Here is a 52,323-nt window from a genome sequence, read left to right as displayed (position 1 = left end):
TGTCTTTCAGCCTCGCTGAAAGACCAACAACGTTGGGCTCGACGGGTACGGGAGTGGGTCAGAGGGCGGAGGCGGCGGCGCGGTCGAGCAGCCACTTCGTCGCGCTTCGGCCGTGGACGGCGGCGGCGGGCAGGTCTGCGTCGCCGGCGAGCGCTGCCTTCACCGCGGCGGCCTTCTCCTCGCCGGCCGCGATGAGCCAGACCTCCCGGGCCCGGTTGATCGTGGACAGCCCGAGCGAGATCCGGTTCGGCGGCGGCTTGGCTGCCCCCCGGACCGGTACGACGGACCGGTCGTCGCCGAGGCCCGCGGCCCCGGGGAACAGCGATGCCACGTGCCCGTCGGGTCCGACGCCGAGCAGCAGGATGTCGAAGGTGGGATCGCCTGCCGCATGCAGCTCGGCGGCGTACGCCGCGGCGGCGGCGTCGAGGTCGTCCGCAGGTTCGTCGTTGGCCGCCGCCATCGGGTGAACGCGCTGCGGGTCGAGCGGGACGTGGGCGAGGAGGGCTTCCCGCGCCTGGGTCTCGTTGCGATCCGGGCTGCCCGCCGGCAGGAACCGCTCGTCACCCCACCAGACGTCCAGCATCGCCCAGTCGATCGCGTCGCGCGCGGGCGCCGCGGCGAGCTCGCGAAGCGTGGCGCCGCCGATCCCGCCTCCGGTCAGCACGATCGAGGCGGTGCCACGCTCGGCCTGCGCGTCGGCGATCCCGCTGATGATCCGTGCCGCGACGGCCTGCGCGAGCAGCATCGCGTCCCGATGGACCGCGACGAGCGGCGCCGTCATGAGTCCGCGAGGGCCGGGTCCCGCCACACCAACACCCGCGACCGTGGCGTCGTGTCGACGCTCACGCCCGTGCTGTGGGTGAGCGCGTCGGCGTAGACCGGGTCGGGGTCCATGCGGCGCAGCTCCTCGGCGAGGAGGTCGCCGAGCTCGCGGCGCGGCAGCGGCAGCACCCGACGGTCTTCGTCTCCCCGGGTGAAGGTCGCCGACACCCCGTCCGGCCGGTCGATCCGGATCGGGCAGTCCTTGCCGTCGGGCTGTCGCATCACCACTTCGGCGGCGGTGATGCCCGGCCCGCCGGTCTCGTCGAGCGTGCTGGTCACGGACAGCCGCGAGCCGAGCCAGCCGGCCAGGAGGGCGGCCGTCGCGTTGCCCGCTGCGGCGGACACCGACGCGGAGACCGGCGTCCCGTCGATCCCGTCGAGGGCCGAGGCGAGAAGCGCGCGCCACGGCGTCGCGCGGGTCCAGACCAGATCGGTGTCACCGGACACGAAGTCGGCGGCGCGGGTCCGCAAGGCGTCCATCGGGGTGTCCGCGAGCGAGGAGTCGGTGACGCGCCGGTTCGCGAGCACGCCGAGCGCGTCGGTCGCGATCTCGGCCGGGGGAGGCCCGTGCCACCAGGTGACGACCGGCGCGTCCGGGGCCAGCAGCGGCAGCACGACCGACTCCGCGTGCAGCCCGAGCCGGCCGTACATGCGCATCACGACGGCCTCCGTCGAACCGAGGCGTCCGCCGATCTGCACTTCGGCGTCCAGTCGGCTCTCGGCGTTGATCGAGTGACGCACGATCATCACCAGCCGGCAAGGGTGGGCGGCCGCGGCGATGGTCGCTGCCTGCTCCGCCTCTTGCACCCGCCGCTCGTCGACGACGGCCACCAGCGTCAGCGCGAGCCCGGACGCGAGCGCACCGGCGGCCCGGCGCTCGGCGAGCAGGGCCTTCACGACATCGCTGCCGGTGGTGTCCCACAGTGTCGTCGCCATCAGTCGTCCACCGTCCAGTTGCCGGTCATGGGCGTCGCCAGGTGCGACCGTCCGCCGCGAGCATCTCGTCGGCGCCTCGGGGCCCCCACTCGCCGGCGCGGTACTTCTCCGGTTGAGTGCCCGCCCAGAACTCTTCGAGCTGGTCGATGACCTGCCACGACGCGTGGACCTCTTCGTTGCGCGGGAACAGCGTCGCGTCGCCGAGCAGGACGTCGAGGATGAGCCGCTCGTAGGCCTCGGGCGAGGACTCGGTGAACGCCTCGCCGTACAGGAAGTCCATCGACACGTCGCGCACTTCCATCGCCGAGCCGGGCACCTTCGACCCGAAGCGCAGCGTCACGCCCTCGTCGGGCTGGACGCGTACGACGAGCTGGTTGTGGCCGAGCTCGACGGTGTCGGTGACGTCGAACGGCAGGTGCGGTGCCGTCTTGAAGCTCACCGCGATCTCGGTGACCCGTCGCGGCAGCCGCTTGCCGGTACGCAGGTAGAACGGCACGCCCGCCCAGCGCCTGGTCTCGACGCCGAGGCGGACCGCCGCGTAGGTCTCGGTGCGGGAGTCCTTCGGGATGCCCTCCTCGTCGAGGTACGCCGGCACCCGTTCGCCGGCGAGCCAGCCCTGGTCGTACTGGCCGCGGATCGCGTAGCGAGCGAGGTTGTCCGGCAACGAGATCGCGTTGAGGACCTTCAGCTTCTCGGTGCGGATGGCTTCGGCGTCGAAGGAGACCGGCTCCTCCATCGCGGTCAGCGCGAGCAGCTGAAGCATGTGGTTCTGCAGCACGTCGCGCGCGGCGCCGGCGCTGTCGTAGAACGCCGCACGGCCGCCGATTCCGACGTCCTCGGCCATCGTGAACTGCACCGAGTCCACGTAGTTGGAGTTCCAGATCGGCTCGAACAGCGTGTTGGCGAAGCGCAGCGCCAACATGTTCTGCACCGTTTCCTTGCCCAGGTAATGGTCGATGCGGAACACGTCGGCGGGGGAGAACACCTCGTCGACCAGCGCGTTGAGGTCGCGGGCCGACGCGAGGTCGTGACCGAACGGCTTCTCGACGACGACCCGCCGCCAGCCGCCGGACTTCTCGTTGTCCGCCATGCCGGTGCGCTGCATCTGCTTGAGCACCAGCGGAAAGGCTGCCGGCGGGATCGACAGGTAGAACGCGGCGTTGCCTTGGATGCCGTGGCTGGTCTCGAGCTCGACGAGGCAGGTCGCGAGGTTGTCGAACGCCTCGTCGTCGTCGAAGGAGCCCGGCAGGAACTGCAGCGAGGCGGCCACCCGTTTCCAGACGTCCTCGCGGAACTCGGTGCGGGCGTGGTCCTGTGCGGACTTGCGGGCGAGGGACTCGAAGTCGCCGGTGTCCCAGTCGCGCCGCGCGAAGCCGAGCAGGGCGAAGCCGGGCGGCAGCAGACCTCGGTTGGACAGGTCGTAGATCGCCGGGATCAGCTTCTTGCGCGCCAGGTCACCGGTGATGCCGAACACGACGATCGCGCACGGCCCGGGGACACGCGGCAGCCGCCGGTCACGCGGATCACGCAGCGGGTTGCCCGCGGTGCCCGATGGAACGGTCACACCTAGCCCTTTCGCGCGGCCTTGAGCAGCGCCGCGATGCCCGCGGCGCGGTCGGTCAGGTGAAGGCGTACGGCGGGGCGCGACCGGGCGCGCAACGCCTGGAGGTCGCCGAGCGCCTGCGCCATCTGGAGCCGGCCGAAGCTGAACGGCTGACCGGGGATCGCGACGTCGGTCGTGACCGCGCCGGTGATCTGAAGGAACACGCCGACTGGCGGGCCGCCTTTGTGGAACTGGCCGGTCGAATGCAGGAACCGCGGGGCCCAGCCGAAGGTAACCGGGTGCGGGATGCGCGCCGCGAGAGCGGCGCGGATGCCGGCCGCGTCGTGGTCGGCGAGCCGGTCGAGGTAGGCCATGACGGCGAGGTAGCCGGAGGCGGGAACCGCGGCGAGCAGCGCATCGATCACGCCGGCGAGGTCGGTCGCTCCCGCGAGGTCGTCCGCGTCGGCGTAGACCTCGACCGGGCCGTCGGTGAACGCGGGGGTGCCGGTCGGCAGGTCGCCGTCGCCGGCGGCTTCGAGCACGGCTTTCGTGTTGTCCTTCGACTCCTGCACGTTGGGCTGGTTGAACGGGTCGATGCCGAAGATCCGGCCGGCGACCGCGGTCGCGAACTCCCAGGCGAGGAACTGGGCGCCCAGCGGTCCGTCGACCGAGGTGCCGACGCTCGGTGCGGTCGCGCCGATGGTGACCAGATGGGTGTCGGCGAGTGGGGTGAACCCGGCAGCATCGACGGACTCGACCACCACCGGCAGCAGCCCCCGCCCGGACTTGCCCGTCGACTCGGCGATCAGCTGCTCGGCCCAGTCGCCGAAGCCGACGATCGTGGAGCCACCGTCGGCGATGACGACCTTGTCGTGACCGTCGACGCCGAGCCCGCCGAGCGCGGCGCCGAGCGCGACCGCCGCGTTGCCGTAGTCGCCCGACAGCGTGGCGAAGACCGCCTCCGCGGCGTCGAGCAGCTCCCCGACGGGTACGCCGGCAAGCCCGCTGGGGACCAGCCCGAACGCGGTCAGCGCGCTGTATCGGCCGCCGACGTTCGGGTCCGCTTCGAAGACACGGTATCCCGCGTCAGTGGCGATCCGGTGCAGCGGCGATCCCGGGTCCGTGACGACGACGATGCGCTCGGCGGGATCGATACCGGCGTCGCGAAACGCCTGTTCGTAGGCGCGCCGGTGGCTGTCGGTCTCGAGGGTGCCGCCGCTCTTGCTGGACACGACGACCACGGTGCGCTCGATCCGGTCGTGAAGGGCCGCGCCGACCTGACCCGGATCCGTCGTGTCGACGGTGACGAGCTCCACGCCGTACGTCGCGGCGATGACTTCCGGGGCCAGCGACGACCCGCCCATCCCGGCGAGTACGACGTGATCGACGCCGCGGCCGAGCAGGTCGGCCCGCAGCTGTTCGATCTCCGCGACCAGCGGACGCGAGACGGTGGTGCAGTCGAGCCAGCCGAGCCGGACGGTGGCCTCAGCGGCGGCTTCGGGTCCCCACAGCCCGGCGTCCTTGCCGGCGATGCGCGCCGCGACGCCCATGTTGTCGGCGAGCGCCCGGTCGCGGGCGGCGACGACGTCGGTGCCGGCGAAGGTGACGGTGACGCCGCCTGCGGTCACGCTGTCCGAGCTCACTTGGCGGCAGCCAGCTTCTCGAGCTCCTGCTTCGTGGACTCGGTGAGCTCGTTCCAGGAGGCGACGAACTTCCCGACGCCTTCGTCCTCGAGGAGCTGGACGACGTCGTCGAAGTCGATGCCGACGTCCGCCAGTGCGTCCATCACCTCGTGGGCGTCGGCGTAGTTGGGCCGGATCGTGTCGCCGGTCACCTTGCCGTGATCGGCGACCGCGTGGATCGTCGGCTCCGGCATCGTGTTGACCACCCCGTCGGTGACCAGCTCGACGACATACATCGTGTCGTCGTAGGACGGGTCCTTGGTCGAGGTCGACGCCCACAGCGGTCGCTGCGGTTTCGCGCCGGCCTCGCGCAGCGCCCGCCACCGGTCCGTGTCGAGCTTGCGTTCGTAGAGCTCGAAGGCGAGCCGGGCGTTGGCGATCGCGGCCTTGCCGCGCAGCGCCTTGGCCTCGTCGCTGCCGATCTTGTCCAGCCGGGCGTCGACCTCGGAGTCGACCCGGGACACGAAGAACGACCCGACGGATCCGATCTTCGACAGGTCGTGACCGGCCAACCGGGCGCGCTCGATGCCGTCGATGAAGGCGTCGAGGACCTCGGCGTACCGCTCCAGGGAGAAGATCAGCGTCACGTTGACGCTGATGCCTTCGGAGAGCACCTGCGCGATCGCCGGCAGGCCCGCCTTCGTCGCCGGGATCTTGATGAACAGGTTGGGTCGGTCGACCAGCCACCACAACGCTCGCGCCTCCGCGCTCGTGGCCTCGGTGTTGTTCGCCAGCGCCGGGCTCACCTCGATCGAGACGCGACCGTCGACGCCGCCGCTGGCCTCGTACGCGGGACGGAGCACGTCGCACGCTTCGCGGACGTCGAAGGCGGTGATCGCACGCAGTGCCTCCTCGACGGTGACGCCGCGGGTGGCGAGGTCGCGCACCTGGTCGTCGTAGGTCTCGCTCCCGCTGATCGCCTTCTGGAAGATCGTCGGGTTGGTCGTGATCCCCACGACGTGGCTGTCGCGGACCAGGCCGGCGAGGTTGCCCGTGGCCAGCCGGGACCGCGAGAGGTCGTCCAGCCAGATCGCGACCCCCGTGTCGGACAGCTGCTTGAGCGCGTCGGTCATCTGTACCGCTCCTTGTGTCGAGGTCCCGGGTGGTGTTCGCGGTGGTCGGGCTAGTTGCCGGTGGTCGATCCCTTGGTGGCACCGACCTTGGACAAGCTGGCGTGCGCGGCGGCGACGACGCGGTCCGCGGTGAAGCCGAACTGCTCGAACAGGATCTGGTACGGCGCGCTGGCGCCGAAGTGCTCGATCGACAGGCATTCACCGTGGTCGCCGACGAAGTCGCGCCACCCCATCGCGACGGCCGCCTCGACGGAGACCCGGGCCCGGATCCGCGGCGGCAACACCTCCTGCTGGTAGGCAGCGTCCTGCGCCTCGAACCATTCCCGGCAGGGCATCGAGACAACGCGCGTCGGCGTGCCATCCGCCTCGAGCCGCTCCCGGGCCTCGAGCGCGATCGGCACCTCACTGCCGGTCGAGATGATGATCACCTCCGCGGTGCCGGTCGATGCCTCCGCGAGCACGTAAGCGCCGCGTGCGACGCCCTCGGCGGAGGCGTGCGTCGCGCGGTCGATGACCGGCAGGTTCTGCCGGCTCAGGATCAGCCCCGCCGGGCGGTCGGTGTGCTCGATGATCGTGCGCCAGGCGACGGTGGTCTCGGTGGCGTCCGCCGGACGCACCACGTCGAGTCCGGGGATGGCCCGCAGCGAGGCGAGGTGCTCGATCGGCTGGTGGGTCGGGCCGTCCTCGCCGAGGCCGATCGAGTCGTGGGTCCAGACGTAGGTCACCGGCAGCTTCATGAGCGCGGCGAGCCGCACCGACCCGCGCATGTAGTCCGAGAACGTCAAGAACGTCCCGCCGAACACGCGGGTCCCGCCGTGCAGCGTGATGCCGTTCAGGATCGCGCCCATCGCGTGCTCCCGGATCCCGAAGTGCAGGACACGACCGTACGGCGAGCCGCCGTGCGCCTCCGGCAGGAAGGAGTCCGCGCCGTGGATGCCGGTGTTGTTGCTCTCGGCGAGGTCGGCCGAGCCGCCCCACAGCTCGGGCAGCGCGGCGGCGAGCTCCTGGATGACCGCTTCGCTGGCCTTGCGGGTCGAGATCGATGTCTCGCCGGCGAAGTCGGGGAGCTTGGCGTCCCAGCCGGCCGGCAGCTTGCGCTCGCTGATCCGCTGTAGCTCGGCGGCGCGGGCCGGATCCGCCTTGGCCCAGCCGTCCATCTGCTCCTGCCACGCTGCGTGGGCGGCGCGGCCGCGGTCGACCACCTGGCGGGTGTGGGCCAGGACCTCCTCCGGGCAGTAGAACGAGACCGCCGGGTCGAACCCGAGGATCTCCTTCGTCTTCGCGATCTCCTCGGCGCCGAGCGCGGCGCCGTGCGCCTTCCCGGTGTTCTGCTTGGTGGGGGCGGGCCAGCCGATGATCGACCGGACGACGACCAGGGTCGGCCGCTCGGTCTCGGCGCGGGCGGCAACGAGCGCGTCGTACACGGCCTGGACGTCGTTGACGTCAGGCACGTGCAGCGTGTGCCAGCCGTAGGCCTCGTAGCGGGCGGCGACGTCTTCGGAGAAGGCGACCTTGGTGTCGCCCTCGATCGAGATGTGGTTGTCGTCGTAGAGCACGACCAGGTTGCCGAGCTGCTGGTGCCCGGCGATCGAGCTCGCCTCGCCGGAGATGCCCTCCTCCATGTCGCCGTCGGAGGCGAAGCACCAGATCGTGTGGTCGAACGGGCTCTCACCCGCCGCCGCGTCCGGGTCGAACAGGCCGCGCTCGTAGCGGGCGGCCATCGCCATGCCCACCGCGTTGGCGACGCCCTGGCCGAGCGGTCCGGTCGTGACCTCGACGCCCGCGGTGTGGCCGTGCTCCGGGTGACCCGGCGTGAGCGAGCCCCACTGCCGGAGCAGCTTCAAGTCCTCGATCGTCAGGCCATAGCCGGACAGGAACAGCTGGATGTAGAGCGTCAGGCTGGAATGCCCGCAGCTGAGCACGAACCGGTCGCGGCCCAGCCAGCCCGGGTCGGTGGGGTCGTGGCGCAGCAGCCGCTGGAAGAGCAGGTACGCCGCCGGGGCCAGGCTCATCGCGGTGCCCGGGTGCCCGTTGCCGGCCGCCTCCACGGCGTCCATGGCCAGGCCGCGGATCACCTTCACCGCCAGGTCGTCGGTCTCGGTCCAGTCGAGCCGATCGCTCGTTGCGGTCACCGCTTTGGTCTCCTGTCAGTTGATCAAGCCCGAGCGTAGTGAGATCGTCTCGCCCCGCAATCGCGGGAGTGCTAACGCCGAGGGACGAGTCGGTGACAGTCCTTCCCACCTGCCCCGATAGGATTCGTCTGTGCGCGACCGGGTCAGCAGCTATGTCGCGCTGACCAAACCCAGGATCATCGAGCTGCTCCTGGTCACGACGCTTCCGGCGATGGTCCTCGCGGCCAAGGGCTTGCCGTCGTTGTGGACCGCGTGCGCGACTCTGGTTGGCGGCACCCTCGCGGCGGGCAGCGCCAACGCGATCAACTGCGTGGCCGACCGGGACATCGACGCGGTCATGAACCGCACCAAGCGCCGCCCGCTCGCCCGGGAGCAGGTGTCGCCGGCGAACGCGCTGCGCTTCGGGATCGCGCTCGGCGCGGCTGCGACGCTGCTGCTCGGGTTGGGCGCCAACTGGCTGTCGGCGTTGCTCGCCGACGCGGCGATCTTGTTCTACGTCTTCGTCTACACCCTCGGGCTGAAGCGGCGTACCCCGTCCAACATCGTGATCGGCGGCGCGGCGGGCTGCTTCCCGGTGCTGATCGGCTGGTCGGCGGTGCGTGGGGACGTCGGCTGGCCGGCGATCATCCTGTTCGCGGTGATCTTCCTGTGGACGCCGCCGCACTTCTGGTCGCTGGCGATGCGGTTCCGCGACGACTATGCGGCGGCCGGCGTACCGATGCTCCCGGTGGTCGCGGCCGAGGCGTCGGTCACGCGGCAGATCCTCTGGTACTCGTGGGCGATGGTCGCCGCGTCGCTGGTTCTCGTGCCGTTCGGGGCCGGGGTCGTGTACGACGTGTCGGCCGGGGTGCTGGGCGTCGCGTTCCTCGTCGAGGCCCATCGGCTGCACCGGCGCGTGGCGCGTGGTGAGGCGGCGCGCCCGATGACGCTGTTCCATGCCTCGATCAGCTACCTCGCGCTGTTGTTCGCCGCGGTGGCCATCAGCCAGCTCGTCTGAGCGCCGGGCAGAGGTATCAACTCAAGATCTTTTGGGTAAGTCGCTGGCGTGGCTGACTTCCTGACTGACGTTGAAACCCTTCGCAAGCAAGCTCGTGAAGAGATGGAAAAGGGTCCGGTGACCTCGGCGTACCGCGCCGACGTCGACCGGGTGATCGAAGTGATGAACGCGGCGCTCGCGACCGAGACGGTCTGCGCGCTGCGCTATCGCCAGCACCATTTCGTCGCAACGGGCCTCGACGCCGAGCCGGTGGCGGCGGAGTTCCTGGTGCACGCCAATGAGGAGCAGGAGCACGCCGACCGGCTGGCCACGCGCATCGCCCAGCTCGGCGGGAAGCCGGACTTCAACCCGGACACGCTGACCTCACGGTCGCACTCCGAGTACGAGACCGCCGACAGCCTGGAGACCATGATCCGGGAGAACCTGGTGGCCGAGCGCATCGCCATCGCCTCCTACACCGAGATCATCAACTGGCTCGGTACGAGTGACCCGACCACCCGGCGGCTGTTCGAGGACATCCTGGCTGTCGAGGAGGAGCACGCGGACGACCTGATCGGCTTCCTCGACAAGGTCGGCTGAGCCCGAGGCGGGCTGCCGCGGGCGCGGCGCGCGCCGATACTTTCGGGTCGCAAGTAATGTGGGCGGGTGAGCGCCGCCCCCGACACCAGCAAGTACAAGTGGACGGCGCTGTTCATCTGCACGCTCGGCGTGCTGATGGCCACGATCGACGCCTCGATCACGCTGATCGCGATGCCGGACATCTTCCGCGGCATCCACATCGACCCGTTGCAGGCCGGCAACAGCTTCTACCTGCTCTGGATGATCCTCGGCTTCATGGTCGTGACCAGCGTGCTGGTCGTGAGCCTCGGCCGGATCGGTGACATCTACGGCCGGGTCCGCATCTACAACCTCGGCTTCGCGATCTTCACCCTGTTCTCGCTGCTGCTGACCGTGACCTGGAACACCGGTCACGCCGCCGGCATCTACCTGATCGTGATGCGGCTGTTCCAGGGCGTGGGCGCGGCGATGCTGATCGCCAACTCCTCGGCGATCCTCACTGACGCGTTCCCGGTCAACCAGCGGGGGATGGCGCTCGGGATCAACCAGGCGGTCGCCTTCGGCGGGACGTTCCTCGGCCTCGTCCTCGGCGGCGTGCTCGCGCCGATCAACTGGCGGCTGATCTTCCTGGTGTCGGTGCCGATCGGCCTGTTCGCCACGGTGTGGGGCTATCTCAAGCTTCAAGAGCTCTCGGAGCGCCACCACTCCTCGATCGACGTGTGGGGAAACGTCACGTTTGCGGTCGGGCTCGTGCTGATCATGATCGGGCTGACCTACGGGATCGAGCCCTACCACGGTCACTCGATGGGCTGGGGGAGCCCCGCGGTCATCAGCGAGCTGGTCTGCGGGGTGGCGTTGATCGCGGCGTTCTGCGTGATCGAGACCCGCGTCCCCGAACCGATGTTCCGGCTGCAGCTGTTCAAGATCCGGGCGTTCACCGCCGGGGTGCTCGCCAGCTTCCTCGCCGCGCTCTCTCGCGGCGGGCTGATGTTCACGCTGATCATCTGGCTGCAGGGGATCTGGCTGCCTCGCCACGGCGTCGACTTCGCCGACACCCCGCTGAAGGCCGGGATCGCGATGCTGCCGCTGACGTTCGGCCTGTTCATCGCAGGGCCGTTGTCGGGCGTCCTGTCCGATCGCTTCGGTGCGCGGCCCTTCGCCACGGGCGGGATGATCGGTACGGCGGTCTTCTTCGGCGTCCTCGAGCTGCTGCCGATCAACTTCAGCTATCCGGAGTTCGCCGTACTGCTGTTCTTCCTCGGCTTGACGATGGCGATGTTCGGCTCACCCAACCGCGCCGCGGTGATGAACGCGCTGCCACCGCGGCATCGCGGCGCCGGGTCGGGGATGAACTCAACGTTCCAGAACTCCGCACAGGTGCTGTCCATCGGGATGTTCTTCACCCTGATGATCGTCGGGTTCTCCTCCTCGCTGCCGCAGACGCTCTACCACGGGCTGACCCAGCAGGGCGTCCCTGCCGCGGTCGCGACCCACGTCTCGCACCTGCCGCCGGTGGCGACGCTGTTCGCGGCGTTCCTCGGCTACAACCCGATCCAGCACCTTGTCGGCTCGCAGGTCCTGTCGGGGCTCAGCGCTCATCAGCAGGCGGTGCTGACCAGCCGCAACTTCTTCCCGAGCATGATCAGCGGCCCGTTCAAGACGGGACTGCACGCTGCACTCGACCTCGCGATCGCGATGAGCATCCTTGCGGCGGGTGCGTCCTGGATCCGGGGCGGCAAGTACCACTACACCGAGCCCGACGAGATCGCGGTCCCGGAGGCCGTCGCCGCCGCGTCGTAGCCCTCCTGGCGCCTCGCTAGTCCCACCGGAACCAGCGGACGGCGGCCGCGGTTGCCAGGCCGCCCCAGATCAGCAGCGTCACCCAGTCGTGCAGCGGCACGGCGCCACCGTGATCGAGCACCGCCCGCAGGCCGCCAGACAGCGCTGTCAGGGGCAGCAGACCGAGCGCGTCCTGGACGCCGTGTGAGTAGTCCGACAGCGGATACGCCACGCCGCCGAGACCGAGTGAGATCAGATAGAACAGGTTCGCGCCGGCCAGGGTGGCCTCGGCGCGCAGCGTGCCGGCCATCAGCAGGCCGAGCGCGCTGAAGCACCCGGTGCCGAGCAGGACCAGGCCGATCGCCGCGGCGACGGAGCCGTGGGGGTGCCAGCCGAGGATCGTCGCCACGACGCACAGCAGCACCGCCTGGAGCACCTCGACGGCGAGCACCGCAGCGGTCTTGGCGGCGAGCAGACCGGCGCGGGACAGCGGCGTCGTCGACAGCCGGCGCAGGACGCCGTAGCGCCGCTCGAAGCCGGTCCCGATCGCTTGCCCGGTGAACGCGGTCGACATCACGGCGAGGCCGAACACCCCGGGCGCCATGAAGTCGATGCGCGGCTTGGGGATGTTCGCGATCGGCGCCTTCGCGAACAGCACCAGCAGCGCGACCGGGATCGCGATCGTCAGCAGCAGCTGCTCGCCGTTGCGGAGGATCAGCTTGGTCTCCATCACCGTCTGGGCGAGCATCGCGCGCGACCGCGGCGTCGCGTCGACGCTCGGTGTCAGCTCGAGGGTGGTCACTGCGGGACCGCCGCGGTGACCTCCAGGAAGACGTCTTCCAGCGACCGGCTCGACGTGGAGAGGTTGTCCACCATGACCCCGACGCTCGCGCACCACGCGGTGGCGGCGGCGACCACCTCCGGGTCGACCCGCGGGCCGATCACGTAGCGGCCGGGGCGTTCTTCGTGAGCCGAGGCGCCGTCCGGCAGCGCCTTCGACAGCGCCGCCGTGTCGAGGTCAGGCGGCGCCTCGAACGTCAGTTCCGGAGGCGTTTTGGCCTTGGCGAGCTCGGCGGGAGCGCCCGTCGCGACGACGCGGCCGTGGTCGAGGATCGTGACCGTGTCGGCCAGCGCCTCGGCCTCGTCGAGGGCGTGGGTGGTGAGTACGACGGCGACGCCGGCATCGCGAAGCTCGCGGACCAGCGCCCACGTGGTGTGGCGGGCGTGAAGGTCGAGCCCAGCAGTCGGCTCGTCGAGGAAGGCCACCGCCGGTCGGCCGACGAGGGCCAGTGCGAGGGAGACCCGCTGCTGCTCGCCGCCGGACAGCCGCCGCCAGGGCGTGCGTTCGACCGGGTCGAGGCCCAGCCGTTCGAGCAGCGCCGGCACCGGCAGCGGATCGGCGTACATCGCGGCGTAGTGGCGGACGACCTCGCCGACCCGCACCGATGGATAGATGCCGCAGGCGCCGGATCCACCGGTCTGCGGCATGACGCCCACCCGGGACGCCAGCTGCGCGTGATCGCGTCGCGGATCGAGGCCGAGGACGCGGACCTCACCGGAGTCGGCGCGGCGAAGGCCGCAGCACACCTCCACGCTGGTGGTCTTGCCGGCGCCGTTCCGGCCGAGCAGCGCCGTGACCGCGCCCGCCGGCGCCTCGAACGACACGTCGACCACCCCCGCGGTGGGGGAGTAGCGCTTGGCGAGGTGGGAGACCACGACCGCCGCCATACCTCCAGTCTCCGGCCTTCCCCGAAGTAGCACACAACCGGGCCACCGATTCGGACAGCGGGGTACGGATCGGGCGGCGGCGGCGGCGTTGTGTGCTACTTCGGGAAAGGCGGCGGCGGGTGAGGGGTGGGCGGTTTGCCTCTCGCCGGTAATTACGAAAGAATGTCGTTGTGAAAACCGTGGTGCCACGCCTCGATGCGGCGGACCAGCGGACCCGCGACCGCGTGGTCCGCTCGCTGCTCGACCACGGCCCGTCGACCGCGACCGAGCTCGCCCAGCGGCTCGGCCTCACCACGCCGGCGATCCGCCGCCACCTCGACGCCGCGCTCGACGACGGCCTGATCGTCGCGACCGAGGAACGCCGCCACGGCCCGCGCGGTCGCGGCCGGCCGGCCCGACGGTTCTCGCTGAGCGAGGCGGGGCATGCGGCCGGCCCGACGGCCTACGACGACGTCGCGGTCGACGCGCTGCGCTACCTGCGCGAGTCCGCCGGCGAACAGGCCGTCGAGGACTTCGCCCGCCGCCGGATGGCGGCCTGGGAGGCCCGGTACGCCGACCGGATCGCTTCGCTGCCGCTGGACGCGCGCGCAGAGGCCCTTGCCGCGGCGCTGGCCGAGGACGGCTACGCGTCCACCGTCCACGACACTACGATCGGCGTACAGGTCTGCCAGCACCACTGCCCGGTGCAGCACGTGGCCGAGGAGTTCCCGGTCATGTGCGAGGTGGAGACCGAGGCGATCGGCCGGCTGGTCGGACGTCACGTGCAGCGGCTCGCGACCATCGCGCGCGGCGACGGCGTCTGCACGACCCACATTCCGCTTACGGACGTGACCATGCGTCCGGCAGTCCCAGCAACTCGCGAGGAGCCAGCTTCATGACCGACGTCGCCCAGGGCCAGCTCGAAGGTCTCGGCCGCTACAAGTTCGGCTGGGCCGACTCCGACGAGGCGGGGGCAGTGGCGCAGCGCGGGCTGTCCGAGGCCGTCGTGCGCAACATCTCGGCGTTGAAGAACGAGCCCGAGTGGATGCTGGACATGCGGCTCAAAGGCCTTCGGCTGTTCGAGAAGAAGCCCATGCCGGGTTGGGGTGCCGACCTTTCCGGCATCGACTTCGACAACATCAAGTACTTCGTCCGCTCCACTGAGAAGCAAGCGGCGTCGTGGGAAGACCTGCCGGCGGACATCAAGAACACCTACGACAAGCTCGGCATCCCCGAGGCGGAGAAGCAGCGCCTCATCGCGGGCGTGGCTGCTCAGTACGAGAGCGAGGTCGTGTACCACCAGATCCGCGAGGATCTCGAGAAGCAGGGTGTCATCTTCGTCGACACCGACACCGGGCTGCGCGAGCACGAGGAGCTGTTCCGCGAGTACTTCGCATCAGCGATCCCTGCCGGTGACAACAAGTTCTCGGCGCTGAACACCGCGGTGTGGTCAGGTGGATCGTTCGTGCACGTGCCGAAGGGCGTGAAGGTCGACATTCCGCTGCAGGCCTACTTCCGGATCAACACGGAGAACATGGGCCAGTTCGAGCGGACTCTGATCATCGCGGACGAGGGCTCCTACGTGCACTACACCGAAGGGTGTACGGCCCCCATCTACTCCTCGGACTCACTGCACTCGGCTGTCGTCGAGATCATCGTGAAGAAGGACGCCCGCGTTCGCTACACGACCATCCAGAACTGGTCCAACAACGTGTACAACCTCGTGACCAAGCGAGCCATCGCTCACGAGGGCGCAGTCATGGAATGGACTGACGCGAACATCGGCTCGAAGGTCACCATGAAGTACCCGGCGGTCTGGCTGGTGGGCGAGCACGCAAAGGGCGAGACGCTGTCGCTGGCCTTCGCCGCGGACGGTCAGCACACGGACTCGGGCGCGAAGATGGTCCACGCGGCGCCGAACACGTCGAGCAACATCGTGAGCAAGTCGGTTGCACAAGGTGGCGGACGTACGTCGTACCGCGGTCTGGTGCAGATCAACAAGAACTCGCATCACTCGAAGTCGACCGTGAAGTGCGACGCGCTGCTCATCGACAACATCAGCCGTTCCGACACCTACCCGTACGTCGACGTCCGTGAGGACGACGTGCAGATGGGTCATGAGGCGACGGTCAGCAAGGTCAGCGCGGACCAGCTGTTCTACCTGATGAGCCGCGGCATCGCCGAGGACGAGGCGATGGCGATGATCGTGCGCGGGTTCGTCGAGCCGATCGCGCGCGAGCTCCCGATGGAGTACGCCCTCGAGCTCAACCGGCTGATCGAGCTGCAGATGGAAGGTGCCGTCGGCTGATGGCTCCACCCGCAACCGTGTCGTCACCCCCGCTGCGCTCCGCCGCGGAGCGGGTGGCGTCCTACGAGGTCGACGACTTCCCGATCCCCAGCGGGCGCGAGGAGGAATGGCGGTTCACGCCGACCCGCCGGCTGCGCGGCATCTTCGATGCGGCCGCGAGCACGCAACGGCTCAAGTGCACCGCTGAGCTCCCGGACGGTGTCGAGCTGGTCGAGCTCGCCTCGGACGACCCGCTTCGGACGAAGGCTCCGGCCCCCATGGACCGGCCGTCGGCGCTCGCGTTCCGTCACGCGGCCGGCGCGACCGCACTGCGCGTCCCGCCCAACGCAGAGCTCACCCGGCCGGTGGTCGTCGAGCGGCGCGGCAACGGCACCGCGGAACAGGCCTGGGGCCACTTCGTGATCGAGGTCGGCGCCAACGCGGCCGCGACCGTCGTCCTCGACTACACCGGCAGCGCGACGTTCAGCGGACTGCTGTCAGTGGTCGTCGGCGACGGTGCGCGGCTGAAGCTGGTCAGCCTCCAGGACTGGGACGACGACACGGTCCACCTGGAGCACCACGCCGTGCGGGTCGGTCGTGACGCCACCTTCACCTCGGCTGTGGTGACCCTCGGCGGCGACCTGGTGCGGCTCACGCCGACCGTCAGCTTCGCCGGTCCGGGAGGCAGTGCGGAGCTGATCGGGCTCTACTTCGCCGACGCCGACCAGCATCTCGAGCACCGGCTGTTCATCGACCACGACCAGCCGAACTGCCGCAGTCGTGTGACGTACAAGGGCGCGCTGCAGGGTGACGGTGCCCGGACGGTGTGGATCGGTGACGTCCTGATCAGGGCGGCCGCCACCGGCACCGACACCTACGAAGAGAACCGCAACCTGTTGCTCGGCGACCGGGCGCGGGCGGACTCGGTGCCGAACCTCGAGATCGAGACGGGCGAGGTCGCCGGCGCCGGTCACGCCAGCACGACCGGCCGCTTCAACGACGAGCAGCTGTTCTATCTGATGGCACGAGGGATCCCCGAGGACGAGGCACGTCGGCTCGTCGTACGCGGGTTCTTCGCCGACATCATCGAGCGGATCGAGGTGCCCGAGGTCCGCGAGCGGCTGCTCGCCGCGGTCGAGAGCGAGCTGGCCCGATGAGCTACGTGAGGGCGTGCTCGCTGTCGGAGCTGGCCGAGGACAGCGCGAAGGCGGTCGAGATCGACGGCGTCGCCGTGTGCCTGGCCCGTTCGCAGGGCGAGGTGACGGCGTTGCTCGACGAGTGTTCCCACGCCGAAGTGGCGCTGTCCGACGGTGAGGTTGCCGACGGCACGGTCGAGTGCTGGCTGCACGGGTCGCGCTTCGACCTGCGCACCGGCAAGCCGATCGGTCCGCCCGCCACAGAAGCAGTGACCACCTATCCGGTACGCATCGACGGCGACGACGTCTTCGTCGCCGTGAAGGAGTAGTCGCCGTCATGGCAACGTTGGAGATCAAGGACCTGCACGTGACCGTCGCCGCCGACGGTGAGGGCGGCGAACCGCGCGAGATCCTCAGCGGTGTCGACCTCACCGTGAAGCAGGGCGAGACCCACGCGATCATGGGCCCCAACGGGTCGGGCAAGTCGACGCTGGCCTACTCCATCGCAGGTCACCCGCGCTACACCGTGACCGGCGGCAGCGTGACGCTCGACGGCGCCGACGTGCTGTCGATGACGGTGGACGAGCGCGCCCGCGCCGGGCTGTTCCTCGCGATGCAGTACCCCGTCGAGGTCCCGGGTGTCAGCGTGTCCAACTTCCTTCGTACGGCGGTGACGGCTGTCTCCGGTGAGGCGCCGAAGCTTCGAACCTGGGCCAAGGAGCTCAACGAGGCGTTCGAGCGGCTGGCCATCGATGCGTCGTTCAAGGAGCGGTCGCTCAACGAGGGCTTCTCCGGCGGTGAGAAGAAGCGGCTCGAGGTGCTGCAGCTCGAGATGCTCAAGCCGAAGGTGGCCGTCCTCGACGAGACCGACTCGGGCCTGGACGTCGACGCCCTCCGCATCGTCTCCGAGGGCGTCAACCGGGTCCGCAACGCCGGGGCGACCGGCACGTTGCTGATCACGCACTACACCCGGATCCTGCGCTACATCCAGCCGGACTACGTCCACGTGTTCGTCGGCGGCCGGATCGTCGCCGAAGGTGGCCCGGAGCTCGCCGACACCCTCGAAGCGGAGGGCTACGAGAAGTTCACGCCCCACGACAGCGCTCGCTCCGCTCACGCGTCCGCGGGGGCACCGGAAGAAACCTCGACATGACCTACGACGTCGACGTGGTGCGCAAGGACTTCCCGATCCTCGATCGCGAGGTCCGCCCCGGCGTGCCCTTGGTTTACCTCGACAGCGCCGCGACGTCACAGAAGCCGATCCACGTGCTCGATGCGATCCGGGATCACGACGAGCGTCACAACGCCAATGTGCATCGCGGCATCCACACGCTCGCCGAGGAAGCGACTGCGGCGTACGAAGGCGCGCGTACCAAGGTGGCCGAGTTCATCGGCGCGCCCGACCGGCGCGAGGTCGTGTTCACCAAGAACTCCAGCGAAGCGCTGAACCTGATGGCGCAGACGCTGCCGTTCGGACCTGGTGACGAAGTAGTGGTCACCGAGATGGAGCACCACTCCAACCTCGTGCCGTGGCAGCTGGCCTGCGCCCGGACGGGCGCGACCTTGAAGTGGATCGGCCTGACCGATGACGGCCGGCTGGACCTGAGCAACCTCGACGAGGTCATCACCGACCGCGCCAAGGTCGTCGCGTTCGTTCACCAGTCGAACCTGCTGGGCACCGTCAACGACGTCGCCGCGGTAGCGGCGCGGGCCAAGCAGGTCGGCGCCTACACCGTGCTCGACGGCTCGCAGTCGGTCCCGCACCTGCCGGTCGACGTCGCGAGCCTCGGCGTCGACGCGATGGCGTTCACCGGCCACAAGATGTGCGGCCCGACCGGCATCGGGGTGCTCTGGGCCCGGCTCGAGCTGCTCGAGCAGCTGCCGCCGTTCCTTGGCGGCGGCGAGATGATCGACGAGGTCACGATGGCCGGCTCGACGTGGGCGCCGCCGCCGCACAAGTTCGAAGCGGGTACCCCGCCGATCGCGCAGGCCGTCGGGCTCGGCGCGGCGGTCGACTACCTGTCGGGGCTCGGGATGGACGCGATCCACGAACACGAGGTTGCGCTGACCGGCTACCTCCTCGACGGCCTGTCCACCGTCCCCGGACTGCGGGTCATCGGCCCGGCCACGACCGAGGCGCGCGGTGGCGCAGTGTCGTTCGTGCTGGAGGGCGTTCACCCGCACGACGTGGGCCAGCTCCTCGACGAGAGCGGCGTCGCGGTGCGGGTCGGGCACCACTGCGCGCGGCCCGCTTGCCTGCGATTCGGCATCCCGGCGACCACCCGCGCCTCGTTGCACCTCTACAGCGACACGTCGGACGTCGACGCGCTGGTCGCGGGGCTCGATCGGGTGAGGAGCTTCTTCGGATGAGCGGCGCCGCCGTACCCAGCCCGCAGCTGGACTCGCTCTACCAGGAGATCATTCTCGAGCACTACCGCACGCCGCACCACAAGGGTCTGCGCGAGCCGTTCGAGGCCGAGGTGCACCACCTCAACCCGACGTGCGGCGACGAGATCACGTTGCGCGTCCACCTCGCCGACGGCGTGGTCGGCGACGTGTCGTACGACGGCCACGGCTGCTCGATCTCGCAGGCGTCGGCGAGCGTCATGAGCGACCTGGTGATCGGCAAGTCGGTCGACGACGCGCTCGCGGTGCACGAGGAGTTCCTGCGGCTGATGCAGTCCAAGGGCGAGCTCGTCCCGGACGAGGACGTGCTCGAGGACGCCGTGGCGTTCGCCGGCGTCTCGCGGTACCCGGCCCGGATCAAGTGCGCCTTGCTTTCCTGGATGGCGTGGAAGGACGCGACCGCACAGGCGGTCGCCGAGTCGGAAGGTTCATGACATGACGACCGAGACTGCTCCCACCGTCGAGGACGTGACCGAGGCGATGCACGACGTGCTCGACCCCGAGCTCGGGATCAACGTGGTCGACCTCGGCCTGCTCTACGGCGTCACCATCGACGAGAACCACAACGCCGTACTCGACATGACGCTCACCTCGGCGGCCTGCCCGCTCACCGACGTCATCGAGGACCAGGCTGCGGCGGCGCTCGACGGCGTCACGAACGGCGTGACGATCAACTGGGTCTGGATGCCGCCGTGGGGCCCGGACAAGATCACCCCGGAAGGTCGCGAGCAGCTCAGCGCGCTCGGCTTCAACGTCTGACCGCGCGGGTGCCGGCCCAGATCCCGACAACGGCGACCGCGGCGAGGATCACGTCGCCGATGGACACCGCCGTCGACAGGTGGGCCAGCCCGAGGCCGTTCACCATCGCCGCGATGACGGCGATGCCGACGACGGTGCCGGTCATGTCCGAGAGCAGAAGGGCTGCCGAGTTCGAGCCCTGATCCGCTTCGGGGGACTGCTCGAGAAGCAGCACCGACAGCACCGGCATGACCAGCCCGATCCCGGTGCCCGCCACCGACCACGCCGGGGTCGCCAGCCACAGCGACGCCCACGGTCTGGCGATTACGATCAGCAGCGCTACCCCGGTGGCGAGCAGGGCGAAGCCTGCCTGCATCGAGCCCACCCGCCCGCCGCTGTGCCGGCCGCGCCACCACGACCCGGCCGACCAGCCGAGCGAGGCGATCGTGAGCGGGATGCCCACGGTGCGCGGCGTGCCGCCGTGCAGCCGGGTCAGCGTCAGCGGCAGGTAGGCCTCGGCGCCGAAGAACGCGCAGGTGAGGATGCCGCGAAGGGCGATGACGCTCGGCAGGCCTCGGGTCATCCGGAACGTGCCGGCGGGAAGCAGCGCGAGCAACGGTCGGCGGCACAGCCCCGCTCCGGCGAGGACGAGCAGGACGCTCCACCCGTCGGCGAGCTGCGCGGCCTCCTGCACCATTCCGAGCCCGACCGCGAGCCGGACTCCGGTGATCCAACCGGCATCGGTACGGCGGGCAACGGGCTGGCCGGCGGCCGGTGGGCCGGCGTCGGGCCGCAGTGCCCGCAGGCAGGGGATGAGGACCAGCGCGCCGGCGAGCGCGAGTGGCGCCATCCCGCCGAACACCCAGCGCCAGCCGAGGGTCGACGCGACCAGACCCGCCAGGCTCGGCCCGACCAGCGAGGGCACCACCCAGGCCGCCGACGTCAGCGCGAAAGCCTTCGGGTGCAGGCTCGCCGGCAGGGCGCGCGCGATGACGACGTACAACGCGACGATCAGCGAACCGCCGCCGAGGCCCTGCAACACCCGACCGACGAGGAACATCCAGATGTCGGTGGCCGTCGCCGCGACGACGAGACCGGCCGTGAACGCCACCATGCCGCCGACCAGCGAGGGGGTGGCGCCCTCCCGATCGGTGCGCGGGCCGGCATCGACCATGCCGACGACGTCGGCGAGCAGGTACGCCGTGAACCCCCAGCTGTAGTAACGCAGGCCGTGCAGGGCCCGGACCACCGTCGGCATGACCGTGGTGACCGCCATCGCCTCGGTCGCCACCACGGTCATCACCGCGACGATGCCGATGACCGGCAGCCGGTATCGCGGATCGAGGATGCGGGGCGCCGCCCCTTCCGCGATCTCCCCGGTCACGACCACCCCTCGTAAACTAGACGCCACCGTGCTCACCGCTTCCGGTGTCGAGCTCCGCGCCGGCGCCCGCCTCCTGCTGCACGGCGCCACCTTCCGAGTTGCGGCCGGCGATCGGGTCGGCCTCGTCGGGCGCAACGGCGCCGGCAAGACCACGCTTGCGCGCGTCCTCGCCGGGGAGGGCCAGCCGGCCGCCGGCACCGTCGAGCGCACCGGCAGCGTCGGCTACCTGCCGCAGGACCCGCGGACCGGCGACCTCACCGTCCTCGCCCGCGACCGGGTGCTGTCCGGCCGCGGGATGGATGTCGTGACCGCCGAGCTCCGCAGCGCCGAGGAGGCCATGGCCAACGGCGACGAGCGGGCGATCTCGAGGTACGGCGCGGCGCAGGAGCGCCACCACGTCCTCGGTGGCTACGCCGCGGAGTCCGAGGCGGCCACGGTCGCGGCCAGCCTGGGGCTGCCCGACCGGGTGCTCGGCCAGCCGTTGCAGACCCTCTCGGGCGGGCAGCGCCGTCGGGTCGAGCTCGCCCGGATCCTGTTCAGCGGAGCCGACACGCTCCTGCTCGACGAGCCGACCAACCACCTCGACGCCGACTCGATCGCCTGGCTGCGCGACTTCCTGAAGGGCCACAAGGGCGGCCTCGTGGTCATCAGCCACGACGTCGAGCTCCTCGAGGTGACGGTCAACAAGGTCTTCCACCTCGATGCCACGCGCGGCGCGCTCGACGTCTACAACGTCGGGTGGCGGGCGTACCTGACCCAGCGCGAGACCGACGAGCGTCGGCGCAAGCGCGAACGGGCCAACGCCGAGAAGAAGGCTGCGGTGCTGTCGGCGCAGGCCGACCGGATGCGCGCCAAAGCCACGAAGGCGGTTGCCGCGCAGCAGATGGCGCGGCGCGCCGAACAGCTGCTGGCGGGTCTGGAGCCGGAACGTCAGGCCGACCGCGTCGCGCGGCTGCGCTTCCCGGAACCGGCGTCCTGCGGCAAGGTGCCACTCACCGCCAAGGAGCTGTCGAAGTCCTACGGCTCGCTCGAGGTGTTCACCGACGTCGACCTGGCGATCGACCGGGGGAGCCGGGTCGTCGTACTCGGTCTCAACGGCGCGGGCAAGACCACCTTGCTGCGCGTCCTCGCGGGGGTGGAGAAGCCGGACACCGGAGTGGTCGAGGCTGGACACGGTCTGCGGCTGGGCTACTACGCGCAGGAGCACGAGACGCTCGATCCGGAGGCGACCCTGCTGGCGAACCTCGCTTCGGCGGCGCCGGACCTCCCGGAGGTGGAGCAGCGCCGCGTGCTCGGCTCGTTCCTGTTCACCGGCGAGGCGGTCTACCAGCCGGCCGGGACCCTGTCCGGCGGTGAGAAGACCCGGCTCGCCCTCGCCCGGCTCGTGGTGTCGAGCGCCAACGTGCTGCTGCTCGACGAGCCGACGAACAACCTGGATCCGGCCAGTCGTGACCAGGTGCTCGACGCGCTTCGCTCCTACCGCGGCGCGATCGTGCTCGTTACCCACGACGAAGGTGCGGTACACGCTCTCGACCCGCAACGCGTGTTGTTGCTGCCCGACGGCGTCGAGGACCACTGGAGCGCCGATCTCGTCGATCTGATCGCGCTTGCATGATCGATTGTCTTCTCGTCAGGGATTAGACACGAGGGCCCGGGGATATCTCCAAGAGGGACCAGGTTCAGGGGAACTCAGCGGGGTGAGACGGAGGTACGTCGTGGCCGAGCTGAAAAAGGGCGTCCGGGTGACCGGCGGCGATCGGGACAAGCTGTCGACGACGCTGCGGAAGCGGTACGACGGCGGCTCCAGCATCCGCGAGCTCGCTGCGTCCACGGGACGCTCCTACGGCTTCATCCATCGCATGTTGGTCGAGTCGGGCGCTAGCCTTCGCGGACGAGGCGGTGCGACCCGAAAGAAGAGATCACCCTGACATCCAGCGACTACCAAGCGCGCGGCGTACGCCTCGACATCGAAGGCGGCGTCGCGCGCGTCACGTTGTGCCGGCCGGAGCGCCGCAACGCGCAGACGCCGTCGATGTGGTTCGCGCTGGCCGAGATCGGCGCGGCGCTGCCGTCCGACGTGCGGATCGTCGTGCTCAGCGGGGACGGGTCGTCGTTCAGTGCCGGTCTCGACCGCCGGATGCTCAGTCCGGAAGGAGTCCCGGGCGAGCCGTCGCTGGACCTGGGCAGCGCCAGCGACGCCGAAGCGGCTGACCGGATCGACACCTATCAGCAGGGTTTCACCTGGCTGCGCGACCCGGCCTTCGTGTCGGTGGCGGCAGTGCAGGGTCACGCGATCGGCGCCGGCTTCCAGCTCGCCCTGCACTGCGACATCCGGATCGCCGCGGAGGACGTGCAGTTCTGCATGTTCGAGCCGGCGCTCGGCCTGGTGCCCGACCTCGGCGGGACGCAGCTGCTCGTGGACGCGATCGGTTACGCGAAGGCGGTCGAGATCTGCGCGACGGCACGCCGGGTCGGGGCGGCGGAGGCCGAACGCATCGGCCTGGCCAACCTGGTGGTCCCGGGCGATCAGCTGCCCGCCGCCGTGGACGACCTGGTGGCGGCGCTGCTCAGCACGAACGTCGACGCCACACGGGAGACCAAGCGCCTGCTGCTCGGTGCCCGTGACCGCTCCTACGACGAGCAACGGCGCGCCGAGCGTGAGGCGCAGGTCCAGCGGTTGCGCGCCCTGCTCTCGCTCGCATCGAACTAGCGGTCAGACAGAATGAGGGCATGGATCTAGCCCTCAGCCCTGAGCAGGAGGCGGCCCGTCGTACGGTCCGCGAGTGGGTGGACGCCGTCGTCGCGCCCCAAGCCATCCGCAACGACCGCGAGGAGCGCTTCCCCGCCGAGGCGCTGGAGGGGCTCAAGCGTGACGGCTGGATCGGGCTGACGATCCCCGAGGAGTACGGCGGCGGCGGCGCTGACCCGCTGACCTACTGCCTGGTCATCGAAGAGCTTGGGCGCGGGGACGCCAACGTCCGGTCGATCCTGTCGGTGCACCTCGGTCTGGTGGCCGGATCGATCGCGCGCTGGGGCAGCGAGGAGCAGAAGCAGCAGTGGCTGCCGCGGATGGCCAGCGGCGAGGCGCTCGGCTGCTTCTGCCTCACCGAACCCGACCACGGGTCCGACCCGGCAACGCTGGAGTCCACCGCGGTCCGCGAAGGGGACACCTACCGGATCAACGGCTCGAAGATCTTCATCACCAACGGTGACATCGCGGGCGTCGCGCTGGTGATGGCACGCACCGGCGGGCCCGGAGCGCGCGGCGTGTCGGCGTTCCTCGTCCCCTGTGACAGCGCCGGCTTCACCCCGAAGCCGATCCACGGCAAGCTCGGGCTGCGATCCTGCGACACCGCGGAGATCGCGCTGGGCGACGTCGTCGTCCCGGCGGGCGCGCTGCTCGGCCAGGAAGGCGACGGGATCAAGGTCGCACTGTCCGCCCTCGACGACGGCCGGATGTCGTTGGCCGCATCGTGCACCGGGCTGGCCCAGAACGCGCTCGACGTGATGGCCGGCTACGCCGGTCAGCGAGAGCAGTTCGGCAAGCCGATCGCGAGCTACCAGCTCGTGCAGGAGCTCATCGCGGACACCGCCGTCGAGGTCGAGGCGGCGCGACTGCTGACCTGGCGGGTCGCGGACCTGAAGATGCGCGGCGAAAAGTACACGCTGGCGGCGTCGATGGCGAAGTACTACGCGTCCGAGGCGTCGGTGCGCGCCGCGAACGCCGCCGTCCAGGTGCACGGCGGTTACGGCTACGTCGACGAGTTCGTGGTCGGCAAACTGCTGCGTGACTCGCGCGTCACGACGCTGTACGAAGGCACGTCGCAGATCCAGAAGCTGCTGATCGGGCGCGCCGTCACGGGCGTTTCCGCCTTCGGCTGAACCGGTCCGGGAAGCGTGCGGCGCGGGTCGACGTTGCCGTTACGGAGGTAACGCATGTCGATGCACGGACCCATGGCGGGGATGCATCTCGCCCAGTCGTTCCGCCGCGACAGCTCCGTGGTCGACGCGAAGCTGCCGCCGGGGACGCTGCGCCGGATCGCGAGGTTCGCCGCGCCGTACAAGCGTCAGCTGGTGTGGTTCCTGCTGCTGATCGTTCTCGACGCGGTCATCGGGGCAGTCAACCCGCTGATCTTCCGCGCCATCCTGGACAAGGGAATCGGCCACCACCGGGTCGGGCTCACCGAACTACTGGCCGGCGTCGTCGCCGTCCTGGCCGTGGTGGACGCGGTCGAGTCGCTGGCCAGCCGCTGGTTCTCCGCGCGCATCGGTGAAGGGCTGATCTACGACATGCGCTCGAAGGTGTTCGAGCACATCCAGCGGATGCCGATCGCGTTCTTCACGCGCACCCAGACCGGCGCGCTGATCAGCCGGATCAACAACGACGTCCTCGGCGCGCAGCAGGCGTTCACCGGCACCCTGTCCAACGTCGTCAGCAACGTGATCAGCGTGGCGATCGTGCTGGGCGCGATGTTCTACCTGTCCTGGCAGATCACGCTGCTGGCGCTGGTGCTGCTGCCGTTGTTCATCATCCCGGCCCGGCTGATGGCGGGCCGGCTGCAGCGGATCACCCGGGAGAGCTACGTGCTCAACGCGGAGATGTCGACCCAGATGTCCGAGCGCTTCAACGTGGCGGGCGCGCTGCTGGTGAAGCTGTTCGGCCGGCCGGCCGACGAGGACCGGCTGTTCCGCACCAAGGCGCGCCGGGTCGCCGACATCGGCGTCCAGCAGGCGATGTACGCCCGGATCTTCCTGGTCTCGCTGTCGCTGGTCGCGGCGCTCGCCACCGCGCTCGTCTACGGTCTCGGCGGTCGGCTGGCGATTCACGGGGCGCTGACGGTCGGCACGGTGGTCGCGCTGACGGCCTTCCTCAACCGCTTGTACGGGCCGCTGACGTCGCTGTCCAACGTGCAGGTCGACGTGATGACCGCCCTGGTGAGCTTCGACCGGGTCTTCGAGGTGCTCGACCTGCCGCCGATGATCGCCGACGCGCCGGACGCCACTGCACTGAGCGCCGAGCGCGGCCAGCCGCTGGCGATCGAGTTCGACCACGTGTCCTTCCGCTACCCCGTGGCCTCAGAGGTGTCGCTGGCCTCCCTCGAGGCGGTGGCGGTCCTCGACAACGCCCCCCAGCGGGAGATCCTGCACGACGTCTCCTTCCGTGCCGAGCCCGGCCAGCTGGTGGCACTCGTCGGTCCGTCCGGCGCCGGCAAGACGACGATCTCCCAGCTCGTCACGCGCATGTACGACGTACAGTCCGGCGCGGTGCTCGTCGCGGACCGGGACGTGCGCTCGGTGACCCTCGAGTCGCTGCGCGGCGTGATCGGAGTGGTGACGCAGGACGCGCACATGTTCCACGACACCATTCGGGCCAACCTCACCTATGCCAAGCCCGACGCCACCGAGGACGAGCTGTGGGCCGTGGTCGAGGCGGCGCAGATCGCCGAGCTGGTCCGGAGCCTGCCCGAGGGCCTCGACACCCTCGTCGGGGACCGCGGCTATCGGCTCTCCGGCGGCGAGAAGCAGCGGCTGGCGATCGCCCGGCTGCTGCTGAAGGCGCCGTCGGTCGTGGTGCTCGACGAAGCGACCGCGCACCTCGACTCCGAATCCGAGGCGGCGGTTCAGCGGGCGCTGGCGACCGCGCTCGCCGGGCGTACCTCGCTCGTCATCGCCCACCGACTGTCGACGATCCGTGAGGCAGACGTGATCCTCGTCATCGACGACGGCCGCATCGTCGAGCGCGGCCGTCATGACGACCTGCTCGCGGCGGGCGGCCTGTACGCGGAGCTGTACCGGACCCAGTTCGAGCGTCAGGCGAGCGACGCGCCGCTGGCGGACGGTCCGCTCGTCGGTTAGCCGGCTGCAGCACCGGCCCGATCCCGTAGTCGCTGTCGCGGCTGTCGGCGGTCCAGCCGAGCGCGGACGCGCCACCGAGCGCGAGCAGCACACCGAGAAAGACCAGACCCGCCATGTCCGAAGTATCCGGACAGATGATCAACTCCGCGATCGGTTTTTCTACACGAGCGGTCGGGCGAGCAGCGCCTGGTGCGGCGTACCCGGACCTTTCGACACCAGGTAGTTGGCGGCGTAGCGAGGCCAGCCGCGAAGGCCACGCGGCCGGGTGGAGACGTTCTGCGTCGGCACCGAGTAGCGGACGGCCTTCTCGATCCCGAAGCCGCTTCCGATGAGCTGGCGCCGGTGAGCCGCCGCGTTGGGCACCGACCACTGGCGAGGGCCGTGAGCGAGGTAGACGGTCGCCGCCGGATAGCGCGGGTGCATCAGCGTGAGGGGCGCGTCGAGCAGCTCGCAGGACATGAAGTGGCCCCTGGTGACGCTGCGCACCGCGTCGAGCGCGCGCAGCGGGTCGCGAAGGTGGAGCAGCAGATCGCCGCACACCACCATGTCGAACTCGCCGACCGTCTCGGGGGAGAGGTCGTAGATGCTGATGACCTTGCGCTCCGCCTTCGAGCCGAGGATCTGCTTGGCGACCGCGAACCCTTTGCCCTTCTCGGCCATGGTGGCGTCCATGGCGGCGATGCCGGCCTCTCGCTCCAGCGGCGGCCAGTCCCAGGAGTGGTGGTCGGGGATGTCGGTGGCGATCACCTCGGACGCGCCGCGGCGTTCCATCTCGAAGGCCAGGAAGCCGTCGAAGGTGCCGATGTCGAGACAGCGCTTGCCCCTGAGGTCAGGCCACGGGAGCAGGTCGACCGTCTGGCCGACGTCCCACCCGCCCGGGCTGCGCAGGCCCGGCATGAGCTCCATGTTGTGGTACCAGGTGGGCACCGTGTCGACGAGCGCCTTGGCCTCGGCGAGCGTCATCTTCGACTCAGACATGGCGAACATCCTTGCAGACGACAGGTGTTCGCTTGCTCGCCGAGTCAGAGCGGTCGTAGCGCTCCGCCGTCGACCGGGATCGCGCACCCGGTGAGGTACGACGCGGCAGGGGACAGCGCGAACGCCACGACGCGACCGAACTCCGCCGGGTCGCCGTAGCGGCGAAGCGGGATCGCGGCCGCGATCCGGTCGCGGTCGGCGGGCTCGGGGCTGAGGGCCAGCGTGCGGTCGGTGAGGATCCGGCCGGGCAGGAAGCTGACGACGCGCACGCCGGACGGGCCGAGGTCGTCGGCGAGCTGTTTCGCCCACATCGCCAGGCCCGGTCGCAGCCCGTTGGAGATGGCGAGATCGGGGATCGGGCTCTTCGCCGACGTCGACAGGACCAGGCCGATCGCCCCGCCTTCGCCGAGCTGTGCGGCGACCGCGCGGACGGTCCGGACGGTGCCCATGAAGACGGTGTCGAACTCCTCGCGCCACTGCTCGTCGGTGGCGCCGAGCGCGTCCGTTCCCGGCGGTCCGCCGACGCTGAGCAGGGCCCCGTCGAGGCGGCCCCAGGTGTCCACGGCGGCGTCGACCAGACGCTGCGGCGTACCAGGGTCGGCGTTGTCCGCGGCGATGCCGCGCGCGTTGTCGCCGAGCTGCGCCACGGCGGCGTCGACCGAGGCCTGCGACCGCGACGACACGACCACGCGCGCACCGTCGGCGACCAGCGCTCTGGCACCGGCGAAGCCGAGCCCTTTGGTGCCGCCCGTGACGACGTACACCCGATCGGTGAGTCCGAGGTCCATCGTGGTCAGCGCAGCGAGCGCAGGACGTACTGGAGGATGCCGCCATGGCGGTAGTACTCCTGCTCGCCAGGGGTGTCGATCCGCACCGTGGCGGTGAACGTCTTGGTCTCACCCGACTCCGGCGTGGCCTGCACGGTGATCTCCCGGGGGACGGCCTTGGTGCCGGCGATCCCGGTGATCTCGAAGGTCTCCTCGCCGGTCAGGCCGAGGGATTCCCGAGACTCGCCATCCTTGAACTGCAACGGCAGCACGCCCATGCCGATCAGGTTCGAGCGGTGGATCCGCTCGTAGGACTCGGCGATGACCGCCCGCACGCCCAGCAGCATCGTGCCCTTGGCAGCCCAGTCACGTGACGAGCCGGATCCGTACTCCTTGCCGGCGAGGATGACCAGAGGCACGCCGTCGCCGAGATAGGTCTGCGAGGCCTCGAAGATCGACGTCTGCTCGCCGTCGGGCAGGTGGCGGGTGACACCACCCTCGGTGCCCGGCGCCAGCTGGTTGCGCAGCCGGATGTTGGCGAACGTGCCGCGGATCATCACCTCGTGGTTGCCGCGCCGTGAGCCGTAGGAGTTGAAGTCGCGCTGCTCGACGCCGTGCTCGGTCAGGTAGCGACCGGCCGGGCCGTCCTTCTTGATCGAACCGGCGGGGGAGATGTGGTCGGTCGTGACGCTGTCGCCCAGCACCGCCAGCACGCGGGCGCCGGTGATGTCCTTGATCGGCTCCGGTTCGGCGGTCATGCCGTCGAAGTACGGCGGGCGGCGTACGTAGGTGGAGGCGTCGTCCCACTCGAACGCGTCACCCGACGGTACGTCGAGTCCCTGCCAGCGCTCGTCGCCGGCGAACACGTCGGCGTAGGAGCTCGAGAAGCCCGACGACGCGACGCTGGCGTTGATGACGTCCTGGATCTCCTGCGGCGAGGGCCAGATGTCGGCGAGCCGTACGTCGTTGCCATCGCTGTCGGTGCCGAGCGAGTCGGTCATGAGGTCGATGTCCATCGTGCCGGCCAGTGCGTAGGCGACGACGAGCGGCGGCGAGGCGAGGTAGTTCATCTTGACGTCAGGGTTGATGCGGCCCTCGAAGTTGCGGTTGCCCGACAGCACGGAGACCACCGCGAGGTCGCTGTCGTTGACCGCCGCCGACACCTCGGGGATCAGCGGGCCGGAGTTGCCGATGCACGTCGTGCAGCCGTAGCCGACGAGGTCGAAGCCGAGCTTGTCGAGGTAGGGCGTCAGGCCGGACTTCTCGTAGTAGTCCGACACGACCTTCGACCCGGGTGCCAGCGACGTCTTCACCCACGGCTTGCGGGTCAGCCCGCGCTCGACCGCCTTCTTCGCCAGCAGCCCCGCGCCCACCATGACGAACGGGTTCGAGGTGTTGGTGCACGAGGTGATCGCCGCGACGACGACCGCGCCATGGTCGAGCTCGAACGTCTCGCCGTCGACGGTGACTGTCGCGGGGTTGCTCGGACGGCCGGCCGCGCTGCCCGGGGCGGCCGGCTGGTCGTGGCTGCCGTTGTGGCTGATCGCTGGCGCGTCGCTGGCCGGGAAGGACTCCTTGGACGCTTCGTCGGCGCCGTTGCTGCCCTCGTCCTTGGCGTAGTCGGCGAGCGCCGCCCGGAAGCCGGCCTTCGCCGACTTCAGCGGCACCCGGTCCTGCGGCCGCTTCGGTCCGGCCAGCGACGGCTCGACGGTGGACAGGTCGAGCTCGAGCTTCTCGGAGTAGTCGGGTTCGGCTGCCGGGTCGTGCCAGAGGCCCTGTGCCTTCGCGTAGGCCTCGACCAGCTCGATCGCCTCGGCGGAGCGGCCGGACAGACGCAGGTAGGTCAGCGTCTCCTCGTCGATCGGGAAGATGGCACAGGTCGAGCCGTACTCCGGGCTCATGTTGCCGATCGTGGCGCGGTTGGCCAGCGGCACGGCGGACACGCCCGGGCCGTAGAACTCCACGAACTTGCCGACGACGCCATGCTTGCGCAGCATCTCGGTGATGGTCAGCACCAGGTCGGTGGCCGTCGTACCTTCCGGCTGCTCGCCGGAGAGCTTGAAGCCGACGACGCGGGGGATGAGCATCGACACCGGCTGTCCGAGCATCGCGGCCTCGGCCTCGATGCCGCCGACGCCCCAGCCGAGTACGCCGAGGCCGTTGATCATCGTCGTGTGGGAGTCGGTCCCGACGAGGGTGTCGGGGTAGGCGACGCCGTCGGCGTCGAAGACGACGCGGGCGAGGTATTCGAGGTTGACCTGGTGGACGATGCCGGTGTCCGGCGGGACGACCTTGAAGCCGTCGAAGGCGTTCTGGCCCCAGCGCAGGAACTGGTAGCGCTCCTTGTTGCGCTCGAACTCCAACGCCGCGTTCTTCTCGAACGCCTCAGGCGCGCCGAACACGTCCACGATCACCGAGTGGTCGATCACCAGCTCGGTGGGAACCAGCGGGTTGATCTTCTTCGGGTCGCCCCCGAGGGTGGCCATGGCCTCGCGCATCGCCGCCAGGTCGACCACGCACGGGACGCCGGTGAAGTCCTGCATGACCACGCGTGCCGGGCTGAACTGGATCTCGGTGTCGGGCTCGGCGTCGGCCTTCCAGCCGGCGAGCGCGCGCACCTGGTCGGCCGTGACGTTGTGGCCGTCCTCGTTGCGCAGCAGGTTCTCGAGCAGCACCTTGAGGCTGTACGGGAGCCGGGCAGCGCCATCCACCGCGTCGAGGGCGTAGATCGTGAGGTCGCGACCTCCGACGGACAGCGTCTTCTTCGCTGCGAAGCTGTCGTTGCTCACTGTGCTCTCCCTGTGCTGGTCGGTGGTGCGGAAATCGGTGCGTCGTGGTGCGGTGGGGTCTCGCGAACTGACTGCTCGGCGAGGTCGAGGATCGCCTCGAAGTGCTGGACCGGCAGCCCGGTCGCCATCTGCGCAACTAGCCCGTCGTACACGAGCAGCAGGAACGCCGCGAGCGTCTCGACCGGAACATCATCCCGGACGACTCCGGCGTCTCGTTGCCGGGCCAGCCGGGCCTGGGTGGCGCGGGTGATGGCGCGCAGGTGATGCGCCCACAGTGCGGCGAACGCGGGGTCGGTGCGGACCCGGCGCGACACCTCGAGCTGTACGCCGAGCCAGCCCGCATCCTTGTCGCGCAGCTTGTGCATCGCGCCGACCAGACCGAAGTCGTCGACGAGGGTCGCGACCTCCTCGGCGTCTTCCTCGGCGAGGGCGAGGAACAGCGCGTCCTTGTCGGCGAAGTGGTGGAAGATCGCGCCGCGGGACAGGCCGGTTTCCTCTTCCAGCCGGCGTACGGTGGCGCCTTCGTACCCATGTCTGGCGAATGCCCGCCGGGCGCCGTCGAGAACCCGACGCCGGGTTGCTTCGAGTCGCTCGGGGGAAACCTTCGGCACACCCCGGAGATTACAAACCGTACGTTCGTCTTGCAATAACCGAAGCATACGAATTTCGGCGAAAATTCCGCCCTCGCCGAGGTGCCGCTACGGAATCAGCAGGGTGCGGCCGCCGTGACCCGCGCGCATCGCTTCGAACGCCGCATCGACGCCGGAGAGATCCGTGCGGTTCGTGACGAGCGCGTCCAGGTCGAGCTCGCCCGCCCGCCAGGCGTCGATGAGGCGCGGTACGTCGCGGTCCGGGTCGGTCGCGCCGTACACGCACCCGGTGACCGAGCGCGCGAAGTAGAACAGCTCCAACGCGCCGAACTCGACCCGGTCGTCGTTGCTGCCCACGCCGACGACGACGGCGCGGCCGCCGCGCCGGACGCAGCTCCATGCCTGCCGGATGGTCGCGCTGCGCCCGACGCACTCCAGCGCCACGTCCACCCCTCGGCCGCCGGTCAGCGCCCGGACCCGCTTGGCCAGATCGTCACCGCCGACGACGAACTCCGTCGCGCCACACTGCCTGGCCAGCGGCTCCTTGTCGGCGCTCAGGTCCGCGGCGATCACCACGGACGCGCCCGCGAGCCGCGCGCCCTGCAGCGCCGACAGCCCGACGCCGCCGAGGCCCAGCACCAGCACCGCGTCGCCCTGCCTCACCCGCCCGGTGTTCTGCACGGCGCCGACTCCGGTCAGCACCGCGCAGCCGAGCAGCGCGGCGACTTCGAGCGGGATGTCGTCGGCGATCGGGATGACAGCGGCCGCCGGCACGACCGTCTGCTCGGCGAACGCGCCGGTGCCGATCCCGGGGTAGAGGTCGACGCCCTCCAGCGTGGCGTGCGGCTGGCGTGAGGCGGCGGCCGAGTTCTCACACAGCCACGGCTCGTCGTGCTGGCAGAACCAGCAGCTGCGACACGGGGGAGCCCAGTTGAGAACGACGCGGTCGCCGGGGGCGACGTGGGTCACCTGCTCGCCGACCGCGTCGACGACGCCGGATCCTTCGTGGCCGAGTACGGCGGGAAACGTTTGTGCCAGCGTCCCGTTGGCGAGGGACAGGTCCGAGTGGCAGATCCCTGCCGCTGCGATTCGAACCCTGACGTCATCCGGACCGAGCTCCCGCAACGCGATCTCGCGGACCGAGTGGGTTCCGTTGACCTCGTCCAGGACGGCGGCGCGCACCATGGCGTCAACATAGGGTTCGGCGTACCACTCGTCGACGAGGAGGCCCCGATGCCCACCAGGACCGCACGCACGGCGTGGAACGGCACCTTGCAGGAAGGGTCGGGTCAGGTCGAGCTCACCAGCAGCGGAGTCGGCACCTACGAGGTGAGCTTCCCGAAACGGGCCGCCGAGGAGTCGCCCGGGACGACCAGCCCGGAGGAGCTGATCGCGGCGGCACACGCGGCTTGCTTTGCGATGTCGCTGTCGAACGAGATCGCGCAGGCAGGTGGCACACCGCAGGCACTCGACGTCACCGCCCACGTCACGCTCGGCCCCGACGCCGAGCGCGGCGGCTTCGCGATCACGGGCATCGCGCTCGAGGTCGAAGCCGAGGTCGACGGCCTCGACGCCGCAGGCTTCCAGACCGCGGCGCAGACCGCCAAGGCGGGCTGCCCGGTCAGCAAGGCGCTGTCCGGTACGACGATCACCCTCGACGCCCGCCTCGCCTAACGTCGAGCCCAACGCTTTTGGTCTTTCAAGGGGGTCTGAAAGACCAAAAAGGTAGGGCTCGGCGACAGGGGATCGGCCGCGCTCTTGGTCGCCGCGATGAAGCGGGGCGCTGGGTCGAGGCATATCGTCCCGGCCATGAAGGTGCCGCTGACCACTGCTGACTTTCTCGCACGCGCCGAGACCGTCTACGCCGACCGGATCGGCGTCATCGACGAGCCGACTGCTCACGACAGTCTGGGCGAGCTGACCTACGGCGCCGTCGCCCGCCGGGTTCGTGCGCTGCAGGCTGGCCTCGACGAGCTCGGGGTCGGCGTGGGAGAGCGGGTTGCGGTCGTCTCTCCGAACGCCGCACGCCACCTCGAGCTGTACTACGCCGTGCCTGCCTCCGGGCGGGTCCTCGTCCCGATCAACTTCCGACTGCGCACCGAGGAGGTCGAGTACATCGTCGAGCACTCCGGCGCGACGGTCCTGCTCGTCGACCCGGAGACCAACGAGGACATCCCGACCGTCTCGGCCAAGCACCGGTTCCTGCTCGGCGCGGAAAGCGACGACGCGTTGCTGCGCTTCGACCGCGAGCCGCAGCCGTGGGCGGATGCGTCGGAGGACGCCACGGCGACGATCAACTACACGAGCGGGACCACAGCCCGGCCCAAGGGGGTGCAGCTCACCCACCGCAACGTCTGGCTCAACGCGGTCACCTTCGGCATGCACGCGGGCGTCAGCGACTGGGACGTCTACCTGCACACCCTGCCGATGTTCCACGCGAACGGCTGGGGCATGACGTGGACGACGGCTGCGCTCGGCGTCCCGCAGGTGGTGCTGCGCAAAGTCGACGGCGGCGAGATCCTCAACCGGATCGCACGCCACGACGTGTCCCTGATGTGCGCCGCGCCGGCGGTGGTCAACGCGGTGCTCGAAGCCGGAGCGACGTGGGAAGGGCCGATCCCGGGCGCCGGCCGGCGTGCCCGCGTGGTCTGCGCCGGGGCCCCGCCGCCGTCGAGGACCATCGAGCGCATCGAGGACGAGCTTGGCTGGGAGTTCTGCCAGATCTACGGCCTCACCGAGACCTCCCCGCTGCTGACCATCAACCGGCGCCGGCGGGAGCAGGCGGGCCGGCCGATCACCGAGATCTCCAAGGAGCTCAGCCGCGCCGGCGCTCCGGCGCTGGGCGTGACGCTGCGGATCAGCGACTCCGGCGAGGTGCAGGCCCGCTCCAACGTGGTGCTCGAGGGCTACTGGCAGCAGCCCGACGCGACCGCGGACGCGCTCGAGGACGACTGGTTCCACACCGGCGACGGCGGGGTGATCGACGTCGAGGGCTACCTCACGATCTCCGACCGCAAGAAGGACATCATCATCACGGGCGGGGAGAACGTCTCCTCGATCGAGGTCGAGGACTGCCTGTTCTCGGCACCCGGCGTCGTCGAGTGCGCCGTCATCGGCGTACCGCACGAGAAGTGGGGCGAGACGATCAAGGCGATCGTCGTCCGCGGCCCCGACGCCACCTGCAGCGAGGCGGACCTGATCGCCCACTGCAAGCAGCGGATGGCCGGCTACAAGGCGCCGACGTCGATCGACTTCGTCGACGTCATCCCGCGTACGGCGACCGGGAAGGTTCAGAAGTTCAAGCTGCGCGAGCCGTACTGGACCGGCCGGGAGCGACAGGTCAACTGACGCTGGTCCTCAGCGGCCGTCAATATGCTGACCGGCGTGCCGCCGTCAGTGACCTACCCGTTCAGCACCCGCACGCTCGACAACGGGTTGAAGGTGATCGTCAGCGAAGACCGGCTCGCCCCGGTCGTGGCGGTGAACATCTGGTACGACGTGGGCTCCCGGCACGAGACGGAGGGTCACACCGGCTTCGCGCATCTCTTCGAGCACCTCATGTTCCAGGGTTCGGCCAACGTCGCTCGCGGTGAACACTTCGCCGCGGTCAACGCAGCCGGCGGCACCCTGAACGGCACGACCTGGTGCGATCGCACGAACTACTACGAGACCGTGCCGTCTCATCACCTGGCGACGATGCTCTGGCTCGAGGCCGACCGGATGGGCGGGCTGCTCGACGCGCTCGACCAGGACAACCTCGACAACCAGCGCGACGTCGTGAAGAACGAGAAGCGGCAGACCCGCGACAACCAGCCCTACGGCTCGTGGCTGGACCGGTTGCACGAGCTGAGCTTCCCCGCGGGCCACCCGTACCACCACTCGACGATCGGCTCGATGGCCGACCTCGACGCGGCGTCGCTCGAAGACGCCAGAAGCTTCTACGCAACCTGGTACGGCCCCGACAACGCCGTCCTGTCGATCGTGGGCGACGTGGAGTCCGAGGAAGCGTTCCGGCTCGCCGAGACCTACTTCGGCGCCATCGCGGCGAAGGGCAGCTACCCGACGCCGCCGTCGACCGAGGTAGCGCCACGGATCGGCAGTGAGGTGCGTGCCACCGTCACCGACCGGGTGCCGGTCGCGCGCGCTTTCATCGCCTACCGCACCGCTGCGTTCGGGACGGCCGAGTACGACGCGATGCAGGTCGCCGCCACGGTTCTCGGTGGTGGGCGCGGCAGCCGGCTGTACAAGTCTTTGGTGCTCGACCAGCAGCTGCTGCAGCCCAGCGACGCGATCGTCGACTCCTGGCCGTTCATCGGCGGTGCGACGCTCACGATCGCCGACCTTCCGGCACGCGAGGGCGTCGCGATCGAGCAGCTCGAGCAGGCTTATCACGCCGAGGTCGACCGGCTTGCCGCCGGCGTCACCGACGACGAGCTCGACCGCGCGAAGGCGTTGCTGACCAGCCAGTGGCTGCACCACATGGCGTCGGTCGACGGCCGCGCCGACACCTTCAGCGAGTACGCCACGCTGCTCGGCGACCCGGGCCTGGTCAACGAGGCGCTGCCGTCATTGCTGCGGGTCACCGCGCAGCAGGTCACGGAGGTGATCGCGGAGGTGATGACGCGGGACAACCGCGTCGTGCTCACCTTCCTTCCGGAGGCCGGCGACGAGGAAGTCGCCGCATGACTCCGGTAGCACCACGTCCGGCTCCGGGCGCGCCTCGCGACTGGCACTTCCCGTCCTTCGAGCGACGGTCGGTCGCAGGTGGCCGTGTCATGGCGGCTCATCTGCCCGGCCGGCCGCTCGCGGTCGCGTCGGTGGTGTTCGACGCGGGTGCGGCGCTGGAGCCCCGAGGGCACGAAGGCATCGCCGAGATCGTCGCCCGTGCGCTCTCCGAGGGCGCGGCCGGCCGTGACGCGTACGAGTTCGGCGTGGCAGGCGAGCGGCTTGGCGCGGGGTGGCGGGCCGCGAGCGACTGGGACTCGCTTCGGGCCGGCTTCGAGGTTCCCGTGAGCGAGCTGCCGGCGGCGACGCAGCTGCTCGCGGACGCGGTCCGTGCCGCGAGCTTCACCGACGACGCCCTGGACCGCGTCCTCGACGAGCGCATCGACGAGATCAGCATCGAACGCAGCCAGCCTGCGGTGCTGGCGGCGGAGGCGCTGGGAGCGGCGTTGTTCGCGCCGACCAGCCGCTACGCGGCGCCTGACGGCGGAACCCAGTCGAGCCTCGACGCGCTCGGCCGCGAGGACATCCGCCGCTACCGCGACGCCCGGCTGCGCAAGGAGACCGCCACTCTCGTGGTCGTCGGTGACCTGGCCGACGTCGACGTCGACGAACTCGGGCAGACGGTCTTCGACGGCTGGGAGGGCAGCCCGTCGGGCGGCGCGCCGCCGGACGTCGTTCCCCACCAGTCAGGCCGCCGGACTGTCGTCGTCGACCGGCCCGGCTCGGTGCAGTCGGTGGTCATGGTGGGTCATGACGGCCCGGCTCGTGCCGTCGAGGACTACGTGGCGGTGACGACGATGGCGCTGGTCCTCGGCGGGATGTTCTCCTCACGGCTCAACATGAAGATCCGCGAGGAGAAGGGCTACGCCTACGGCGCCTTCGGCGGGTTCGACACCCGCAAGCACGGCGGCGTCTTCGCCGCCCGCGCCGCGGTGCAGAGCGAGGTCACGGTCCCCGCCCTCGCCGACATCGTCGCCGAGATCGAACGTGTGCCTGCCGACGGCCTGCAGGCCGAGGAGGTCGAGCAGGCGCGCGCCTACCGGGCCGGCGTGTTCCCGGTGAACTTCGCCGGCGTCTCGGCGGTGGCGTCGGGCCTGGGGGACATCGCCACGCACGGCTTCTCGGATCGCCACTTCGACGACCTGCGCGCGCGCATCCTCGACGTGAGCCTCGACGAGATCAACGCGTCGGCGCGCAAATACCTGCGGCCGGACGACTTCGTCACGGTCATCGTGGGGGACGCCGCCGGCTTCGTCGACGATCTGCCCTCGCTCGGCCTCGGGCCGGTCGAGATCATCCGCGACGGACTGTGAGGCCGCGCCGGGTCGCGCTGCTGCTCCTCGCAGCGGTCGCATTCGTCGTCGGGCTCCCGCTCGTCACGGCATCCGCGGCGGGCTCGCCGTCGAACCGGCCGGTTGTGGTTCTCGTCGCGATCCCCGGTCTGCGGTGGTCCGACGTCGAAGACATGCCGACGTTGCGACATCTGGTCGCACACAGCGCGGTCGGCGAGCTCAGCGTCAAGACCTCGGGCGGCGTCACCCGATGCTCGGCGGGCATCCTGGCGGTGACCGCCGGCAACCGCACCGGTGACCCGGATGGCGACTGCCCGATCCCGGCCGCCGACTGGGCGAGCCTGCGCCGCGGCAACGGCGCGAGCAAGTACAAGACCGTCCTCGGGCTGCTCGGCACGACGCTTCGACAGGCGGGTGTCGCCACCATCACGGTGGGACCGCTCGCCGCGCCGATGCTGGCGGGGGAGGACGGAGCGCTTCAGGTCCAGGTCCCGGCGATGCCGGCGGCGGTGCGAGAGGCCGAGAAGGCTCCGAAAGGGGCGGTCATCGCGACGCTCGACCCGGAGATGTACTACCTGCTCCCCGACGCCGACCGAGCGCCGGCGGCGCGGGTCGCGGACACTGATCTCGCCCAGACGCTGTCGGCGGTCCCGGCGGGGGCAACGGTGATCGTCGCCGGGATCAGCGACATCTCCTCGGGCAAGGCGCACCTGCACGTGCTCGCCATCTCCGGCCCGGGCTGGTCCCACACCGAGCTCCGCTCGTCGGCCGCCGGCCGCGCGCCGTACGTCCAGCTGATCGACATCGCTCCGACGATCATGACGATCGAAGGGGTCAGGGTGCCGTCGGTGATCGTCGGCCGACCGATGCAGCAAAGCGGCGTCCGCGTTCCCCCGATCGCATCGTTCGTCGACGACGACCGGCACGCCTACGACCAGCGGACGCTCGGGCAGCGGACGTTCCTCGCACTCGGCATCGCGACGATGGTGCTGATCGTCCTCACGCTGATCCCCGTCGCCGGATGCCGGCTGGCCGCCCGCTGGCTGGCCCGGCTGCTGGCGCCCGCGCCGGTCATGGTCTTCATCGGCAACGCCTTCCCGTGGTGGCGGTGGGGCCAGCCGGTCTATGCGGCGATCGTCGGCGGTGGCGCCTTGGTGATCGCACTCGTCGCGGCTGCGGTGGCGGCGCGCAAGGGCGCGGTGTACGCCGCCGTCGTGCCGCTGGCCGCGACTCTCGTCGCGTTGGTCGCCGACCAGCTCACCGGCGCCCACCTCCAGCTGTCGGCGCCGCTCGGGGACAACCCGATCGTCGCCGGTAGGTTCTCCGGCGTCGGCAACCTGGACTTCGCGGAGATCGCGACATCGGGCCTGCTTCTCGCAGGGCTGGTCGGTGGGTTGGTCGGCGGGCGCCGCGGCGTCGTCGCCGGCGCGCTGATCGCCGGGACCGCCGTGGTGGTCGACGGCGCACCGCCGCTCGGCGACGACATCGGCGGGGTGTTCTCGCTCGTGCCCGGAGCCATCGTGCTGATCGCACTGCTCCTCCGGCTGAGGTTCACGTGGCGCCGGGCGCTCGTCGTGGCTGTCACGACCGCCGTCGTCGCGATCGGGGTTGCCCTCGCCGACTACTCGCGACCCGCCACGGAGCAGAGCCACGTGGGGCGCTTCGTCGGCCAGGTGCTGCACGGCGGGGCAGGCACCGAGGTCCATCGAAAGTTCGACGCGGCGGTCTCGACCTTCGGGCTGACCGTCGGCACGTTCGTCGTGGCGGTCGCGATCGTCGCGTTGCTGGCCGGCCACCGGCGGGTGGCTGCGGCGTTGCGGTCCGACCCGGGGTTGCGCGCCGGAGCGATTGCCGCGACGGTGACCGCGGTGCTCGGCGTCTGCCTGAACGACTCCGGCATCCCGATCGCAGCGATGGCGATCATGGTCGGGTTCACCGCGGCGTACGGCGCGTTCGGCTCTCGCGTCAGCGGTCGCGGGCAGGTGGCCGCCACTGGCGGCGCGCCCGAAGCCGTGCCACTGACGTGACCGCATCGATGCGTTCGCGGCGCAGCTCCTCGGCCTCGCTGTCGTCGACCGGCTGAAGCTCCCCGACGACCGTCGAGAGCAGGTAATCGGCCAGGGCAGGGTTGCGCGCCAGGGCAGGGCCGTGCAGGTAGGTCGCGACGACGTTGTGCTGGACCGCGCCGTCGACTGCCCGATCACCGTTGCCGACTCCCACCCGGACGGTTCCGAGCGCGGTCGCTCCCGGGCCGAGGGTCGTACGCCCGCCGTGGTTCTCGTAGCCGGTGAGCAGGCCGACGCCGGGCAGCTCGGGCGCAACGAGCAGCTCGCCGACCGCGCGCGGACCCTCCAGCCGGTCGGTGCGGCAGTCGAGGATGCCCAGTCCGGGAAACGCCGAGCCGGTGGCGTCGAGGAATGTCTCGCCGAGGATCTGGAAGCCCGCGCACACCGCGAACAGCGTCGCGCCGCCTTCCGCGACGCGGCGCAACCTGCCGTCGGCCAGCCGTGACGCCGCGAGGGTCTGCGCGCTGTCCTCGCCCCCGCCCAGCACGTAGAGGTCGGCCTGCTCGGGCAGCGGCTGGTCGATGTCGACTGCGATGACCTCGGCCGAAAGACCGCGCCACCGGAGCCGTTCGGCGAGCACCCGTGCGTTGCCGCCGTCGCCGTAGGTGCCGAGGACCGCCGGATAGAGCAACGCGATCCGCACCGGGTCAGGCATCGCCGACCACCCGCCGGTAGACCTGGAACGCGGTGTAGTTCGCGAGGACCTCGACCGGCCCGTCGTTCGTTGCGGCCGCCAGCGCCGCGGCCGGCTCGTCCACCCGCACGCAGTCCACTCCGGCATAGCGCAGCCGCAGCGAGACGTCCCGGGAGCGTTCGCCGGTGGCAACGGCGCGCTTGCCGGCCAGCTGCTCGAATGGTACGTCCCACAGCCACGACGGGTCTCGCCCGTCGGCGGCGCGGGCGTTGACCGAGATGACGACGTTGCGGCACTGCGCCGGCACCATGCTCAGCGCCTCGGTCCAGCCGGCCGGGTTCTTCGCCAGCAGCAGGCGCACCGGCGAGCCGTGGAAGGTCGTCGACAGGTAGCGGCCCTCGACCGTCCGGATGGCGCTCATCGCGGCGAACGCCTCGTCCGGCGCGACACCCCACAGTGCGGCGGTCGCGGCGGCCAGCGCCGCGTTGCCCACGTTGACGACGCCCGGTACGCCGAGGCGCACCTCGTGTCGCGTCCCGCCGGCGTCCACCACAGTGGTGCCCTCGGTCCGCCAAGCAGGCTCGGGTCGGCGCAGCCCGCACGAGCTCGACCAGTCGGTGCCCGACCGCGACAGCACGCCGCCGCAGCTCGGGCAGACCGACGTGTCGTCGTGCCAGCGCTGGCCTGCCGCGACCCACACCACCCGGTCGGCGTCGGAGGCTGCCCACGTCACCAGCGGGTCATCGCAGTTCGCGATCACCGTCGGGCCCGTGGGCTTGCCGACGCTGTCCCGCCAGATGCTCGCCAGCCGGCGTACCTCGGCGTAGCGGTCGAGCTGGTCGCGGCTGAGGTTGAGCAACGTCACCGCTCGTGGCCGCACCGCGTCGACGACGTGCGGCAGGAAGGGCTCGTCGACCTCGAGGACGCCGCGGGGCGAACGACGGTCACGGGTGAGCGCGGCGGTCAGCCCGGTGGGGAGGTTCGCCCCACCGGCGTTGCTCGCCACCGGACCGAGCGTCTCGAGTGCCGCGACCAGGAACGACCGGGTCGTGCTCTTGCCGTTGGTGCCGCTGACGAGGGCGAGCTCGCGGCCCGCCGCCGAAAGAGCCAGCGCGTCGGGCGCGATCGCGAGGGTCAGCCGACCGCCGACCGTCGTGCCGTCACCCCGGCCGGTGAGACGAGACAGCGCCGCGGCAGTGGTGCCTGCCGCGCGTCCGAGCGCGTAGCGCGCACTCGTCACCCCTTGACGTTGTAGCGCGCGATGTAGACCAGCGCGGCGTAGCAGGCGCCGGTCAGCGCGGCGGCGACCGGCCACATCGTGCGGATCACCTTGGGGTGTGCCGTGGACAGGGCCTTGGCGATGACGGTGCCCGCGATGAGCAGGAGCACGCTGAAGACGGCCATGACGATGACGAACTTGTCCTCGGTGCTCACAGACATCTCCGCGTTGACGTTCCGGCGATTGCCCGCACAGCCTATCGACCCCGCTCCGCGCGGTGGTGACGCGGCTCGCGGCGCGACACCCTCCCGGTCTTTGCCCCGGTCGTGGACAGCGCCCGGGCGGTGTTGACCAGCGGCACGTGGCTGAACGCTTGCGGCGTGTTCCCGAGCTGCCGCTTCGCTTTGGGGTCCCACTCCTCGGAGAGCAGCCCGACGTCGTTGCGCAGGTCGAGGACCCGCTCGAAGGTCTCCCTGGCGCGGGCCTCCTGGCCGATGAGGTGGAGGTCGTCGGCCAGCCACAGAGTGCACGCGAGAAAGGCGCCTTCGGTCCCTCGCAAGCCGTCGGCGGCCTGCGAGGTGTCGTAGCGCAGCACGAAACCGTCGTGGGTGAGATCCCGGGCGATCGCCTCGACGGTGCCGACCACCCGCTCGTCGGTGGCGGGCAGGAAGCCGACCTGGGGGATCAGCAACGTCGAGGCGTCGAGCCCCTTCGAGCCGTACGACTGGGTGAACGTGCCGCGGTCTGCGTCGTAGCCCTTCGCGCACACCTCGGCGTGAATGTCGTCGCGCACCGCGCGCCAACGGTCGACCGGCCCGTCGAGTCCGAACTTCTCGACCGCCAGGACTGCGCGGTCGAGGCCGACCCAGGCCATCACCTTCGAGTGCACGAAGTGACGCGGGTCGCCGCGCATCTCCCACAGCGACTGGTCGGGCGCGGCCCAGCGGCCCTCGAGCTCGTCCAGGATCGTGCGCTGCAGGTCCCACGAGTCGTCGTGGGCGGTAAGGCCCGACTCACGATCCAGATGCAGGGCGTCGAGCAGCTCGCCGTACACGTCCAGCTGGAACTGGCCCGACGCCTCGTTGCCGACCCGCACCGGCGTCGACCCTTCGTAGCCGGACAGCCACGGCAGCGTGAACTCGGTGAGCCGCCGCTCCCCGGCGATGCCGTACATGATCTGCATGTCCTTGGCGTCGCCGGCGACGGCGCGCAGCAGCCACTCGCGCCAGGCTTTGGCCTCGTCGGTGCAGCCGGCGTAGAGCAGCGCCTGCAGCGTCATCGTCGCGTCGCGTAGCCAGCAGTACCGGTAGTCCCAGTTGCGCTCACCGCCGATCGCCTCCGGAAGGGAGGTCGTGGCGGCCGCGACAATCCCGCCGGTCGGCCGGTAGGTCAGCGCCTTCAACGTGGCCAGGGACCGGATCACGGCGTCCCGCCATTCGCCGTCGTAGTGGCAGGTTGCGACCCAGGCGGTCCACTCGCTTTCCGTGTCGCGCAACGCCTGCTCAGGATCGATCGCCCGCGGCGGGTGGCGGTGGGACGCCTGCCAGGTGAGGACGAACGGGATGCGATCGCCCGCGTTCACCCGGAACCGCGCGACGTGGCTGGTGCCATCTGCGGCGAGGCTGACGGGGGAGCGCAGGCACAGCGAGTCGGGTCCCGCGATCATCCGCAGCCCGCCGTTCAGCTGGCGCACCCACGGCAGGATCGAGCCGTAGTCGAATCGGACCCGGATCGTCGTCTCCATGTCGACCGAGCCCGAAATGCCCTCGACGATCCGCACCACGTCCGGTGCCTCGCCGCGCGGTGGCATGAAGTCGATGACCCGCACGGCGCCGCCGGCGGTCTCCCACTCCGTCTCGAGGATGAGCGTGTCGCCGCGGTACCGGCGGCGGGTGCATTCCGGCCGGCCCGCCGGTGCGAGTTGCCACGACCCGTTCTCGTCGTCTCCGAGCAAAGCCGCGAAGCACGCCCCGGAGTCGAATCGCGGAAACGCGAGCCAGTCGATCGTGCCGAGGCGGCTCACCAGCGCGGCGGTGTGCAGGTCGCCGAGAAGCGCGTAGCTCTCGATGGGCTGGTTGGTCATGCCCGTAGGCTGACAGACGCCGGGGTGTGCTGCACCAGGAGGTTTCGGTGATGGTCGCGTCCCACGCGGCGCCACAGGGAGTACGACGGTTGCTGGTCGCCGCGCTCGCCGCCGGTACGACGCTGGCGCTGGCGGGGTGCAACACCTCGGCGCTGACCAAGCGGGAGCTGGTCTTCTACTTCTCGCCCAATGCGACGCAGGCCGAGCACAAGGCGGCGCTGACCGCGTGCGAGCACGTGACGCCGGAGGCGGTGCCCGAGCCGTTCGACACGAGTGGCCCGACCGCGGATCTCGTCGGGGACGTGCGCTTCCGGATCGATCACGCCAACGACAAGGAGATCGCGGAGGTCGAGGACTGCATGAACAAGCAGCCGGGGATCGCGGGCGTCGACATCCCCGACCTCACCGACTAGCGGCGGCTACGCCGCGCCCCGGATGGCCGCGTCGTCGAGCAGGCCGAGGGCGCTGAGCAGCTCGCGCGCCTCGTCGACGGTCTCGGAACCGCGGCAGACCGTCAGCGCGGCACGCCGCCGCTCCTGGGGCGTGAGAGGGGCGAGCGTGAAGTCGGTCAGCAACGTCTCGCGGCGGGACTCGCCGCGCTGTGCTCGCGCCGTCGATGTACTCATGGCCTGACCTTGCTCTGCCCACCTGAGTCGCACCTGAAAACCAGATGGCCGCCGGATTACCGGCAGCTGTCCTGCCCCACCCGTCACACCTGCGTCGGCTGTAACGGGACACGGCGTGGCAGCTCGGCATGTGACATCCACGACGCGTTCGATGGTTAGCATCCCGACCACCACGACCGGGAGGGCATCCAGCAGATGACGACGGTTCAAGACGAGGCCGGGCTCGCGGCCAACACCGAGATCCGGGAAGGCGACTACGGCGAGAAGGTCGCCGTCATCGAGCCTGGCGGCGCGGAGTTCATTCCGCTCGCCGAGCGGCACGGCAAGCCGCTCAACCTGTTCTGGACCTGGATGTCGCCGAACTTCGAGTTCGCGACCGTCTTCGTCGGCGTGATCTGCATCGAGTTCTTCGGCCTGAGCTTCAGCCAGTCCGTCGGCGCGATCGTCCTCGGCACCGTCCTGGGGTCGATCACCCACGCCGGGCTGTCCGCCCAGGGCCCGCAGTACGGCGTACCGCAGATGGTGCTGTCCCGGATCTCGTTCGGCTACTGGGGCAACATCCTGCCGGCGGGTATCAACGCGCTGATCGCGGGCGTCGGCTGGTTCGCGGTCAACAGCGTGTCGGGTGCGCTGGCGCTCAACACGTTGTTGCACTGGAACAAGGTGCTTTGCCTGCTGATCATCGTCGCAGCGCAGATCGCGATCGCGCTGTACGGGCACAACCTGGTGCATCTGTTCGAGAAGCTCGCGTTTCCGATCCTGCTGGTCGCCTTCGTCCTCGCCGGGATCTACACGTTCTCCAAGGGTCACTACGGCGGTCAGGGTGCCGGCGGCTACGGCACGTACGGCGGCTTCACGCTGGCGACCGCGGCCACGTTCGGATACGCGTGCGGGTGGAACCCCTACGCGAGCGACTACACCCGCTACTTCGACCCGAAGACCTCCAAGGCGGCGACCGGCTGGTGGGCCGGGTTCGGCGTGGCGCTGTCCTGCATCGCGCTGGAGATCATCGGCGCCGCCTCGGCGACGATCGGCGCGAAGGGAGACTCGCCGACGAGCCAGTTCACCAACCCGCTGCCGACCGGCATCGCCGACTTCACCCTGATCGCGATCGCGCTGGGGGCGGTCGCGGCGAACGCGATCAACATCTACTCGGGCTCGATCTCGTTCAACACCCTCGGCTTCAAGATCCCGTTGAAGCTGCGGCGCGCGATGATCGCCGGCGTGTTCGGCGTCGCCGGCTTCATCGTCGCGTGGACCGGCCTCCACGACGCGGCCGAGAAGTACAACAACTTCCTTCTGGTCATCGCGTACTGGATCGCCCCGTGGCTGGCCGTGGTGTTCGTGGACCAGGTGCTCCGGCGCGGCAACCACGCGGATCTGCTCTACGACCACCGGCACACGAGCTGGGCAGGACCGATCGCCATGGCGGTCGGCGGCGCCGTCTCGATCCTGCTGTTCTCGAACCAGACCGAGTTCATGGGCTACGTCGTACGCAACCACCCGAACCTCGGCGACCTCACCCCGGAGGTCGGGTTCGTGCTCGCCGCCGTCGTCTACTTCGTGCTCTACCAGGCCGGTCTCGGCCGGACGAAGGCAACCGCGGCGACGTGACCGAGCTCTCCGACGACGACCGGCGCTGGCTCGACGCGGCCATCGCGGAGGCGCGCACCGGCCGCGAGGAGGGTGGGGTCCCGATCGGTGCCGCGCTGGTCGCCGACGGACAGCTGCTGGCGGGCGGTCACAACCGCCGGGTGCAGCACGGCAGCGCGATCCACCACGGGGAGACGAACGCGCTGGAGAACGCCGGCCGCCAGCCGGCGAGCGTCTACCGGCGGTCGACGATGTACACGACGTTGTCGCCGTGCGACATGTGCAGCGGCGCGATCCTGCTCTACGGCATCCCGCGGGTGGTGGTCGGCGAGAACGTCACCTTCGTGGGCGCCGAGGAGCACCTGCGGTCACGAGGGGTCGAGGTCGTCGTCGCCGACGACGAGGAGTGCAAGACGCTGATGCGAGAGTTCATCGCCGCGAACCCGAAGCTGTGGAACGAGGACATCGGCGAGGAGAGCTGAAGGGGCTGCCGTCGTGAGGGTGACCGTCGTCGACCACCCGGTGGTGGCCGCCAAGCTCGGGACGCTGCGCGACGTGCAGACCACGACGCCGGTGTTTCGCCGGCTCGTCGACGACCTCGTCACGTTGCTCGCCTACGAGGCCACCCGGTCCGTGTCGGTCGAGGCGGTCGCGATCACAACCCCGATCGCACGGACCACCGGTGTGCGGCTCACCTCCCCGCCGCCGCTGGTCGTGCCCGTGCTGCGGGCAGGTGTGGGCATGCTCGACGGTCTGATCCGGCTGCTCCCTGACGCCGAGGTCGGCTTCGCCGGGCTGGCGCGCGACGAGCGGACCGCCCAGCCGTCCTGGTACGCCGACCGGCTGCCGGACGATGCGGCGGGACGCGACGTCTTCGTGCTCGACCCGATGCTGGCAACCGGCGGCACGCTGGTCGCGGTCGTCGAGGCGCTGCTCGCCCGCGGCGCTGAAGCGGTGACCTGCGTGTGCCTGCTCGCCGCTCCGGAAGGGATCGCCCGGGTCAGTGCGGCGTTTCCGTCCGACGACGTGTCGTTGGTGGTCGCCGCCGTCGACGAGCGGCTCGACGAGCGCTCCTACATCGTCCCCGGCCTGGGGGACGCCGGCGACCGGCTGTTCGGCAGCGCGCCCGCCTGACACCGTCCGCCTGACACCGTCCGCCTGACACCATGGGTCGGTGCGCTACCCGATCTTTCTGGACCTGACCGGCCGCCGGGTGGTCGTGGTCGGGGGCGGCCGGGTTGCGTCGCGACGGGTCAGCGGGCTGGTCGACGCGCACGCGGATGTCGTAGTCGTGGCGCCGTCGATCTCGCCGGAGATCGCCGACCTGGCGGTGGAGCGACGCGAGCGCGCGTACGCCGACGGCGATGTGGACGGGGCGTGGCTGGTGTTCGCCTGCACCGACGACCCCGGCGTGAACGCGCAGGTCTCGACGGCTGCGCAGGCCCGCGGCGTGTGGTGTGTGCGCGCCGACGACGCCGCCAGTTCCGCCGCCTGGCGTCCCGCGGTCGCGGAGGTCGACGAGCTGACCGTCGCGGTGTCGGCGAGCGGAGACCCCGCGCGCGCGGCCGAGCTTCGGGACCTGATCGGCAACGGTCTGCGCAGTGGGTCGCTCGCGCCTCGGCGGCACCGCGGCGCCGCCGGCCGCGTGACGCTGGTCGGTGGGGGACCGGGGGACCCGGACCTGCTCACCGTGAAGGGGCTTCGCGCACTTCAGGACGCCGATGTGGTGGTGACCGATCGGCTCGGCCCGACCGGCCTGCTCGGCTCCCTCGACGCCCAGATCGAAGTCGTCGACGTCGGCAAGACGCCGGGCGGCCACGCCGCCGAGCAAGCCGACATCAACGCGTTGCTCGTCGCGCGAGCGCAGGCTGGTCAGCGCGTCGTACGGCTGAAGGGTGGCGACTCGTTCGTGCTCGGGCGGGGCAGCGAGGAGGTCGACGCCTGCCGCGCCGCCGGGGTCGAGGTGGAGGTCGTGCCGGGAGTGACCAGCGCGACCGCCGCGGCCGCGCTCGCCGGCATTGCGCTCACCGAGCGCGGGACGACCCAGCAGTTCGTGGTCGCGAGCGGTCACGTGCCACCCGGCGATGCCCGCTCGACCGTGGAGTGGGCAACCCTTGCGGCGACCAACGCCACCCTGGTCCTGCTGATGGCGGTGGGCAACCTGGAGGCGATCGCGGCCACTCTCATCGAAGGCGGGCGATCGCCGGACTGTGGTGCCGCGGTCGTCGAGAACGCCTCCCTGCCGCAGCAGCGAGTGGTGCGGGCGCGTCTCGCCGACCTCGCCGGCGCCGCGAGAGCGGCGGGCGTCAAGCCGCCCGCCGTCCTCATCGTCGGCGACGTCGTTCGACTCACCTAGCCCGGCCGCGGCGCGTCCCGGGCACCCGGGTTGCGTGGGATGCTGTCCGCGGCCGCATCGTGTCATCGGGGGGTCATGGGCAGGGCAACCGCAAGCCGGCGGGAGTGGACGAGAGCCGAGCTGATCACGCTGTTCGGGTCGGTGCCGATGTTCAGCCGGCTGCCGGAACCGCAGCTCGAGTCGATCGCGACCGCGGCCGAGCGCAAGGTGTACCCGCGCGGCTCCCTGATCATCCAGCAGGGCACCGAGGGCGACGGCTTGTACGTCGTGGCGCGCGGCTGCGTCCTCGTCAAGCGCGAGGCGCGGACCGGAGGGCATCGAGCGCTTCACGTGATCGAAGCTCCCGGGTCGTTCGGCGAGCTCGCGCTTCTCGACAACCGGCCGCGATCGGCGTCGATCGAAGCGCTCGAGGTCAGCGAGGTGTTCGCGATCTCGCGCACGGCGTTCCTGAGTCTGTTGTCCCGCGACCCGCGGCTGATCGACGGGGTGGTGCGCGAGCTCGGGCGAACCATCCGCCGGCTCAGTGACCAGGTCGCCGACGATGGGCTGCTCGACCTGCCTGCTCGGGTGGCCAAGACCTTGCTCCGGCTCGTCGACAACCACGACGGGTCGGCGGCTCACGGCGGGCTGCCGGTGGTGTCGCTGACGCAGGGCAAGCTCGCCGACCTCGCCGGCGGGAGCAGGCAGAGCGTCAACGCGGCACTGTCGTCCTTCGTCGCCCGCGGGCTGATCCACGTCGACGGCCGAACGATCGTGATCACCGACCTGGCAGGCTTGCGGGGCCGCGCCGGCGTGGCCTGAGACGCCCCCCGCGTCGATTGCCGGGCGGTGCCGGGCAGCCACGGGGGCAGCCGCCCGGCACCGCGTCCGGGAGCGTCTGTGCGCTGTTCCCCCGCGAATCTCGGATCCGCCCAGGCGCTGGCGATCAGGGTGCCAAACAGAGACACGTTCCGTCCATAGGTACGGTCGTCGCAGTGAAAAGTGGCTGTTTGCCTAGAGAAAGGAACCGCCGTGGCTGACCAGACGTACGGCATCAGTGAGATCGTCGGCACCAGCCCGGACAGTCTCGAGGCGGCGATCCGCAACGGGATCGCGAAAGCGGCGCAGACCGTGCGCAATCTCGACTGGTTCGAGGTCCAGTCGGTTCGCGGACAGCTCAAGGACGGCGCGGTCGCTCACTTCCAGGTGCAGATGAAGGTCGGCTTCCGCATCGAGTAGCCGCGCTGCGTCGGCCGCCTAGGACGCCTGCGAGACCGTGCTCATGTTGAAGTCCGCGATCCGCAACGCCGGCATCCGGGTGCGGGTGAAGTAGTCGCCCCACTCGCGCGCCAACGTCGGCTCGGTTCGCCCGACTTCGGCGATGCGCCGGAGCATGCCGACCGGGCTCTCGTTGAAGCGGAAGTTGTTCACCGCTGCGATCACTTCGCCGCCTTCGACCAGGAACACACCGTCGCGCGTCAGGCCGGTGAGCAGCAAGGTCTGCGGGTCCACCTCGCGGATGTACCACAAGCAGGTCAGCAACAGGCCGCGCTCGGTCGACGCGACGAGGTCGGCGACGGAGGCCGTCGTGTCGGGTGCGCTGAGCTCGAGGTTGTCCGCGCCGGGTGTGAACGGCAACCCGGTGACCGCAGCCGAGTGCCGCGTCTGGATCAGCGCCTCCAGGCTGCCGTCGCGGATCCAGTCGGTCGCTTCGATTGCGGCGCCGTTGTCATAGACCGAGGCCATCCGGCTCGACGCTCCTGCGACGACGAACGGCGAGCACTCCTGTCCCGGCATCGACGGGTCGCTGCGCAACGTCAGCGGGACGTCGGACAGTCGTTGTCCCACCTGCGTGCCACCGCCCGGCCGGGAGAACACCGACTGTCCTTCATGGGCGTCGAGGGCGCCTGCGCTCCAGTAGGCATAGATCAGCAGGTCGGCTACCGCGGACGGCGGCAGAATCGTCGAATAGCGACCCGCGTCGAGGGCGAGCTGCCGCTCACCCCACGCCAGCCGCGTCGCGACGTCCGCCTCGATCGCGGCGAGATCGATCGCGCCTACGTCCGCCGCGCCTTGCCCGCTCCACGCCGATCGCTTGCCGTCGTCGCTGCGTCCCGTGAGCTCGAGCCGCACGGCCGGCTGGGCGTGTCGCCGACGCAGCCCGGTCGAGGAGCCCAGGTACGTCGTGACGACGGAATGCTCGGCGTAGCCGTAACGGCCCTGCCCGGCCGAACTTGCCGCCCCGAAGATCTCACCCAGCCACTCGGCGATTCCGCCGAGCGCAGCGACCGGCGCCTCGACCGGCTCGGCGTCCCAGTCCGCGGCGTCACCGCCTTCGATGAGTGGCGCCGCGTCGTCGGCGACCGACGACGCGCGTGCCGCCGCGTCGGCTTCACGCACCAGGTCTTCGATCTCCTCGGCCGACGTCGTGTTGCGACTGACCGAAGCCGCACGCGACCCGTCGGGTCCTTCGACCGTGGAGACCACTGTCACGCCGAGCGACTCGGTGACGCCGTTGGTCGTCAAGGTGTTGTTCGCCCAGCGGAGATTGCTCGTCGCGTCATGGTTGGCGATGACGGTGCAGCCATCGGCCGCCGAGGTTGCAAGGGCCCGCTCGACGGCGTCTTGGGGAGTGAGCGCCATCAGCGTCCGGCCTCCTGCGTCGCGTTGAGAATGCGCACATGGTCGAACCGCGCGGCCGGACAACCGTGGCTGACCGCGGCCACCTGCCCCGGCTGGCCCTTGCCGCAGTTGAACGCGCCGCCGAGGACGTAGGTCTGTGGTCCGCCGACCGCCGACATCGATCCCCAGAAGTCGGTCGTCATCGACTGGTACGCCGCGTCGCGGACCTGACCGGCCAGGCGGCCGTTCTTGATGCGATGGAAGCGCTGACCGGTGAACTGGAAGTTGTAGCGCTGCATGTCGATGCTCCACGACTTGTCACCGACGACGTAGAGCCCGTCCTCGATGCCGGCGATCAGGTCGTCGGTGGAGGGACCGTCGGCGACGGGTTGCAGCGACACGTTGGCCATGCGCTGGATCGGGACGTGCAGCGGGGAGTCGGCGAACGCGCACCCGTTCGAGCGGTCGTAGCCCGACAGCGCCGCGGTCCGACGGTCGAGCTGGTAGCCGACGAGGATGCCGTCCTTGACCAGGTCCCAGGTCTGACCTGCGACGCCTTCGTCGTCGAAGCCGATCGTGGACAGCCCGTTGTCGACCTGCCGGTCTCCGGTGACGTGCATCAGCTCGGTGCCGTACCGAAGGTTGTTCAGCTTGTCGGGCGTGGCGAACGAGGTCCCGGCGTAGTTCGCCTCGTAGCCGAGGGCGCGGTCGAGTTCGGTGGCGTGACCGATGGACTCGTGGATGGTCAGCCAGAGGTTCGACGGGTCGATGACGAGGTCGTACCGGCCGGGTTCGACCGACGGCGCGGTCGACTTCTCGGCGAGCCATTCCGGCAGCTGGGCCAGCTCCGCGTCCCAGTCGTAGCCGCCGGTCATCCACTCCCAGCCGCGTCCCACCGGCGGCGCGATCGTGCGCATCGTCTCGAACCGGCCGCTCGCCTCGTCCACCCAGAGCGCGGTGAGCTGGCA

49 protein-coding genes are annotated in these 52,323 nt (G+C 70.3%); 28 read left to right on the top strand and 21 right to left on the bottom strand.

The genetic code is table 11. The features are described 5' to 3' along the window. Positions 1-58: 58 nt before the first annotated feature. The 6 genes from pgl to tkt are packed head-to-tail and all read right to left on the bottom strand — an operon-like array spanning position 59 to position 8,188. A complete protein-coding gene (gene pgl / locus VG899_09545; GenBank protein ID HWA66595.1) occupies positions 59-781 on the bottom strand; it encodes a 6-phosphogluconolactonase in 723 nt (240 codons plus the stop codon). Further along, positions 778-1,758: a glucose-6-phosphate dehydrogenase assembly protein OpcA gene (locus tag VG899_09540; GenBank protein ID HWA66594.1), complete on the bottom strand. Its 981-nt coding sequence runs from the start codon at positions 1,756-1,758 to the stop codon at positions 778-780. The genes pgl and VG899_09540 overlap by 4 nt, the downstream gene beginning before the upstream one ends. 25 nt (positions 1,759-1,783) lie before the next feature. Then, positions 1,784-3,322, bottom strand: a complete 1,539-nt coding sequence (gene zwf / locus VG899_09535) for a glucose-6-phosphate dehydrogenase (GenBank protein HWA66593.1) — start codon at positions 3,320-3,322, stop codon at positions 1,784-1,786. 2 nt (positions 3,323-3,324) lie between these two features. After that, complete coding sequence (locus tag VG899_09530) at positions 3,325-4,944, bottom strand: glucose-6-phosphate isomerase (protein HWA66592.1); 1,620 nt, start codon at positions 4,942-4,944, stop codon at positions 3,325-3,327. Next, positions 4,941-6,056: a transaldolase gene (gene tal / locus VG899_09525; protein ID HWA66591.1), complete on the bottom strand. Its 1,116-nt coding sequence runs from the start codon at positions 6,054-6,056 to the stop codon at positions 4,941-4,943. The genes VG899_09530 and tal overlap by 4 nt, the downstream gene beginning before the upstream one ends. Before the next feature lie 50 nt (positions 6,057-6,106). Beyond that, positions 6,107-8,188, bottom strand: a complete 2,082-nt coding sequence (tkt, locus tag VG899_09520; protein ID HWA66590.1) for a transketolase — start codon at positions 8,186-8,188, stop codon at positions 6,107-6,109. 130 nt (positions 8,189-8,318) lie between these two features. On the opposite strand from tkt, the gene VG899_09515 reads away from it, so the two are divergent. From VG899_09515 to VG899_09505, 3 genes are all read left to right on the top strand, one after another. After that, the gene (locus VG899_09515; protein ID HWA66589.1) at positions 8,319-9,185 is read left to right on the top strand and encodes a heme o synthase; all 867 of its coding nucleotides are present in this window, start codon (positions 8,319-8,321) and stop codon (positions 9,183-9,185) included. 102 nt (positions 9,186-9,287) lie between these two features. Then, positions 9,288-9,764, top strand: coding sequence for a ferritin-like domain-containing protein (locus VG899_09510; GenBank protein ID HWA66588.1), 477 nt, complete (start codon positions 9,288-9,290; stop codon positions 9,762-9,764). A gap of 66 nt (positions 9,765-9,830) precedes the next feature. Then, positions 9,831-11,543 (top strand): MFS transporter, encoded by a 1,713-nt coding sequence (locus tag VG899_09505; GenBank protein HWA66587.1) that lies wholly within the window; start codon positions 9,831-9,833, stop codon positions 11,541-11,543. A gap of 16 nt (positions 11,544-11,559) precedes the next feature. Here VG899_09505 and VG899_09500 read toward each other — a convergent pair whose 3' ends face one another. Further along, positions 11,560-12,324: an ABC transporter permease gene (locus VG899_09500; protein HWA66586.1), complete on the bottom strand. Its 765-nt coding sequence runs from the start codon at positions 12,322-12,324 to the stop codon at positions 11,560-11,562. Next, positions 12,321-13,250: an ABC transporter ATP-binding protein gene (locus VG899_09495; protein HWA66585.1), complete on the bottom strand. Its 930-nt coding sequence runs from the start codon at positions 13,248-13,250 to the stop codon at positions 12,321-12,323. Before VG899_09495 ends, VG899_09500 begins: the two co-directional genes overlap by 4 nt. A 170-nt stretch (positions 13,251-13,420) precedes the next feature. Between VG899_09495 and VG899_09490 the strand changes: the two genes are divergently transcribed. Genes VG899_09490 through VG899_09455 form a run of 8 tightly spaced genes read left to right on the top strand, consistent with a single transcriptional unit; the run spans position 13,421 to position 19,817 of the window. After that, entirely contained in the window at positions 13,421-14,128 is a 708-nt protein-coding gene (locus VG899_09490) for a winged helix-turn-helix transcriptional regulator (protein ID HWA66584.1), read from the top strand. Further along, complete coding sequence (gene sufB / locus VG899_09485; protein ID HWA66583.1) at positions 14,125-15,537, top strand: Fe-S cluster assembly protein SufB; 1,413 nt, start codon at positions 14,125-14,127, stop codon at positions 15,535-15,537. Before VG899_09490 ends, sufB begins: the two co-directional genes overlap by 4 nt. Continuing rightward, a complete protein-coding gene (gene sufD / locus VG899_09480) occupies positions 15,537-16,673 on the top strand; it encodes a Fe-S cluster assembly protein SufD (GenBank protein HWA66582.1) in 1,137 nt (378 codons plus the stop codon). The genes sufB and sufD overlap by 1 nt, the downstream gene beginning before the upstream one ends. Next, on the top strand, positions 16,670-16,981 hold the full coding sequence (locus VG899_09475; GenBank protein ID HWA66581.1) for a non-heme iron oxygenase ferredoxin subunit: 312 nt from the start codon (positions 16,670-16,672) through the stop codon (positions 16,979-16,981). The genes sufD and VG899_09475 overlap by 4 nt, the downstream gene beginning before the upstream one ends. Before the next feature lie 8 nt (positions 16,982-16,989). Beyond that, the gene (sufC, locus tag VG899_09470) at positions 16,990-17,805 is read left to right on the top strand and encodes a Fe-S cluster assembly ATPase SufC (protein HWA66580.1); all 816 of its coding nucleotides are present in this window, start codon (positions 16,990-16,992) and stop codon (positions 17,803-17,805) included. Continuing rightward, entirely contained in the window at positions 17,802-19,022 is a 1,221-nt protein-coding gene (locus VG899_09465; GenBank protein HWA66579.1) for a cysteine desulfurase, read from the top strand. Before sufC ends, VG899_09465 begins: the two co-directional genes overlap by 4 nt. Then, positions 19,019-19,492, top strand: a complete 474-nt coding sequence (locus VG899_09460; GenBank protein HWA66578.1) for an SUF system NifU family Fe-S cluster assembly protein — start codon at positions 19,019-19,021, stop codon at positions 19,490-19,492. Before VG899_09465 ends, VG899_09460 begins: the two co-directional genes overlap by 4 nt. Position 19,493: 1 nt before the next feature. After that, positions 19,494-19,817, top strand: a complete 324-nt coding sequence (locus VG899_09455; GenBank protein ID HWA66577.1) for a metal-sulfur cluster assembly factor — start codon at positions 19,494-19,496, stop codon at positions 19,815-19,817. On the opposite strand, the gene VG899_09450 is transcribed toward VG899_09455, so the two are convergent. Beyond that, a complete protein-coding gene (locus VG899_09450; GenBank protein HWA66576.1) occupies positions 19,807-21,186 on the bottom strand; it encodes an MFS transporter in 1,380 nt (459 codons plus the stop codon). The two genes, VG899_09455 and VG899_09450, sit on opposite strands and share 11 nt — an antisense overlap. A gap of 22 nt (positions 21,187-21,208) precedes the next feature. Here VG899_09450 and VG899_09445 point away from each other — a divergent pair, with 22 nt between their 5' ends. The 5 genes from VG899_09445 to VG899_09425 all read left to right on the top strand — a co-directional run bounded on the left by VG899_09445 (position 21,209) and on the right by VG899_09425 (position 27,036). Beyond that, positions 21,209-22,795 carry an ABC-F family ATP-binding cassette domain-containing protein gene (locus tag VG899_09445; protein HWA66575.1) on the top strand — a complete coding sequence of 529 codons (1,587 nt, stop codon included), beginning with the start codon at positions 21,209-21,211 and terminating at the stop codon, positions 22,793-22,795. A 100-nt stretch (positions 22,796-22,895) separates the two neighbouring features. Then, a complete protein-coding gene (locus tag VG899_09440; GenBank protein HWA66574.1) occupies positions 22,896-23,108 on the top strand; it encodes a helix-turn-helix domain-containing protein in 213 nt (70 codons plus the stop codon). After that, entirely contained in the window at positions 23,099-23,890 is a 792-nt protein-coding gene (locus tag VG899_09435) for an enoyl-CoA hydratase/isomerase family protein (GenBank protein HWA66573.1), read from the top strand. The genes VG899_09440 and VG899_09435 overlap by 10 nt, the downstream gene beginning before the upstream one ends. Before the next feature lie 20 nt (positions 23,891-23,910). After that, positions 23,911-25,062, top strand: coding sequence for an acyl-CoA dehydrogenase family protein (locus VG899_09430; protein ID HWA66572.1), 1,152 nt, complete (start codon positions 23,911-23,913; stop codon positions 25,060-25,062). A gap of 54 nt (positions 25,063-25,116) precedes the next feature. Then, the gene (locus VG899_09425; protein ID HWA66571.1) at positions 25,117-27,036 is read left to right on the top strand and encodes an ABC transporter ATP-binding protein; all 1,920 of its coding nucleotides are present in this window, start codon (positions 25,117-25,119) and stop codon (positions 27,034-27,036) included. A gap of 159 nt (positions 27,037-27,195) precedes the next feature. On the opposite strand, the gene VG899_09420 is transcribed toward VG899_09425, so the two are convergent. The 5 genes from VG899_09420 to VG899_09400 all read right to left on the bottom strand — a co-directional run bounded on the left by VG899_09420 (position 27,196) and on the right by VG899_09400 (position 33,345). Then, positions 27,196-28,014, bottom strand: coding sequence for a methyltransferase domain-containing protein (locus tag VG899_09420; GenBank protein HWA66570.1), 819 nt, complete (start codon positions 28,012-28,014; stop codon positions 27,196-27,198). Positions 28,015-28,058: 44 nt separating this feature from the next. Further along, complete coding sequence (locus VG899_09415) at positions 28,059-28,802, bottom strand: SDR family oxidoreductase (GenBank protein HWA66569.1); 744 nt, start codon at positions 28,800-28,802, stop codon at positions 28,059-28,061. A 5-nt stretch (positions 28,803-28,807) separates the two neighbouring features. Then, positions 28,808-31,570 (bottom strand): aconitate hydratase AcnA, encoded by a 2,763-nt coding sequence (gene acnA, locus VG899_09410; protein HWA66568.1) that lies wholly within the window; start codon positions 31,568-31,570, stop codon positions 28,808-28,810. Then, complete coding sequence (locus VG899_09405) at positions 31,567-32,181, bottom strand: helix-turn-helix domain-containing protein (GenBank protein HWA66567.1); 615 nt, start codon at positions 32,179-32,181, stop codon at positions 31,567-31,569. Before VG899_09405 ends, acnA begins: the two co-directional genes overlap by 4 nt. Before the next feature lie 87 nt (positions 32,182-32,268). Next, entirely contained in the window at positions 32,269-33,345 is a 1,077-nt protein-coding gene (locus VG899_09400; GenBank protein HWA66566.1) for a zinc-binding dehydrogenase, read from the bottom strand. Between the two features lie 48 nt (positions 33,346-33,393). Between VG899_09400 and VG899_09395 the strand changes: the two genes are divergently transcribed. The 5 genes from VG899_09395 to VG899_09375 all read left to right on the top strand — a co-directional run bounded on the left by VG899_09395 (position 33,394) and on the right by VG899_09375 (position 40,204). Next, positions 33,394-33,834, top strand: a complete 441-nt coding sequence (locus VG899_09395; GenBank protein ID HWA66565.1) for an OsmC family peroxiredoxin — start codon at positions 33,394-33,396, stop codon at positions 33,832-33,834. Positions 33,835-33,969: 135 nt separating this feature from the next. Next, positions 33,970-35,508 carry an AMP-binding protein gene (locus VG899_09390; GenBank protein ID HWA66564.1) on the top strand — a complete coding sequence of 513 codons (1,539 nt, stop codon included), beginning with the start codon at positions 33,970-33,972 and terminating at the stop codon, positions 35,506-35,508. Positions 35,509-35,544: 36 nt separating this feature from the next. After that, complete coding sequence (locus tag VG899_09385; GenBank protein ID HWA66563.1) at positions 35,545-36,846, top strand: pitrilysin family protein; 1,302 nt, start codon at positions 35,545-35,547, stop codon at positions 36,844-36,846. Continuing rightward, on the top strand, positions 36,843-38,198 hold the full coding sequence (locus VG899_09380; GenBank protein ID HWA66562.1) for a pitrilysin family protein: 1,356 nt from the start codon (positions 36,843-36,845) through the stop codon (positions 38,196-38,198). Before VG899_09385 ends, VG899_09380 begins: the two co-directional genes overlap by 4 nt. Further along, the gene (locus tag VG899_09375) at positions 38,195-40,204 is read left to right on the top strand and encodes a hypothetical protein (GenBank protein ID HWA66561.1); all 2,010 of its coding nucleotides are present in this window, start codon (positions 38,195-38,197) and stop codon (positions 40,202-40,204) included. The genes VG899_09380 and VG899_09375 overlap by 4 nt, the downstream gene beginning before the upstream one ends. Here VG899_09375 and VG899_09370 read toward each other — a convergent pair. Genes VG899_09370 through VG899_09355 form a run of 4 tightly spaced genes read right to left on the bottom strand, consistent with a single transcriptional unit; the run spans position 40,143 to position 44,179 of the window. Further along, positions 40,143-40,898 (bottom strand): glutamine amidotransferase, encoded by a 756-nt coding sequence (locus tag VG899_09370; GenBank protein ID HWA66560.1) that lies wholly within the window; start codon positions 40,896-40,898, stop codon positions 40,143-40,145. The two genes, VG899_09375 and VG899_09370, sit on opposite strands and share 62 nt — an antisense overlap. Next, positions 40,891-42,117 (bottom strand): MurT ligase domain-containing protein, encoded by a 1,227-nt coding sequence (locus VG899_09365; protein HWA66559.1) that lies wholly within the window; start codon positions 42,115-42,117, stop codon positions 40,891-40,893. The genes VG899_09370 and VG899_09365 overlap by 8 nt, the downstream gene beginning before the upstream one ends. After that, entirely contained in the window at positions 42,114-42,311 is a 198-nt protein-coding gene (locus VG899_09360) for a hypothetical protein (protein HWA66558.1), read from the bottom strand. The genes VG899_09365 and VG899_09360 overlap by 4 nt, the downstream gene beginning before the upstream one ends. 41 nt (positions 42,312-42,352) lie before the next feature. Beyond that, positions 42,353-44,179 (bottom strand): glycoside hydrolase family 15 protein, encoded by a 1,827-nt coding sequence (locus VG899_09355; protein ID HWA66557.1) that lies wholly within the window; start codon positions 44,177-44,179, stop codon positions 42,353-42,355. A gap of 47 nt (positions 44,180-44,226) precedes the next feature. On the opposite strand from VG899_09355, the gene VG899_09350 reads away from it, so the two are divergent. Next, positions 44,227-44,592: a hypothetical protein gene (locus tag VG899_09350; protein HWA66556.1), complete on the top strand. Its 366-nt coding sequence runs from the start codon at positions 44,227-44,229 to the stop codon at positions 44,590-44,592. A 6-nt stretch (positions 44,593-44,598) separates the two neighbouring features. Here the strand turns inward: VG899_09350 and VG899_09345 are convergent, their stop codons facing one another. After that, the gene (locus VG899_09345) at positions 44,599-44,805 is read right to left on the bottom strand and encodes a hypothetical protein (protein ID HWA66555.1); all 207 of its coding nucleotides are present in this window, start codon (positions 44,803-44,805) and stop codon (positions 44,599-44,601) included. A 195-nt stretch (positions 44,806-45,000) separates the two neighbouring features. Here VG899_09345 and VG899_09340 point away from each other — a divergent pair, with 195 nt between their 5' ends. The 6 genes from VG899_09340 (at position 45,001) to VG899_09315 (ending at position 49,972) form a co-directional block, all read left to right on the top strand. Continuing rightward, the gene (locus tag VG899_09340; protein HWA66554.1) at positions 45,001-46,419 is read left to right on the top strand and encodes a cytosine permease; all 1,419 of its coding nucleotides are present in this window, start codon (positions 45,001-45,003) and stop codon (positions 46,417-46,419) included. After that, entirely contained in the window at positions 46,416-46,880 is a 465-nt protein-coding gene (locus tag VG899_09335) for a nucleoside deaminase (GenBank protein HWA66553.1), read from the top strand. Before VG899_09340 ends, VG899_09335 begins: the two co-directional genes overlap by 4 nt. A 13-nt stretch (positions 46,881-46,893) precedes the next feature. Continuing rightward, complete coding sequence (gene upp, locus VG899_09330; protein ID HWA66552.1) at positions 46,894-47,532, top strand: uracil phosphoribosyltransferase; 639 nt, start codon at positions 46,894-46,896, stop codon at positions 47,530-47,532. Positions 47,533-47,572: 40 nt separating this feature from the next. Further along, positions 47,573-48,754, top strand: a complete 1,182-nt coding sequence (gene cobA, locus VG899_09325; GenBank protein ID HWA66551.1) for a uroporphyrinogen-III C-methyltransferase — start codon at positions 47,573-47,575, stop codon at positions 48,752-48,754. Between the two features lie 75 nt (positions 48,755-48,829). Continuing rightward, entirely contained in the window at positions 48,830-49,555 is a 726-nt protein-coding gene (locus VG899_09320; protein ID HWA66550.1) for a Crp/Fnr family transcriptional regulator, read from the top strand. 210 nt (positions 49,556-49,765) lie between these two features. Then, the gene (locus VG899_09315; GenBank protein ID HWA66549.1) at positions 49,766-49,972 is read left to right on the top strand and encodes a dodecin; all 207 of its coding nucleotides are present in this window, start codon (positions 49,766-49,768) and stop codon (positions 49,970-49,972) included. A gap of 18 nt (positions 49,973-49,990) precedes the next feature. Here the strand turns inward: VG899_09315 and VG899_09310 are convergent, their stop codons facing one another. Both VG899_09310 and VG899_09305 read right to left on the bottom strand, forming a co-directional pair. Continuing rightward, positions 49,991-51,376: a metallopeptidase TldD-related protein gene (locus VG899_09310; protein HWA66548.1), complete on the bottom strand. Its 1,386-nt coding sequence runs from the start codon at positions 51,374-51,376 to the stop codon at positions 49,991-49,993. Further along, positions 51,376-52,323: TldD/PmbA family protein (locus VG899_09305; protein ID HWA66547.1), on the bottom strand; the 948-nt coding region annotated here is incomplete at its 5' end. The genes VG899_09305 and VG899_09310, both read right to left, overlap by 1 nt.

Source organism: Mycobacteriales bacterium (genome assembly GCA_035550055.1).
Classification (GTDB): Bacteria; Actinomycetota; Actinomycetes; order JAFAQI01; family JAFAQI01; genus DASZTV01.
Note: the sequence above shows the minus strand (reverse complement) of the source record. Positions and strands in the feature narration are given on the sequence as shown.

Excerpts from the sequence above, each read along its gene's own strand:
- VG899_09395 (HWA66565.1), top strand. The coding sequence starts at position 33,394 with ATGCCCACCAGGACCGCACGCACGGCGTGGAACGGCACCTTGCAGGAA.
- VG899_09540 (HWA66594.1), bottom strand. The coding sequence starts at position 1,758 with ATGGCGACGACACTGTGGGACACCACCGGCAGCGATGTCGTGAAGGCC.
- sufB (HWA66583.1), top strand. The coding sequence starts at position 14,125 with ATGACCGACGTCGCCCAGGGCCAGCTCGAAGGTCTCGGCCGCTACAAG.
- sufD (HWA66582.1), top strand. The coding sequence starts at position 15,537 with ATGGCTCCACCCGCAACCGTGTCGTCACCCCCGCTGCGCTCCGCCGCG.
- VG899_09465 (HWA66579.1), top strand. The coding sequence starts at position 17,802 with ATGACCTACGACGTCGACGTGGTGCGCAAGGACTTCCCGATCCTCGAT.
- VG899_09495 (HWA66585.1), bottom strand. The coding sequence starts at position 13,250 with ATGGCGGCGGTCGTGGTCTCCCACCTCGCCAAGCGCTACTCCCCCACC.
- VG899_09460 (HWA66578.1), top strand. The coding sequence starts at position 19,019 with ATGAGCGGCGCCGCCGTACCCAGCCCGCAGCTGGACTCGCTCTACCAG.
- VG899_09400 (HWA66566.1), bottom strand. The coding sequence starts at position 33,345 with ATGGTGCGCGCCGCCGTCCTGGACGAGGTCAACGGAACCCACTCGGTC.
- VG899_09455 (HWA66577.1), top strand. The coding sequence starts at position 19,494 with ATGACGACCGAGACTGCTCCCACCGTCGAGGACGTGACCGAGGCGATG.
- VG899_09340 (HWA66554.1), top strand. The coding sequence starts at position 45,001 with ATGACGACGGTTCAAGACGAGGCCGGGCTCGCGGCCAACACCGAGATC.
- VG899_09320 (HWA66550.1), top strand. The coding sequence starts at position 48,830 with ATGGGCAGGGCAACCGCAAGCCGGCGGGAGTGGACGAGAGCCGAGCTG.
- pgl (HWA66595.1), bottom strand. The coding sequence starts at position 781 with ATGACGGCGCCGCTCGTCGCGGTCCATCGGGACGCGATGCTGCTCGCG.
- VG899_09425 (HWA66571.1), top strand. The coding sequence starts at position 25,117 with ATGTCGATGCACGGACCCATGGCGGGGATGCATCTCGCCCAGTCGTTC.
- VG899_09345 (HWA66555.1), bottom strand. The coding sequence starts at position 44,805 with ATGAGTACATCGACGGCGCGAGCACAGCGCGGCGAGTCCCGCCGCGAG.
- VG899_09390 (HWA66564.1), top strand. The coding sequence starts at position 33,970 with ATGAAGGTGCCGCTGACCACTGCTGACTTTCTCGCACGCGCCGAGACC.
- VG899_09415 (HWA66569.1), bottom strand. The coding sequence starts at position 28,802 with ATGGACCTCGGACTCACCGATCGGGTGTACGTCGTCACGGGCGGCACC.
- VG899_09380 (HWA66562.1), top strand. The coding sequence starts at position 36,843 with ATGACTCCGGTAGCACCACGTCCGGCTCCGGGCGCGCCTCGCGACTGG.
- VG899_09310 (HWA66548.1), bottom strand. The coding sequence starts at position 51,376 with ATGGCGCTCACTCCCCAAGACGCCGTCGAGCGGGCCCTTGCAACCTCG.
- VG899_09355 (HWA66557.1), bottom strand. The coding sequence starts at position 44,179 with ATGACCAACCAGCCCATCGAGAGCTACGCGCTTCTCGGCGACCTGCAC.
- VG899_09475 (HWA66581.1), top strand. The coding sequence starts at position 16,670 with ATGAGCTACGTGAGGGCGTGCTCGCTGTCGGAGCTGGCCGAGGACAGC.
- VG899_09430 (HWA66572.1), top strand. The coding sequence starts at position 23,911 with ATGGATCTAGCCCTCAGCCCTGAGCAGGAGGCGGCCCGTCGTACGGTC.
- tal (HWA66591.1), bottom strand. The coding sequence starts at position 6,056 with ATGACCGACGCGCTCAAGCAGCTGTCCGACACGGGGGTCGCGATCTGG.
- VG899_09370 (HWA66560.1), bottom strand. The coding sequence starts at position 40,898 with ATGCCTGACCCGGTGCGGATCGCGTTGCTCTATCCGGCGGTCCTCGGC.
- VG899_09420 (HWA66570.1), bottom strand. The coding sequence starts at position 28,014 with ATGTCTGAGTCGAAGATGACGCTCGCCGAGGCCAAGGCGCTCGTCGAC.
- sufC (HWA66580.1), top strand. The coding sequence starts at position 16,990 with ATGGCAACGTTGGAGATCAAGGACCTGCACGTGACCGTCGCCGCCGAC.
- VG899_09510 (HWA66588.1), top strand. The coding sequence starts at position 9,288 with ATGGAAAAGGGTCCGGTGACCTCGGCGTACCGCGCCGACGTCGACCGG.